The sequence below is a fragment of the Clostridium sp. DFI.1.208 genome (assembly GCF_024463855.1).
Lineage (GTDB): Bacteria > Bacillota_I > Bacilli_A > Erysipelotrichales > Erysipelotrichaceae > Clostridium_AQ.
Map to the genome: position 1 here is coordinate 1 of NZ_JANGCA010000008.1, position 57,671 is coordinate 57,671.

Sequence of the window (57,671 nt, forward strand, 5' to 3'; positions counted from 1 at the left end):
CATGTATAAATACTGCTGTATAATGCAGACAAAGGGCGAAGCCTATTAAATCAGCTCCGCCCATATCGTTAATTCTTATGGTCTTATATCAGTTTCTTGAGTTTACACAAACTTTGAAACGCTCTCATTGGAATCTTTCTGAACATTTCAAAAATCTGTTTCAAATTTAAACACACTCCTTCAACTTTTTTTCAACATGATTCCTATTTTCTGTTGAATTTTACAAATTTATTTATTAGTATAAAAGAAAATTTTTTAATCCTTTGAAAATAGAGACTTGAATATTTTTATTTTTAGTTTTTGATAATAATACTGCTGCAAGGCCAATATGAAATAAATAAAGATGTAATGAATATTCACCAATTTTAATAGGTGGCCTAAACACTAAATATAGAAATAAATTGATACGACAGGTCCCAACCATAATTAAAATAATTTAGGTATTATATTATTTCGACCTTCTTTTAAAACTAAGCATAAGCAATAATCAGAAGAACTACACTGATTAATAATATTTTAAATTTATGATGCCTTATGTAATATAAAACTATATTTTATGAGCTGCTAGTCCCCCACCTGTTAAATAACACATCGCCTTCTTCCATTAAAAATCTGGTAATCATGTGCTTTTTGAAAGTAATATATTTCTATATTAAGGAAAACAATAAGCAAGTACCTATTTTCTATAGAAAGAAACATAAAAGCAATCAGTGTAAAAAAATGAAACATAATTTGAATTAAAAAAACAAGTTGAAGTACCGGCTATATAGCAATTAAATGAAATCCTAAACTGATATAGAAGACGTCGAAAAAAATTCACTTGCCACTGCTTTTGTTAAGGATACAACTAGAAAATTAGCTATAAAAACCATTAATAACCTGTGTAATTCGACATCGTCCTTGTAACAGCCGTCTTTTGAATTTTACTTAAAAAAATAATTTCCATATTCTAATAAAGACAGAGTATTGCTACTCCAATGGCACTAAAATTTCTTACAACACTTCTATTTAATCGCCACCATACATATAAATGCATCATCAACATATTGAAATATGAGAAAGTATAATCATAAGAATTGCAATACCTTTAGTTGCATTTGTATTTCCTTTTGACAAGAGTATGTCATATCTAAGGCAATTAGAAAATGCCTAACTTCCGATTATAACACACAAGAAAAAAAACAAAATAAATAAAGTATTTACTGTAAGCATTTATCTCTTCCCTTTCAAAATATTCTTTAGTTCTATTAAATTTTCTAAATAATAATTATCAATCATGAAATTTCGTTCAGATAACACATCTGTGATTATAGATCTGTTCACCAACATTTTCTGGATTTTAGGAATCAGATCACGATCAACACTTTTTAAATCAACAAGCCATTCTCTTGTTCCATATACAAACTCACACATTCCAATGCTTTTTTGACTATATGATAGAAAAATGGTTGGTATATTTTCATCTATTGCATTGATTGCGCAATGCATTCGTGCAGATACCACAAGATAACAGCTTTTCAGTTGTGATTTTAATCCTAAGAAACCTCCCTTACAATTTGCAAAATGAACATGGGTTTTATTTTGAGGCTTCATCAAATCTAATAAATGCTTCAAAAAATCAAAATCATTATCACCTTGATCACTGGATAAAACATGAGGAATAAGAAGAAGCTCTATTTTTGTTTCCTCATAAATGTTATCCAATAGATTAGCAAGCTTATTACAATTATTTTCTCCAAATTCTCCATAAATCTCACGCACCGATAACGGTGATAAATTTATACCTATGTACATTGGATTAACAATTGTTTTATCGTCTCCCTTAACCTGAAATGCAGGATCGGGAAAGAAATATGTGTTATTCAATCCTATTTTATTTAAATAATCAATAGAAATTTGTTCGCGACAGATAATCATTCTATATTTACTAAGATGCTTTCTATAGTACTCTATTGCTTTTTTATATTCGCCAAAAGGACCAACAGAGGCACCATAAACGATAACTTCCTTTCCCGCCTTGTTAACTCTATTACAGAAATCCACTAAAGGATTATAATAAGGATATGTTTTATTTTCTCTTAATACTTTAGGAATTGTATATATATCACCCCCAATAGAAAATATTATGTCTACACTATCTATGATTTCATTGTAATCAAAATAAAGGACACGTTCCTTACTACCTAAAATAGTACATAATTTATTAATTATTTTATCTTTAAAAGAACACCTTCTTTTTATTTCTCGTATCTCGATATCAATATCTTTTAGTGCATTCTTATCGAATTCATAATTATATGAAAAGTATACAATTTTAACATCTGTATACAATTCGTGAATAAGTTTAACTGCACCTCTCACAATAGCTTCACATCCGAAATTATATACACCATATATTCCATATAAGCCAATGATTAAATTAAATTTATTCATATTTACACCTTTTCAGTATTTGTGATGTGATACTCTCAGGACTAAAATATTCCACACACGAGTTATTTACTGATCCCCCACTTTTTTCAATCTCCTTGATAGCAAATTCTATATCTACAACATTATTTTTACAGAAAATATAACGGTTGAATTTTTTAAAATAGTTTTCTAAAACTGAAATCTCCGATTCACTTCCATCTAAAATAAACAAAATTTTCTTATTAGTTGCTGAATATTGATATATTTTTCCAGGGATTTGTCCTCCTTTTAAATTACACAAAAAGACAAGAACGTCTGTTTGTTGCTCTGCCTCAGAAAGATCTTTTAAACCTACACGTGGTTTGATTACAATATTTTTAGATGGTTCTAAAAATAAATCAGAATTACCATAAATTTTCACATTAATTTGTTGATTTTTAGCTGCTTCATAAAATGGTCTGAGATCTCTGCTAAATGAAAAATAGTCCCCATAATAACCAAATCTCAAATTTTTTGACTGTTTATAATCTAATTCCTCATTTTTATAATAATATGGAAGAGGGACCCACAACATCTTTTTTGAATATTCAGAATATAGTCTACTTTGATATTTCAGTGTTATTGGACTAACATAAACAATTTTATCAGCACTTGCTAAAAGTTTTTTCTCTTCTTTCATTATTTTCTTACTATTTTTCTTATTATATAAATCTAAAGACCAGGGATCCTCCCATATTTGAATAAATTTTTTACATTTTATTCTACCTTTTTGCTTTAAATTCATTCCTACATAATGACTAACATATGGTGTAGCTAAAGAAATCACATAATCATATTCATTCTCTGAGTAAAACTTGATTGCTCTTTTTGCCCATATAGAATACGTTCTTCCATATGCATTATAAAAATAAAGAAATGCCTTTTTGATTTTCTTTTCTCCTATATCTAATACACTATTTCTCTTTTTCAATTTCTGAATGGTAGATTGCGATGAATTATTATATAAAGGTGGATCAAAAGTATACCAGTTATCTACTTTCGGCATTTTAATAGATTTATCAATTTCACAGCCTAATTCACTCATTGATAGTACATCAACACTGTGCCTATTCCTTATACATCCTTCAATATATGCTATATGACAAAGGTTAGCAGATGTATTTATTTTCAAACACGATCCTACAATGAATAATAATCTCATATTTTATCAGTTCCTTTCATAATACTTTGAACTCTCATATAATATCCAAGAACAAACGCGATTAAAATAATACTAGCATTTGTAAAGCCTGATTCCACAAAACAGCTGATTATTAAATAAATAAATAAAGATATAGATGCTATAAAACAATCTGTATCACTCTTTGTATCCTGTATAATCAATTTAAGAATTTCATAAAGCCCAAGCATATAAAGTATCATTCCAACTAAACCATATTGTGCTATGATATATGGCCAATATGTATCAGCCATATACTTATATCCCTCTGATTTTATTAATCCTGATGTATTCTGAATTCCATATTTATAATATAAAGATGAATAGAATTCACCAGAAATTGAACTGCCAAAAGTACCAAATCCACTTCCTAAAGGAAAATAATCAAACATAATCTTAAATCCGACTATATATAGAGCTGGTCTTGCTGCCATGAGCCCCCAATCCCAATATGCTGTTATCTTATCTCTATTTATTATCAATCCAACTACTGCAATTAGTACCCCTGTCTTCAATAATCTGTTACTTGTTTTCTTTATTGAATGATGATTTATGAAATGATATTTCCCATTCACGACTATATATAAAATACTTACAGTTATGATATAGATAAATGCTTTTGCACGCATGCTAAAACATAATATTATCGTAGCCATACACAAATACAACCAATTTTTTTTTATTCCATCCCCTATTAAAATTGAAGAAACAGCAATAACTGAAGCGACCATAAATGTTGAATGAGAATACATAAACATGTAAGTTTTAATCACACCACGATACCCACTATCCATACCTATATTTGTGAATTGATTAATAATTGCAAAAATCATCAGAAAGATTAAATATATTCTTACAAATTTTAGAATTTTTTTAATTATTTTTTGAGATTTCTTCAAACTGATATACCTTTCTGCGTAAATGTAGACAATAAAAAACTTTAATAATGCGACAATATCTTTTATTATAGCAATTGGACTTTTTTGAATATCATAAATATAATTTCCTGCTAACCCAATAATTATTAGGAAAATCAAATATATATATATCCTCAAATAACTTTTTTTTTGTATGGGATACTTAACAAAATTTATGATCGTTAATATAAATAATATTATAGTGATTACTTCATCAAACCAACTTATGGAAGGAATAAATCTCTCTATGATATTCTCTGTTACTAAAAATATGAATAATATATACATATTAATTTCTCCTTACGAAATTATCTCCTGAAATCAAATCAATAAAAATATATTTAATATAGATAATAAAAATCAAGACAAAGCCATTAATAATACAATTACTATAAGTTTAGTATAATCGTATTTTAGATATTACTTATACATTTTTTAGACTCTTTGTCTTTATAATACAAGGATTACCATATACTAACGAATTATTAGGAATATCTTTCATAACTACCGTCCCAGCACCGATTGAAACATTATTTCCTATCTTTACTTCTCCAGCTATAACTGCATTAGCATAAATAGCAACATTATCGCCAATTATTGGTTTTGAAGTAATATCACCTGGTTTAACATTTTTTCCAATCGTAACTCCTTGATAAACAGAAAAGTTTTTACCAATCCGCACTGCATCTATTATTGTTCCATGACCATGATATATAGCGATTCCCTCATCTATATCGCCATATATTTCTAAATCCTTTTTTGTTTTGAATAAGATTCTAAAGATATATTTTTGACTTTTTTTACTCAATCTGTAGTATACAACATTTCTAAAACACAAATTTCTTAACAATAGAATATTTAATATCACGATAAATTTGTAATCATGATCTACATCATTTGAAATGAACCAATAATACTTTTTCATATCTTTTCGTATTATATTCTTGATACCTAATTGACGTATCATCAAATAGACTACTATCGTCCTAGTATAATTTATAAAGTACAATATATTCATTTTTTCCTTCCATCCTCTATTTCTCAAGTATATCTGCAATTCGCTTAGAAGCAAAGCCATCGCCATAGGGATTACTTGATCTAGTCATTTTTTCATACTCGTCTTTATTAGAAAGAAGATTACTAAATTCAGTGTAAATAGTTTCTTCTTTTGTACCTACGAGTTTTAATGTACCTGCAGCAATCCCTTCTGGTCTTTCCGTAGTATCTCGCATTACCAATACTGGTATACCAAGTGATGGGGCTTCTTCTTGTATACCACCTGAATCTGTTAAAATCAAATAGCTATGCCTTAAGAAATTGTGAAAATCTAGTACATCTAATGGTTCAATGATATGAATACGATCATCATTTCCTAAAATTTCATTTGCTGATTCTCTAATAATTGGGTTCATATGTATAGGGTATATTGCCTTAACATCCAGGTGTTCATCTAACACACGACGAATAGCTCTAAACATGTGGCGCATAGGTTCTCCAAGATTTTCACGACGATGGGCAGTAATCATAATCAATCGATAATCCTTTGCCCATTCTAATTCAGGATGATGATAATCACTGCGAATCGTTGTTTTTAAAGCATCAATTGCTGTATTACCAGTTACATATATTTCTTCTGTTTTTTTTCCTTCCTTAAGCAAATTTTGTTTTGAAAGTTCAGTAGGTGTGAAATTATACTGGCTGATTATGGATACAACTTGTCGATTGAATTCTTCTGGAAATGGACTATTTATATTATATGTTCGAAGTCCTGCTTCTACATGGCCTATAGGAATATGTAGATAGAAACAAGCTAATGCTGTAACAAATGTTGTAGAAGTATCACCATGTACTAATACAATATCTGGTTTTTCTTTATCTAATACTTTCTTTATTTTATTTAATATATCTGTAGTTATATCAAACAGGGTTTGACTTTTTCTCATTATGGAAAGATCATATTCAGGAATTATATCAAATACATTTAATACTTGATCAAGCATTTCTCGATGCTGACCGGTTACACAGACAATTGTTTTAAGAGATTTACGTGATTTAAGTTCATTTACGAGTGGGCACATTTTAATCGCTTCTGGTCGCGTACCAAATACCAACATTATTTTTTTAGTTATCATTGATGATTCTCCTTTTTCGTTAATAAAATTTTTCTTTCTAATTTTTTTACAGAGTCTTGTATATCAAATCCTTTTTCCGTAATTAATTCTGAATAATCCTTTCTTTCATAATCTTTACCTTTTTCAATGACAAAATCTGCCCATTTTTTTGGACTCTCAGATAGATTCATATAGAAGATATTACCTGTTATATTTACATCTTTTGTGATAGTATCAGAAAAAAAACACCTGAGACCTGCTGCTTGTGCCTCTACACCTACTACAGGTAACCCTTCATATAAAGAGGGAAATAAAAAAACATCAAACATTTGCATAAATTCACACACATTATTTCTTTCACCAACTAAAACTACAGAACTATCTAAATTTTTTTTCTTTATGTAGTCTTGAACCTCTTCTTCCAATTCACCAATTCCCAGAAGGAACAATTTACTATTTCTTTTCGTTTCATAAATTTTTTCAAAAATATCTATTAAAAATTTATGATTCTTCTGCTTTGAAAAACGACCAACATGTCCAATTATAAAATCAGATTCTACTTCATATTGTTTTCTTAATTTTTCTCTTGTTTGAACATTGAATTTATATTCTTCTATCTCTATCCCGTTTTTCATTAATAAGTATTCTTTCAATTTACAATGTTTCTCTGGAAACATCCACATCGCAGCTTCTTCTGAACAGGCAATCTTTATTTGTGCTATTTTACCTATTACCCTTCTTCCTAATTTATTAAGGATCTTTTTCAATTTTACATTGTCATCCTCCATTGAATTATGAGAATGAATTGCAATAGTTTTAATTCCAAGAAATTTACAAATTATTGGGTATTTAAAAACATCCCTTGGTTTGCTTAAACAGAAATATGCAATATCGTATTTGTTTTTTAGAAGTTTATATAGATTAAACAAATAAAAAAATTTTAATACTATTTTGTTATTTGGCTTTTTTTCTAATATAGGTACCCTATGACCTCCATATAATTCTAATTCTGAGTCAAAAAATTCTTTGTCTGCATATTTTGTTACCATTTGAGTATTTATTTTACTATGATCTAAGTATTTATAAATAGCTACTGATATACGCTCTATTCCACCACTTGTTAATCCGTATACTAGATAAAACATCTTTATCATATTTTTAACCTTCCATTTTTGTGTATACTTCTGTATACATTTTAATAAATTTCTTATATTCGTATTTATCCATAAAAGTTTCTTTAGCAGACAGTTCAAGTTTTTTCAGCTTAAACTTATTTGAATATAATTCAATTATCTTCCTTGACAATTCTTTAAAATCATCTTTTTCGAACAAAAGTCCATTTTCATTATCACTAATAACTTCATTATTCCCAAGTATATTTGATGCAATAATTGTTTTAGACATTGAAAAAGTTTCTATGGGGGTTAAAGGTAAACCTTCCCATCTTGATGATAAGACTACAAATTGCAATTGTCGAATTATATTTAAAATATTAGGTTGATATCCTAGAAAATAAATAGTATTCTCTAATTTTAAATGCTTTACCATATCTTCTAGCTTATTTCGCAATTCTCCATCGCCTATAATTAAACCACATATTTCTGGTACATCTTTTTTGACTTCTGCCATCGCTTTTATAAATATATCCATTCCCTTTTGCTCAGAGAGTCTACCAATTGACCCAATTATATATTTCCCTTGAGAAATAATTTTTTTAATAAATTCATTACTCTCCTTTTTATTAACTTTTACATCAATCGCATTATAAATGACACTAATATTTTTGATTTTATACTCTTCTTTAAGATTTTTTTTAACGCCATCTCCTACAGCTATTGTTTTTGCTTTGCAAAGAGCTATTCTCATTAATAAGCGTTTATCATGAAATACATTATGTGCTGTATAAATGTGTTTCAAATCTTTATTTAAAAATTGAAGGATGACACCATAAAATGCTGCCATTCTATGGTGTGTATGAATGATATTTATCTTATTTTTTCTTATAACTTTATTTAGAGTTGTCAGTGTTTGTAACATTAATAAAGGATTCTTTTTATCTATATCGGGTATTTTAAAATGTTCAATCTCTAATTTATATAGGTTGATCTCATGAATACCTCCACATGAGGCTACAAAATGATCAAAACCAACAACATCCTTACATAGCTGAAGCACAATTTTTTCTGCTCCACCCTGACCTATTGTTCTAGTTATATGAAGCACTTTCATGAACCAGACCTCCCTGTTTATTAAATTACCATAATAATTCTTCATCGTTTTAGCGATGTTTCATTCATATCCTGATTTGTGTCCCATTGATTATTTATAATTTTTTCTCTTTTATTACAGCCATTATAAATTTTAAATTGCCAATAAAATATCTTTTAAATAATCTTCTTGGTTCTTTCATAACCCTGAACAACCATTCAAGATTCAAATTCTGCATCCAAATTGGTGCACGTGGTATATGTCCAGATACTACATCAAATGCTCCACCAACTCCCATAAAAACTGATGTATTCCCTTTGTTTTGCAGATATTCAATAAGATATTCTTTAATAGGAGAGGTTATTCCAACAAAAACTATATCTGGTGTTACTTGTTTAATTTTATTAGATACGTTTTCCCATTCTGTTTCATTAAAATAACCATCATGTACCCCAACAATTTTTAATGATGGATATCTTGTCATAAGCACTTTGGCTGTTTTTTCTACAATTTCTTGTTTTGCTCCAAGCAAGTATATACTATAGCCTTTCTTTTCACTTAAACCAACTAAATCTTGCATAAGGTCTATTCCTGCTACGCGCTCTGGTAATGGTTTTCCTAAATACTTACTAGCCATTACAACAGAGGCACCATCAGCATTTATAACACCACAGCTATTAACAATTTCTTGTAATTTATTATTTTTATTACACTCATTCAATTTATCAGCATTTACACCCATTAAATGTAATGGTTCCTTCTGGATAATATACTTCTCAACAACATCTATTGTTTCGCTCACATTTAATACATCGATATTTATATTTAATATTGTGATTCTTGGTCTATCGCTAAATACCTTTTCTTGCTTAATAGTCAATACCTTGTTTAGCAAATCTGTCATCCTTTCTTGATTTAATTTTCTACCTTACGATCATACAATACTTTTATACTCTCTTTTATTGAGTTTATTGTATTCTTACTAGGATGCATCACATACAACGGCTGACTACCAAACGAATATGTAGGCAACATATCTCCCGTACCATCCGCACTGATACTTGTGACCTTCCATGTAGCCATATCATCAATCTGCATCTGAATCAGAGCTGTGATTTCATCCGTAGTCATATTCGTCTGAAACATTCCCTGTACTGCATTCATGATGCTTTCATAATTCCTGATGACATTTGACTTAGTGAATTTCTTCAACATTGCTTCAATTACCTGCTGCTGGTTCTCTCCACGATGGCGATCTCCGCTTTCATAAGCATAGCGCTCTCTGGCAAATCCCAACGCACATCTTCCATCTACATGCTGTGTGCCCTTTTTGATATTACATCCCTTGCCATGCAGTAGTTCCACATCCTGATCAGAATAAATATCAATTCCTCCTAATGCATCTACCATGGTCGTCAGCGTATCAAAATTCAGTCGCACATTGTAATTGATCTTGATATCAAACAATTTACTTAGTGTAGCCTGCGAAGTTTCCACCCCATACAACCCCGCATGTGTCAGCTTATCCATAGCACCTGTCTCACAGCTGCCATTTGGGCACTGCAACGGTACATAATAATCACGCGGTATAAATACCAATAACAATTCCTTCGTCTTTGGATTCACAGCCGCAAGCATATTGACATCACTTCGGCTTGTTTTCGATATGGAACCATTCGTATCAATACCTGAAATATACACGATGAATGAATCCTTTGTGATGTTGTTCGCTTTTAAGTTCTTCAATACTTCCTTACGATCCAGCGTATAGATAACCTTTGTTTCCTTCTCAAAACTGCCATCGATGATGTTGAATGCATCCCACATCCCTTCATTCATGATAATGGCATCGGTATTGCCTTCCAGCAATCCCTTCATTTCATCCTTGAATTCCTTATACTCGATTTTGGATATCTCATTTATAAATTGAGAGCTTAAACGATTCAACATGAAGTCCGTATTCTCACGATCAATTGTTTTCAATATACCAAACTGCTTTCCATCCAAATCTTTAATATCCTTATAGCTGCTGTCCTTTTTCACCAGTACAGAAATCTCTGTCGTCTTGATATCGCCGTTACTGACAGCCTTCACCGTTTCCTGTGCCTTATTTATGACCTTAACGTTCATAAACAGCATACAAACACAAAGGACGATGGAAAGAATACATCCTAGGATCTTTGTAACCCTGTTTGCTTTTTTTCCAAGGATACAATAGATAACCGCACCGATGATCAATAAGATTACAACAAGAATCGGTATATAATATTTCAATGGCAAAATATGGAACCGGTACAGACTCCATAACAAATATGCCGCTGCCAGAACCATTACGATCCAGCATATATGCTTCCCATACTTTTTAATATTTTCCATCTTTTCTCAGACTCCTCTCCAGCTCCTGCTGCTTCCAGGAATCCTTCAAATCCTTGACAAATTTAAAATAGGTAGAACGCTTGAAACCTAACCTCTCCCGATAATCCTCATGCTTCATTTCTTTTCGCATAATCTTTTTAATATTGGCTTCAAAATCGTCAGGCAGCGTGATTTTCGGTCGGCCGTAATCTCCTGTCCCATTCCTTTTTTTCTCTAAAGCTTTATGAATTCCTTCCATTTGTTTGTCATATATACTTTTACGTATAGTTGATTGCACGAATTCCGTTGTCTTCAAAATTTGCTCAATATCTACTATTGTTTCATTCAAAATTTTTAATTGAATATTATACTTTTTCAAAAATAAAAGCCGATTTTTAAAACAACTAGGCTCATCAGCTAAATAATTTATTTCATAAATATAGAGCTTGTCGTCGTGGCAGATTATATTTTTTAAATTTAGCCATTGCGCACAATCATTCACATCTATATAAATGCAGTCTTTAGAAATCTTAGGGTAATCTCTAACAAGTTTATCTTGAAGCTTTCTGTGAATATCTTCACCATTTAAGTATGAATAAAAATATTCCATAAAATCACCTCCTTCAAGTAAAGAACACAAAAAAAGGCATCCTTAGATTCCTTTTTTAATTAAAAATTATTTTAACTATTTATTTCTCCATGTAAAGAAAAAGCAGCTAGAAATGAAGAAATCATCAATTCTAAACATTTAGCAGTTACATCACGATACTTTAGTGTATATAAAAGTAAATTTTCAAATGTTTCAAAACTCTTAAGTTTTTCTGCATCATATATATTTACATCAAGCTCTGCAAGAATACCATTAATAATATACCCTGTTAAAAATTTTTCATTTAAATATGTCAATTTTTCTTTCATGTCACGAAGAGTCTGATAATCCTCGTCACTCATATTTACTTGTAGCGGCTTGCACTTAAGAAGCCAATAACTCATATATCCGTAAACTTTCGAAACATTAGTTTTATATATTTGGTGAAAGTCTTTTAAACGCTTTGTATCAACATAGTAACTCGTCACAGCTTCCTCTAAAGCAAAATTATTTATACTTATACAATTTGCGATTCTTTCATCCTCAAAAGTAGATATAAACCTTCTGTAATATTGTACGAGCGATTTAAATCGTTCTTCAATCGTATTAATTTCAAATGCATCTTGAATGTATTCGTTGAATTTATCTGACTTATTTATATTGATTGGATTTATAAGCTCTTTCATAAATTGTGAAGGAGCAAATCTGGATTTATATAATTCAAGTACTCCCCTCTCCACTTTGCTATTATAATCCAATCCAGTATTTGGACAAGTCTCAACGACCATGTCACCGTTTTTCAAGCTTTTGATAAACAACTCTATTGCTTTTTCATCATCTGTTCTCATGTTAGTTAGTGTCCCCCCCTATTTCATTAATATGTATGTGATTTAGTTTTGATACCATATTATCATTCCTCTCCATTTCTTTAAGATAAGTGAAGACCACGAGAACACCATAACAGAGTAAAAGCCTCATGTGCTATATACAATTAACAAAGTACCTAAACGTTCTCAATTTTAACATGAAATCTTTATTTTCACTTTTTCTATTCTGTTCTAGTATACCATCATAATATATTTATGTAAACGCTTCCGATAACATTTTTTTAATGAAAAGTCAATACTAGGAATTTGCAGCCAAAGTAAAAATATGTGCTTTTATCATAACAGATTATTCATACTATTGAAATCGACTATGAGTAGTAACAATACTATTTACAATTCTTTTGAAGCTAGAGAAATCTCAATATATTTGAGGAAAGCTATATACTCTGCTGTAGTATCTTTTGAAAATGTTTACTTAACTTATATCACATATACGAGGACTTGGCAGTACCTGGATTTTACTTAATTAAATGCTATCCATATATCTTCCCCATCAATGGGATCCTTTAAAACCTTATTTAACTCCTTTAAATGATTTTGAACAGCTACCTTTTCGTTTGCCGTATCATATTTGCTTAACAGATAGTATAAACGATAAAATTCTATATATTTAAGAAAAACTAGTCTATTTGTAACATTGAGATTAGTAAAAATATCCTTTACTTCCTTGATTTCTTTATCATTGAGTTCAGGGATGAGATCTATTGCAAAGTTCAAATAAACATATTGCAGCAAATCTGTGGATAGTGGAACTTTATCGCCAGCATACCCATTATCATCATGAAACTTTTGAAAAACTTCTTTTGCAGGCATTACCTTCATATATAAATAGTTTTTTACATCTATAAGCAAAGAATTTTCAGTTATATCATGCTGTTCCTCTAATTTTTTTAATATGAATTTTAATTTCATATCATTGGATCCATAGTTTTTTATAACGTCGAACAACATTTGAAGATACATCTTTGATAGCGACTGCACTCCACTGAATTCAGAAATAATATCTAACATTTGTTCATGAAAATCACTGTCCTTATATTGATTGTATAACTGTTGACAATACTCTCTTTTGAGATCAATTTCATTAAAATCACTTAATTCATATCGATCACGTAACATAATTGTATAAATAGGTAGAGGAGAATTTTGTAGATTTTCCTGCATTTTCTTAAATGCCACTTTAAAAGGTTCAGATTCTCCTGTCAACTGTGAAATTGCTATCCCGCTTAAGTGCATAATCGGTACACTATTAAATACTGCATCTAATATAGTTGGATTATTCTTTCTATTGTCTTCAAAATTCTGATCCTCAATAAAGAAACAAACAGTATTTATTTTCAAATCCCGAATAGTTTCTAATATGGGCTTCCGACTTTCATCAAAAGCAATGTCTTTAAAAATGAAAAAAAGTTTGCTTCGAAAATGATATCCTTTGATTATATTTATATAATCCTGTAACACCTTATCCAAAGCACTGTCACTTGTTAAGTCAATTATTTCTTCTGCCCTTTCGTTTTCCCCTTTAGCAAAACACTTTTCTAATTCCTTGTAAATAAATCTTCTTCTTCCACTTGCAATTTCTCCGCATACTACTAGGCATTTGTCATGTTGCTTTGCATGCACTACTATAGATTCAAATTCTTTTCCGTAGCCAAAATAAGGATACTCCTCCCCTTTTAGATAATCCTTTTGAAATGCTAGGAAATGAGGCATTTGGAATTTCTCATGTACGATATATGGAAATGATTGTATTTGCTTATAAGCTTCCGTTACTTTACTAATCTCGTCGTGTAAACATTCTGCTACAACGGAATCAATAATACTTTGATCAAGCTTACCGTTATATGTGTAAAGTTGTTGAACTATATCACTCACTTTTTTGGTGTTTTCAATAATATAATAGAGTTCATAAAGTGAAATATTTTCTGTATTAAGCCGTTTCATACTCCGCTTTTTATCCTTCTGAAACTCACAAGAAAAAGCAGCGAAATCTTCATTTTCTTTATAACGATTTAAGTTAGCTATGCTCAAGCTCTCTCACCTCTATTCTATCATCTGAAACCTCAAAACTTGGCGGTATCCTTAACTTCAATGATTGCTCGCATATAGACGTCACATAATCATTGTGTAATTCTTCTATAATCATTTTCTCCTGATCCGTAAACTCTCTTACAGCTATCATCAAATATATATTCAATAATCTTCTCTTATGGATCAGCATATCCAAAGAATTACGATCAAAAATCAACATATTCTTACGAATGAGAAGCTCTAATTTATCATCATCAAGTATCGTTCCCTTGAGGATCGTTATTTTATGATCATCACTTGAAAGATTAACAACAATTTCTCTGTAAAAATCAATTCTAATATCATTGTTTCTAAGCAATAAACCAATATTATCATAACTAAGCTTTTCATTCTTATCCAGGCCTAATTTATTGATACTTTGTGCTATTTTTGAATCTAAATAATTAGGATCATCCGTACCGCGTGGTTGATCAAACAGATCCAAGTAAGAATCGATATTAGATGGATAATTACCATTTTCTATGCATTTCAGACACCAGACTGCATTTATTTTAGTGTCATTGATTCTAATTCTGAATGGATGATTATACATTTGCAATACTTCATCAATTACAGAATCGTCCTGATTCTGGGAATGCTCCAATAGCCATACTACATAATCTTCATCGATTTTTTCAACATCTATACTTGATTTTATAAATTCATCATCATGATCCAATACAAAATTATAACTCTTTCGTACTTCCTGGTTATTTTTATTTTTATTGAAATTAGTTATCACAGATTCATTCTCTCTATACTCATCACCTAAAATACTTTGTAAAACTAGTTGTATATTAACTAAATTAGGCCCATAGTATGAATTCTCAATGATATATTTAAAAAACTCATATTCTGGCTGAGAAGCATCAGGTATATGTTTTATCTCATACAAAATATTTAATTCTTTCGTTAAAGCACATAATTTATCTAGATACACTGAAGCTAAATTTGGAAATATATGCTGCCAGCTTGTTGCAAATACAAATTGCAGTATTTGTTTACTTTCTTCTTTATAGGATTTTATTGAGGTCGTATCCAACTCCTTTAGGAAAGTCTCAAACAATTCTATTTTTTTGCTATCAAGTAATTCAAAATCCTCATTTTGCAAACTGTATTCTAATATATCCGAAAATATCTCTTTGCTGCTATCAGTTTTCACTAATCTATGAAAAATACTTATCAGTATGTTTTTGTCAGAGCATGAAGTTATTAAAGATTTAAAGACCATATTTGCAGATAGGTAAGGTATATCCTTATGCATATTCTTAATCATAACTTCTAAAATCTTCTCATTTCTGTTAGTATCTTTTCCCAAATCAATTTCTTTTGAAACTTTGAAAATAAGTTCTGGATGCCATAAATGAGTATCTACTATATTTTCCTCTTTAATGAAAGATATAAAATTGCTAGCGTTATGTATGCTATATGTCATTTTATCTGTTGCATTTTCTAAATTAAGCTCTTCTTCCCGACTCATTTTATAAAAGGCTTGATCACTCTCATCCAAAGTATCTATTTTTGCATACGTCATATACTCTAAATATTTCAGATTCAAATAACCTCTTTTGATAAACAATTCTAAAAGTTCATTTACTTCATGAAGTCTATCTCTCTCGACTTCATCACAGGTAAGAATAAATTGCAAAGCTGAAAAAGAAGGATTATGTATTCTTTCAAAACACAGTCCCTTGTTTTGAGAAAGTTGTTTATATTCTAAAGGATATTTAACTTTTAAAACGATTAAGCAAAAAATTAAGTTAATATCTATTTCTTCAGCATTCATATTTTTCAATTTTTCAGCTAAAAAAATTGAAAACTCATTCGCAATTTCATTAACCATTCGCATGTCCCAAATAGAATTACAAATATCTTTTACTAATTCCATATCCAATCTATTCAATAATTCATTAGGCATGTTTTGTGCCAAAGCTGAATTTAAACGCAAATATGAATTAGAGCTATTGGTTATCGGAATGATGGGTACAATGATGTCAAAGAATTTCAAACGGTCGCTATCAATAAACACGTCATCTCGAATTGCATAAATAAATCTGATTTTCCTATTTTTTACAGGAACACGCCGGAATATTTTTTTTAATGTATACCCAACTGGAAAAAAATGTCGTTTATAGTTATAGCTGTTTATTAAGAAATTTATTTCCTTCAAACCTGCCAATATATCCGTATTATCAAATCTATCCAAATCCTCGATAAATACAGTATCAATGTTATTGTACTTTAATAAATACATTAACTCATGCAAATACTTCCCCTCACTTATAGCACTAATATTGTCTTTTTCACTTTCCATTTCTATATTTATTTTATCAGCTTTAATACCAAATCTGATTTTAAGATAATATTTTCGAATCAAATACCAACAATATGTGATTGCAAGTATTGTCAAAATGACAATCAAAATAGCTTCTTCTTGCAAAACTTCGCTGTTCAGAGCATTAAGTAACCGCCCTGGCATGCGATCAATTGTAAAAACAGTTTGATCTGGCCATAACCATTTCCACAAATCAATGTAATAAATGAATATAATTGTCAGGATACTAAACTGAAAAAAATTCTTGACTAACTCAAATTTTGTTATTTCCTGCCAGTTCGTTGTCCGCAACACCTTTGTTTGCTTGAAATTAGACTGATAATATAATTGTCTTAAAATCTTAATCTCAATCATATCCAAACGAGATTTTGGCAAATCCTTTTTTAAGATTCCTTCATCTTTAAAATCTGCTAAAGATATAGAAAAATTATTTCCTATAAACGATTTAGAACGAATTGCTTTAATTAATGTACTTTTCCCTGAACCGTAAATACCGGATATGCCAATATTCAAAAAATTGTCATTTGAATAAATTTCCTCAAATGTTTCAATATACATATCATAACGACTTTGTGTTTCTATTGGTGTTAAAGCTTGCAAATTACTAGGGTCATATGCAAATTTAGTTAAATCCTTCTTCAGTGAAATAATAACAGTCCCCATAGTATTTTTATAATCATACTTAGATTTAGGATATCGCCAGCGTACAAATGCATAAAATAATATTTTAGGCATTTTTTTAGTCTTTTCACTTAAGGCTTTAAGATATGTCTTACCAATTGAATACCGTATATATTTCATAAGCTTTCCCCTTTATAAATGATCAAAAGTTAAAGTACTAATAAAAAATCCCCTTCATTTCTTTATTAGCTATAATTTCCGTAGTAGCTGTAATACGACTTCGATGTGATATCCACCTTCGACAATACACAACCTAATACATTCGCACCATTTCTCTGCAACATTATCAACGCATTTTTCGCCTCACGCTTATCCGTATCCATAGCAGAAACCACAAACAGCGTACCATCCACAATACTGGAAACCGGGATAGCATCCGCAACCGCATTCAACGGCGGGCAGTCTATGATGATGTAATCAAACATTCCCCGGAACTTCTCAATCAACTCTTTGAAGCGATCACTTGCCAGCATCTCCTGCGGATTCGGTACAGACTTTCCACTTGTTAATACATACAGCTTTCCTTCCGTACTGTTATCCTTAAACTTCTGAAAATAACCGCCGGTTTCCAAATCAACCTCCGACTTATCCTTCATCAGATTGCTGATGCCCTTCTTATTGGATACATTAAAAATCTTATGCTGGACCGGCTTACGCAAATCACAGTCAATCAACAGGACCTTCTCGTACTTTGCAATCGCCACAGTTGCCAGATTGCTCGCTACAGAACTTTTTCCTTCTGCCGGATTTGAACTTGTTACACAAATTACCTGAATTTCCTTATTGAAGGACGAATATTCAATATTTGTTCGCAGCTGACGATAAACCTCCATATTGTCAAACTGACTCTTTTTATGCTTCTTTGGATCACTCCGTTTTGGTGCTACCTTTCGTTCCATTCCATCATCTCCTCCTCATACGCTGAAACCAGGATTTTTTTCTTACCGTCATCATTTCCACATCTTCATCAGACAGGATATGCCGCGGATTGATTTTACAAAGCAGCTCAGCAGCTTGCTGCCCCGCCTCCTTTTCAATTTCCTGATAAACATCACTCAGCTTACAGATACGATTGCCCTGCGCACGATGTGCATCACTCGCCGCGGTATGTACAAGACCTTCTCTCAGCAACTGCCTTGCATTTTTCTGTATCTGACTGCCATGCATTCCCAAAAGACTCGTTCGATTCATCTGAATCACATAGCCGCTGTTCACCCATTCCTTTACTCTATGTACATCGACATCCTTATGAAAATACCGCTCCACATGCGCAATCATGGGAGTCAGTCCTCTGATTGACAATTCATACAGCTGTTCATCCGCATAGCTATTCTTTTCGATATCCTTGCGGACATCAAACTCACACAGTAGATAACGGCCTTCATTGATCGTGTTGTAATACTTTCCATCGATCATATCCAGATAACTATCATTCAGAAACATCTCACAACCGCTATAAATCGTGACGCCATATCCCTTTCCAAGCTCCTTCAGCTCACGGATTCGCTGATTCATTTCTCTTACATCCGCTTCCTTTTGAGCTCCGGGTATGAAATGCGGTGTTACCGCAAGCGTTACGATTCCATCCGCCTTGGCCTGCTGTAACGCCTTTTCTGCTTCTTCACGGCTATCAATACCATCATCGATATCCCATGCCATATGGCAATGCAGATCAATGAAGCTCATACACTAATCCTCCAGAAACGGAATCTCTGCCAGTACCGGTATTTCTAAATAAGATTCCGCATCTTCCTTCGTATGCAGCCGCTTATCCAGCAGAAACTGAACAGTCACAAAGCCACAGGACACCATAATACCAAGCAGTGCTCCGATCAACAGATTCATCTTTAAGCTCGGAGATACCGGTGTCTCATTCACCTGAGGGGCATCCAGAATCGTCATATTCTTGATATCCAGCTTATCCTTCATACTCTCAAAAAACAGATTCACCGTCGTATTTACGATATCCTTTGACATCTTCGCATCCTTCGTCCGCGCACTTACTGTAATGATTTCACTATCCGCTTCATTGCTGACGCTCAAGGAATTTTTAACCAATGCCTCATCCTCCAGCTTTAGCTTCTCCGTGACATCCTCCAGCAGGCTGTTCCCCTGGAGCATGAGGACATAGTTGTTTACCATTTTGGAATTGGCGGTCAGTGTATTGTAATCAATCGTTCCACTTTCCGTGATATTCGGCTTCAGATAAATCCTTGCCATGCTTTCATATTTCTTTGGAATCAAAAACTTCGTCACCAATAAGGAAATGACAATTGCAATCACTGTCACTGCGATGATAAAGGACATCTTTTTCTTCAACTGCCGCAGCAGTCTTCCCAGGTCTATTTCTATTTCTTCATTCTGTTCTATGCTCTTCTGTAAATCTTCCACTAATTTCTCTCCTTTGCTTTCTTCTTTTGAGGCGAGAATCTTACATAAAAAAGGATACACTCTCCCCTTCCCCCACCTGCAGTGTTGAATGGTTGACTGTATCCTGAACCTCTCCATAAAGTGCCTCAACAACTATTACTTCTGAGATTCGATCTTTTTCACTATTTCCAGAGAAACGTCCACCTGCATCTCCTGATCGTTCATGCAAACATTCAGGATAGCACGACGTTTATGTCTGTCAATTCGTATAATATTGCTCTCATAGCCCTTTAATGGACCTTCGGTAATGATGACCTCTCCGTCGAGAATTTCACCCTTTGATAATCGGACATTGTGCTCCTCGTCCATAAGACCTTCCAGATAAGCTCTTTCTTCTGAGCTCAAAGCACTGACATCATCCTCGTACTTCAGTTCCTTCAAAATACCACGGATCTGCGAGCGGTATTGAAGCAGCGCTTGTTGAAACCCGTTCGGAGTCAGCTCTGTTTCTACAAACAAATAGGAAGGAAACAACGGCTTCCTCACAATCACCCGCTTACCCTGTATGCGATGTATCACTTCCTTCAAAGGAGTGAATGCTTTTATACCAGCCTGTTGATTTAAAAGCTCCAATATCCTTTTTTCTCTGCCTCCCATCACATACAGTACATACCAAGGCTTCATCATCTTGCCCCATCCCCGCGAAATACGGTCTTGATCGTTTTGACAAGAATCGTCATATCCAGCTTCAGGCTCCAGTTTTTATAATAATACTCATCCATCTTCAAGCGATCCGAAAAGCTGATGTCGCTTCGTCCGTGCGTCTGCCACATGCCGGTCAGTCCGGGCTTACAGCCAATCACATAGTCATAATAAATACCCATATCCTTACGTTCCCCAGGAAGGTACGGTCTTGGTCCGGTCAGACTCATATCCCCCTTCAACACATTCAGGAACTGCGGAAATTCATCCAGACTCTTTCGCCGCAGAAATTCTCCTGCCTTTGTGATTCTGGGATCCTTCTTCAGCTTTTTATTCGTCTCATATTCTTCTTTAATTGCCGGATTCTTTTCCATAAGCTCATGCAGTATGCGCTCGGCATCCGGAATCATTGTCCGATATTTATACAAAACGAATTTCTTTCCGCCCTTCCCGATCCGCACCTGTTTGAAAAATATGGGATCATGATCATGATTTTTTCTGTTTGATCTCCACACATAGATCGTCAAGGGGATCAGCAGGATACATCCTGCAATACCGCCGAGAATATCGATGGTCCGCTTGACAACTTTATTGAAGGTCGATATCTTTCCCTTTGCCGTAGATACGAGCAGCTGCCCGTCAAAATCCTCGATCCTTGTATCGAAGGTCAAAATCTTAACAGACGGCATATAGCGAATCTTTCTGACAGTCCGCAGCTTCAGCAGGATGTCATCGAACTGTACATTTGTAAGATTCGTTGAGGCGATGACTGCGGAATTTATCTGCAGCCTGGAAACGGCCTGTTCCAGCTCACCTAACGCAAACACATCCTGTTTGACATCCTCCTCCACATCACCATCCTGTGTATCTATGTAGCCCTTCACCTTCATCAGCGCAAACCGGTTTGTCTTACAGACCTCTGCAAATGCAAGAGCCTGCTTCCCTGCACCGATAATCAGTACATTGTCCGCACAGCTGTTCCGAAACCAGATGCGCAGATATCTCTGTAAGAGGATACTGAAGCAAAGCATGATGCATGTAATAATTGCATTTATCAAAATACAATACATACTGAAATCCTGCATAGGATCAAGTAGCATGCTGACGATAAAAAAACAGATATGACTTTTTACAAGCAATTCAATTTCTTCCCAGATCAGCAGTGTCTTTGTCCGATAATGACCAAACAGATACTGGATGACAAAATACAAGACACAGATGCGCACTGTATAATCCCCTGGAAAATCAAAAAGAAAAGAAAGACTCCAAACAACAATTTCCTCCAGCAAACATGCTGTTATTCCTATTTTTTCCCTCATGTACTTACATTCATTAATGAATTCGCTACCCTCCCTTTTTATAAAATGGAATTTTAAATCTCAAAACGTATACCTTTCTGTCTATATACTTATAATTAACGAAACAGGTGATTTTATATGAAATCATCTGTTTTTTTACGTTTTCAAGTCTATATAAATATACTTTATAACACTATTCTCATTTCATTTAGTATATCTTGAAAGGTATACCTTTATAATCATAAAGGGTATACAAATGCTTAGCTCATTCCATTCTACACGTAGCTATTCTACTACAATAGGCCTTTACAATCAATGAATTTATGCAAAAAAGTTCGAATTATTAGATATTTATTTATTTTACAAAATAATCATTTATCACACATCGGTCATACCTAAAAATGTTAACGATTACAAAATATGAAAAAACGACAGCATTACTGATATCTGTAAGTGCTGTCGCAGTATTCTTATTTAAACGCCTTCTTAAACTTATCAAACGGAGACTCATGAGACTTCTTATTGCGAATTTTCTCATACAGCTCCTTTTCGTCACGTGTAATCTTGGTAGGTACTTCTACCTTGACCTCGACATACTGATCACCCTGACCACCGCGGGAAGAAGCAGACTTGACGCCCTTTCCCTTTAAACGGAACTGCTGTCCAAACTGTGTGCCCGCCGGAATCGTCAGCTCCACATCACCGTAAACGGTTGGAACATCCACCTTACATCCAAGAATGGCATCCACTGCACTAATCGGTACTGTGATACGGATATCGTTTCCATCACGTACAAACTGCTTGTGACGGCTTACCAGAATCTCGATATACAGATCACCGTTTGGTCCGCCATTCACACCGCGCTCTCCCTTATTTGGAACACGCACCTGCTGACCGGACTGAATACCTGCCGGAATCTTGATATCCAGCTTCACACGCTTATGCTCATAGCCCTTGCCATGACATTTCGGACACTTGTTCACAATCGTCTTACCCGTTCCGTTACAATCCGGACACACAGACTGACTCTGGAACACACCAAACGGCGTTCTCTGCTGCGTCGTTACCGTACCGGTACCATTACAATGCGGACAGGACTTGATATCGGACTTGCTCTTCGCACCGCTTCCCATACATTCATCGCACTGCTCATCCACCTCAATCGTAACTGTTTCCGTCTTTCCGAAAATAGCATCCATGAATTCGATACGCATCTGCATGAAGCGGTCATTGCCCTTTCGCGGTCCATTGCTTGCACGACGATTTCCACCGCCGCCAAAGCCGCCGCCGAAAAAGGAACCAAAGATATCTCCGAAATCCTCGAAACCGCCAAAGCCGCCGGCACCGCCGCCAAAGTTGGCACCGTCCATGCCTGCATGACCGAACTGATCATACGTTGCCTTCTTCTGCGGATCACTCAGCACCTCATATGCTTCGTTTACTTCCTTGAATGATTCCTCAGCCCCCGGATCCTTATTGACATCCGGGTGATACTTCTTCGCCATCTTCCGATAGGCTCTTTTTATTTCATCATCGCTGGCACCCTTGCTAAGTCCCAGGACCTCATAATAATCTCGTTTGCTCATGTGGATCACCCTCCTAACTTTCCAGACTGTATATGAACTGCTGTATGTCTGCATCACCGAAAATACGCACTCTCGGCAGCTGCAGCTTATCCATACCGGGTTCTATTTTACCATAATTTGTCGTAAAAGCCATATGCACACCTGCAGCTTTCATTATCTGCAGAGCACTTTCCGTAACATCGCCATACGGATAACAATACACATTGCCTCCGCCAAGGATGGAAAACGACTTTTCTGTGTCCGCGACACCCTCATCATGTCCCACACAGCGCAGTGCACCGCCATGACCGCCTTCACAGCCTCCGGTATGCATGCCATAGGAATGCGACTGCAGCTCCATGCCGTTCTGCTTCATTTCCTGAAAGCTTTTCGGCAGCTTGTCATCCTTTAAATGATCACCGATCAGGAAGAGTGTGGCACTGTAGCCATACTCCTTCAGCAGCGGATATGCATATTTATATATGGAAGCTGTCCCATCATCGATTGTAATGGAAACACTATTCCTCGGAAGCTGTACCCTGCCATCCAGAAAATTCTCCACATCCTGCATGCGCAGGGTCACATAGTTGTGCTCCTTCAGATACTTCAGCTGTGCTTCAAAGTCATTGACCTCCAGCCAGTTTCCATTTTTTGAGACCTCACCGTTTTCTCTGGAATAGAAATAGTGATACATGAAAACCGGAATTTGCTCTGCGATCGGCTCGCTGGTATTATCGGCATGCTGTGTGCCTGCTACTGCAGATTTTGGAATATACACAAGGGTATCTCCAATCTGAACACCATACCGCTTTTCATCCTTCACATAGATTGGATAGGCAGCTTTTCGTGATACCTCCGCGAGCTTGTTTCCCGCTTCATCCTCAAGGATATAGCGATCCTTGGTCACGATATTTTCATTAAACGGCAGATACACACTGGCCTTTTTGACACTGTTTTCTTCAGTTTGTTCGGGTACCACATGATCAGCCAGGATGTAGCAGTCATCCGTTTGCAGCCTGAAATAATTTTCCTTCATGTTTTGTGCGCTTCGCTGATCCAGCTGCAGCACTGTCCCCTTAAAGATGCGGCCGGTCTCTTTATATTCTCCATCCGTTTTCTCATACAGTGGTGTTTCCTTGTTCACACGCACGCTCTGTGCATAATGCGAGGAGACATCAACAGCAGTTTTTTGCTTCTGTATCGGATACATCCAGTAGACGAACAGCATCACACAACATACAAAACCTAGCGCAAGCACTAGGAATTGTAGTCGTTTCGTTTTCTTACTTCTTTTCTTCAAATTCAGCGTCTACGACGTTGTCATCGTTGTTTGTGTTGTTTGCACCTGCTCCTGCATTTGGATCCGCACTCTGCTGCTGATACATCTGAGCACTAGCTGCCTGTGCAGCCTTTTCCAGTGCCTCCAGTTTTTCCTTTACAGCATCCATGTCATTTTCATCCAGGGATTTCTGCAAATCATCACGCAGCTTCTGTGTTTCTTCCTTCTGCTTCGCATCAATCTTGTCACCGTTGTCAGCCAGCATGGAGTCAATCTGAGCAATGAAGCCCTCTGCACGGTTGCGCAGATCAATTTCTTCCTTGCGTTTTTCATCCTCAGCCTTGTGCTCCTCAGCCTCACGAACCATACGATCGATTTCCTCATCGCTCAGTCCGCTTGTGTTCTGAATCGTGATAGACTGTTCTTTACCGGTACCCTTATCCTTTGCGGATACGTGCACGATACCGTTTACGTCAATATCAAAGGTAACTTCAATCTGAGGCACACCACGGCGAGCCGGAGCGATACCATCCAGCTTGAACATACCAAGCTCCTTATTGTCATTTGCCATCGGACGCTCACCCTGCAGAACACGGATATCTACAGCAGGCTGGTTGTCCGCAGCAGTTGAGAATACCTGAGATTTGCTTGTCGGAATGGTTGTGTTACGAGGGATCAGTACGGTCATGACGCCGCCCATCGTCTCAATACCAAGGCTTAATGGTGTAACATCCAGCAGCAGAACATCCTTCACATCACCAGCGATAACACCACCCTGAATAGCAGCACCCATAGCAACTACTTCATCCGGGTTAACAGATTTGTTTGGTTCCTTGCCCAGAACGCTCTTAACAGCTTCCTGTACAGCAGGGATACGGGTAGATCCACCTACCAGTAGTACCTGGTGAATATCATTTTTTGTCAGACCGGCATCGCGCAGTGCGTTTCTTACCGGTTCCATTGTACGATCAACCAGAGATTTTGTCATTTCATCGAATTTTGCACGTGATAATGTAGCCTCAAAATGCAGAGGTCCATCTGCACCTGCAGAGATAAACGGCAGGGAAATCTGTGTCTGTACAACACCGCTCAGATCCTTCTTTGCTTTTTCTCCAGCCTCTTTCAAACGCTGCATAGCCATCGTATCCTTACGCAGGTCAACTCCGTTTTCCTTCTTGAAGGTATCTACCATCCAGTCAACGACAACGTTATCGAAGTCATCTCCACCCAAACGGGTATCTCCATTTGTAGACAGTACCTCAAAGGTTCCATCCGCAAGCTCCAGAATAGAAACGTCGAAGGTACCTCCACCTAAGTCATATACCAGAACCTTCTGTTCTTTTTCAGTTTTATCGATACCGTAAGCAAGTGCGGCAGCAGTCGGCTCGTTGATGATACGCTCTACTTCCAGTCCGGCAATCTTTCCGGCATCCTTGGTTGCCTGACGCTGTGCATCGTTGAAATAAGCCGGTACAGTAATAACCGCTTTTTCAACCTTTTCTCCAAGGTAATCCTCTGCATAGGATTTCAGATACTGCAGAATCATCGCGCTGACTTCCTGCGGCGTGTACTGCTTGCCTTCCAATTCAACCTTTTCATTCGTACCCATCAGACGCTTGATCGAGCTGATGGTGTTCTTGTTTGTAACAACCTGACGCTTTGCGGCATCACCGACGATACGTTCACCATTCTTGTATGCGACTACAGATGGTGTTGTACGGTTTCCTTCCGGATTTGTGATGACCTTGCATTCACCACCGTCCATAACGGACACACAGCTGTTTGTTGTTCCTAAGTCAATACCAATAATTTTACTCATAATCGTTATCCTCCTTTTATCTATTCGCTAACCTTTACAAGTGTTGCACGTAATACACGATCCTTCAGCATATATCCCTTTTGCAGGACCTCGATGACCATACCGCTTTCCACGCCATCCTTGGCCTCCTGCATCAGCGCCTGATGGTAATTTGGATCAAACGGCTTGTCCAGCGCTTCGATTTCCTTTACACCCTCCTGATTCAGGATGTGCACCAGCTGCTGGTAAATCATCTCAAAGCCCTTGGCGTAGTTTTTGATGTTTTGATCATCGACCTTGACATCCAGCGCACGCTCCAGGTTATCCAGAACCGGCAGAATTTCCATCGCAAAGCTTTGGATACGGTACTTGCGAACATTATCGCTTTCACTCTGCAGACGCTTCTTCAGATTTTCTGTATCCGCATACGCCTTGAAATAGGCATTTTTGTTTGCGGCTGCCTCTTCCTTCAGCTTTACGATTTCCTCTTCCAGTTCCTCAATTTTTTTCTTCTTACCGAATTTTGCGGATTTTTTATCTTCCTTTTCCGCATCCTTCGCATCCTTTTTTTCTGCCTTGGCAGCATCCTGCGCCGTCTTTGCTTCTTCGCTTTGCTCGGCAGTCTTTGCTTCCTCGTTTACAATTTCTTTTTCTTCCTGCATGATGACCTCCTTATCGATTTTCACTTCTGTATAAATCTTCGATTACTTTGCTCATATATTCCATAAGGGCAACGACACGGCTGTACTGCATGCGGGTAGGTCCCACGATCATCAGTTCCCCTTCTTCATCCTCGTTCAGCTTAAACTTACTGGATACCACGGCAACATTATTGACCTGAATCAATTCATTGTCTCCGCCGATTTCAATGGCGACATCGCCCTCATGATTGGCCAGCTGTCGAAACAAGCTGCTGTCCTCCAGCATTTTCATAAGCTCCTTCAGCTTTTCGATATCTGCAAATTCCGGCTGATACAGCATATTGCTTTGTCCGCTGCAGTATACATGGTCGGTTGCAAACCGCATGAACGCATTGACGAAGGCTTCAAACAGCACCTCGTGACGGGCAATATGACTGGCCAGCAGCGGCTCAATCTGCTGCATGCGCTCCACCACCTCATTGATTGGTGTGCCGCTCAGCTTGTCATTGAGCAGATTACAGCAGGTTTTGATATCCTCAACGCTCACGGCTGTATTGAAGTGGAATGTCTTGTTCTCCGTATGTCCGTGATCCGTGATGAAGACTGCAACCGCACTGGTGTCACTGAGTGGAAACAGCTGTATGTGCTGCAGCGTCTGATAACGGCTCTCCGGGCCTAAAACGACAGAGGTCAGCGAGGTCATCTGGGATAGAATATCACAGCTTTTCCTGACGATTTCATCCATCGAATAATGACGCTCCTGAAACACGGCCTGCAAAGAATGCTTGACACCGTCATCCAGCTCCCGCTCCATCAGATTTTCAACATAGAATCGATATCCACGGCTGCTGGGAATACGACCGCTGGAGGTATGTGTCTTCTCCAGCAGACCCAGATCCTCAAGCGCAGCCATCTCATTGCGGATGGTGGCACTTGAACAGTTGAAATCCAGCAGGTCCATCAGTTTTTTGGAACCGACAGGTTCGGCTGTCCGGGTGAACTCATCTACAATGGTTTTAAAGATCGCCGTCTGGCGTTTTGTAAGCATATGGTTCACTCCTTTCTAGCACTCAACCTCTATGTCTGCTAATAGTATATTCCAATATTTTAGCACTGTCAACCATTTAGTGCTAAAATCCATAAAAATTGTCCTTCATTTTTAAAAATATCTTAAAAAATGTGCTTTGCTTTGCTGGAATGTCAGAAAATGCACATGTTCACGCAAATGGATTGCCAAGTGCCCTCGCTTGCTATATACTTTTCCCAGGGCAAACCTGGCAACACACACATATACTATAAATATATAAGAAAAGAAAGAAGGAATGATCATATGAATTATATTCAATGGAATTACGAGGATGAGCTGCTTGCAGGTACTACGCTGCGCAACCCCTCCCTGCCGGAAAACAATAACATGGCACTGCACGCCTGCATGCGAAAAGAGGATGTTTTAAGCAACCGCGATGCCCTGTCACAAGCACTCCATATAGCGCCGTCACAATGGACCTTTGCCATGCAGACGCACTCCGATCACATCCACGAGGTAACCGCTGCTGACGCCGGCAGAGGCTATCAGGTCTATGAGGAGGGAATCGCGGATTGTGATGCACTTTATACAAAGGAAAGGAATATCGCAATCGGTGTCTTTCATGCAGACTGTGTACCGGTACTGCTGTATGATCCCTTTACCGGGATCATTGCCGCCATTCACAGCGGCTGGCAGGGTACCGTACAGGAAATCACACGCAAAACCGTAAGCCTGCTCATACAGAAGGAGCATGTTGATCCTGCACACCTGATGGCTTATATCGGCCCTGCTATCGCATATCGAAGCTTTGAAATCCAACAGGATGTCATCGATCGCATCCTTGCTATGAGCTTTGATACATCCGCTTATCTGACACTGCTGCCAAATGGCAGAGCAATCGCAGACAATAAGGGGCTGAATATGCAGATGCTGCTTAATCTCGGCGTTGCACGCGATCACATCACTGTGAATCCAAACGATACCTTTTTGAAAAACGATGCATTTTTCAGCTATCGAAGAGAGCCGGCATGCGGAAGGCATCTCAGCTTCATTCTACGTAAATAAAACCAGATAAAAAGGCGGAGTATTCTGACCCTGTTTCATTTGAACAGATGATCAATCCGCCTTTTTTTATTTCCGGATGCATTACGCGCATGCTCAGACACGTGTTTCCTCCATATGGATTTTGTCTGACAGCATGGCAATGAATTCCGAATTTGTAGGTTTGCTTCGTTCCATGGAAATCGTATAGCCGAAAATCTTATGTATCACATGCGCATTTCCGCGATTCCATGCCACCTCGATTGCATGCCGTATACCACGCTCCACACGGGAAGGCGTCGTCTGATACTCCAGCGCAATCTTCGGATATAATGTTTTGGTAACCTTACCAAGCAGATCCATATCACGATAGGTCTGCATAATTGCACAGCGTAGATACTGATACCCTTTCAGGTTTGCAGGAACCCCAAGCTCGTGCAGCAGCTCGGTAATCGTTCCCTCCAGATGCTGGTTCTGACTGCGTCCCAGCTTTTTCTGCAGCTCCTCATTCAATGAGTAATCCGGCTGATAATTCCTGATGAAATGAATCTTGCGAATCAGATCAGGAATCTCATAGGGTTTCATCATGATGTAGTCGACACAATAGCGGTTGAACTCAGAAAGAATCATTTCACTGAGATATGAGGATATGCAGATGATATGATCCACTTGCAGCCTTCTGCTGCGTATTTCCTCTAATACATAAAACCCATCTTTCTTTGGCAGGATCATGTCCAACACCAGAACATGTACATGTTTCCCCTCCAGCTGTCGGATACACTCCTCACCATCGCTTGTCATTCCGGCCAGTTCAAATTCCTCAACGGAAGAAATGGCCCTTTCTAAAGCAGATAACTGATTTTTATTCTCATCTACTAAAAAAATCAAGCTCTTCATCTTTCATTCCTCCAACTACCTAGGCAGGAACCATCATAAACCCTAAAGTATTTTTAGAGTCAAGTATTTATTAAAAATATTTAAGAAATTCATTAAATTATTTTATATCACTCTCTTGTAAGGGATCCATACCATATGACGCATCTGATAATGATGCTCCTCACAGGCGCTGTACAAGACCTGAGAAAGGATATCCCCATCGAGAATCAGATGATGCTCCTCCATGAACTGCTGAAGCTTTTCCTTTTCCTGCAGAATCGTATGCTGGGCATCTGCTTCAAAGCAATAGGCGAGTGCCGGACACTCTGCATACTGTCTTACCACAGTGTTCCTGCGAATACCGATAAAATCCCCAATCGTTTCGTACATGCAAAAGCCATAATCAAAGCGCTCCTGCCCATCTATAAAATCCTCTGCACAGATGCGGGCGCTGAGAAACTGAAGCTCACTGCTTTTCGACCATACCCTGAGCTCCTCATTCAGCGATGCATCATCAGCTAGAATAACGTCATCCTGCATATAGGAAATACGATAGAGGGCAGGCCGTGTCACAAACTGTATGGCATGCTGTGCACGCTCTGCCAGCGCAATGCATTCCAAAGAAAGATGAATGCTGTGAAGGCGAAGACTCATCGAAACGCTTTCCTGCAGCAGCTCCTTCTCCTTTTGTTCCATGAGCTCAAGAAACATATCATTTCCCCTGCTTTCAAACAAATCCATCAGCTCATAGAGAGTAAAGCCAAGCTTCTGATATTTCTGCATATTCAGAAGGTGGTTGATTTGTGAAGCATCGAAATAGCGGTAATTGGATGCACTGTCCTTATGTGGTACAATAAGGCCTTTTCGCTCGTAATACCGCAAGGCTTCCGTGCTGAGGCCCAGCAATCTGGCAGCCTCTCCGATTTTGTACATAAAAAAATCTCCTCCCTTTTCTATTCTTCACAAACAATTCTCTTTCCGAATCTGCATACGTATGCATATAGGTCTTTTCTATTTTAGTATACTTTTGTGCTGTACGCAACCCAATTCCCATCTTATTTGTAATTTTACAGAAAGAACTGATTGCTCCTGTATAAATTTTCATGCTATACTTAACATAACATTTCCCCGGGAGGATCCATTTTGAAAGGAAAAACATACTACAGCAGTCTCTACGATTCGCTTACATCCTTGATCATAACAAGGCGGCTTCCCTATGGGAGCCGTCTTCCATCCGCTAAGCAGCTATGCAGCACATACCAGGTAGGAATTCGTACCGTACAGGATGTCCTGCGCGATATGCGGGATGCCGGCTATATATCGCTGGAGGAACGCAAGCGTGCCCGTGTCATCTGGAAACCCTCACAGGCACATGATGAGCAGAGGGATTTCTATATTCTGCGCACCCACCGGCAGATGATCGACGTTCTGGAAAGCATGCGGCTGTGTCTTCCTCCGCTTTGCAGCGGACTTTGCGATCTGCTGCAGGAAAAGGACATCTGCCACCTGTACAAGATGCTAGCGGCACTGGAGGATAAGAATCTGGATAAACGCAGGCTGCTCATCCGCGATTTCAATGTATATCTGCTGCAGCGTTATCATAATGATATGATTCTCGATTTGTATCTGACAACCTTTTCCTATATTGAATATCCGCTGCTCTACCATACCGATCTGTTTTCCTCCTATCATGGATCTCTGAAGCACGATTATGAGCTGCTGCTTGCCGCATATACAGAAAAAAACCGCAGCTTTGTCTATGATTTTTATTATCACACGATCTGCTATACCATCCGGCGTATTCAGGAGCACGCAGCACAGATACAGCTTCCCAGCAATCACAGCATACAGGACGCAGAGCCCTTTTTCTGGCAGCCAAAGCATTCTCATGATTATGTATACACCCTAGTCTTTCGGGATATCATCCGCGGTATAGCCAGCAAAGCCTATGCCGATCAGCAGCTGCTTCCGCCAATCGAGCAGCTGTCCAAAACCTATCAGGTATCCTACGCAACGATCCGCAAGGTTTTAAAGCAGCTCAATGACATCGGGCTGGCAAAGACCTATAATGGTCTGGGAACCCGGATCCAGCTGAAAAAGGGGGTTGCTCAGGCACATCTTGAGGACAGCATGATGATTCGTGATGCAGTGAAATTCATAGGAGCTGTACAATTTATCACCGTTACGATTGCCCGCTGCTGTCTGGAATATTTTGATCAGCTGATCGTGCTTGCTCCGATTATGGAGGAGCGGATAAAGAAACGTCATTATGATGGTGTCGGTTTTCTTGATGCCCTGCTGGTTGTCCTTCCACACGCCAATCTGAAACAGATTTTACAGGAGTTTCGCACGATTCTGTCATGGGGCTTTTATTTCACCCTGCTGCAGCTGGATGAACAGCTGGTCGAGCGATATTACAAGCGCTGTGAGGAAGCAATCGGCTATCTGCTGAGACGGGATGCCGCCGGCTATTGCCGCTGTATACAACAGGTCTATGAGCAACTGTTTCACATTATCATACATTGTGCAAGGCGCATCGGTATCCGCCAATGTGATGCTATTCAGCTTCCTGACATCAACGCTCTTCCATTGCAGGAGTCAACACAGACTTACAGCGATCTGCCACCAACAGGCTGAAGAACAAACGGTGACATCGAACATTCGTTGATTGCCAAAATGTCGTGAAGTCCTACACAAATCCCCTGACACTTCAGCAGTACAAAGCAGTACAGGGATGGTGCGGCTCCTGCGCAATCGGATACGCTTCCCTGTGATAAGAAAAATCGGGTGCACGATAAGCTGGCAGAGAGGCTACAAGGTCCGTTTGATCATAGTAACATGGAAGAAGAAAATCGCCGCGAGTTTGCTTCACGCTCCATATTCATGAGCATACACGCAGGAAGCATTTCCAAATCCAAAGGAATTTGCACACGGAACAGAAACATCTAATCTACGGATCCATAAAACAAACAGCAGTAAAAAAACCTGCGTGAGACAGGCAAACATCAAACAATGACGTTAGATTCACAACCATTGCATGCAGGGAAAGCATTGACATAAGTAAAATCCACCGGTATCAAGTGCGGTGGATTTTTTTATTATATATGCCATGCAGGTTACAGGCTATCAGCACCCGTTTTACGCAGGAAGCAAAGACGAATCTCCTACCTCTGCTTCAGGCGGATTCCTGCGAATGATGGGTTGTATAGGCACGATCAAAGGTAACAACCAGATAATAATGATCACCCTTACACTCCCGAATCTTCTGTGCAAGTGCATCCAGAATCTGCTGGTTACTCATTTTGATATGGAAGGGCACAACAACATCGAAGATCATATTCGTATGTGTTTCCCCTGGAACGATACGGAAATCGTGCATGCTCAAATCTTCATCTATTTCCTTTACAACCGCAGCTGTCAGTGTTCGCAGTTCGTTGGTCAGCGGATCATCGATATTGATAGGGTCCATGTGGATAACCATCTCCAGTCCCATAGTATCCTGAAAATCACGTTCGATATTGTCAATCATATCATGAGATTTCAATATATCTTCCTTATAATCTACCTCAACATGCACAGATGCAAAGGTACGATGTGCACCATAATCATGAATCATGAGATCATGCATTCCCAGCACGCCGTCATAGCTGTTTATTTTCTCCTGAATCTGTTTCACCAGATCCTCATCCGGAGCTTGCCCCAGCAGCTCATCCAGTGCCGATTTGATGATGCCTCCACCCGCCATTAAGATAAAGATGGCAACAACAACGCCCATATAGCCGTCCAGATTAAAATGAATGATGGGAGAAAGCACCGTAGAAACCAGAACAGCGCCGGTCGCCATGACATCACTGATCGAATCTGCTGCTGTCGCTTCCATAATACTGGACTTCAAAAGCTTCCCGTATTTCTTATTGTAGCTGTACATCCACAGCTTAACGGAAATGGAAAACAGCAGAATGAGCACACTCAGCCAGCTGAAGGACACTGCCTCAGGCTGTAAAATTTTATGAAAGCTTGTGCGGATCAGCTCAAAGCCAAGCAGCAGAATAGCAACAGCAACAATCATGGATGCAATGCACTCATAGCGCGCGTGACCAAACGGATGCTTCTCATCCGCCGGCTTGCTGGACAGCTTAAAGCTGAGCAGAGAAATCACCGAGCTTCCCGCATCGGAAAGGTTGTTTACAGCGTCTGCTGTAATGGACACACTGTGAGCCAGCGTACCAGCCAGAAATTTAAACAGAAACAAAATCACATTGTTTGCAATTCCCACCGTGCTTGTAAGGTTTCCGTATGCCTTTCGCACTGCAGGATTTTCCAGCTCGTTATAGTTGTGTATCATTTTTTTTGCAAGATAAGTTATCATTGTATCACCCAATTCTTTTATGAATATCTAGTTTAACACATTTCGCCAAAATGGGAAAGATTTACATGAAAGTTTTCTTTTCATCATATAGTATATCGGTGATAACATGAAAAAATTCACAGGCTTTCTGCTTTTCGGTCTTCTTTTACTGACACTCGGCTTTGGAACCCTGACGCTGCAGAGTGCACAAAATGCACTTTCCATCTGGTTTGAGAAGCTGGTTCCCTCGATGTTTATATCTATGGTTCTGGTTCGCCTGCTATATAAGGAACATGCCTTTGACCATCTTCCCTCCTTTGGTCTTCCTGCTTTGCTGGGGATGGATAAGGGTGCGTGGAATCTGGTCCTATGCACGATGTTTCTCGGTTTCCCTACCGGCTCGCTTTTTGTGGATGAGGCGGTGCGGGATGGAACTCTTTCCCGTCACGATGCCTCACGACTGCTGTATTGCTGCTGCTTTCCGACACCGGGCTTTGTCATCATTTCCTGTGGTATCGTCTTTTTTAAATCTCTGCACATCGGGCTGCTGCTGTTTGTTCTCCAGCTGCTTAGCGGTCTGCTGTTGCTGCTGCTCACTCGCAAGCACACGATTCATACAATCCCCACGGCTGTTGCTTCTTCCCAGTCCTTTATGCGCCACCTCAGCAGTGCCATTACGGAAAGTGGAATCTCGCTCTATATGATCGGTGGGTATTTGATGCTTTTCACGAGTGTTACTGCCGTGCTCTTTTCCTTCCTTCCGGAATTACCTGCGCTTATCGTACGCAGTCTAGCGGAATTTTCCAGCGGCATCGTCCTAATCAATATCACACCCTTTTCCAACATCCAGAGAATGCTCCTCACCAGCTTCCTGCTTGGCTTTGCTGGCTTCTGTGTACATATGCAGATCATGAGTATGGTGGAGCAGGTGCCTCTTCGTTATCCCGTCTTTCTGCTTTTCCGGATTCTGCAGGGGCTGATTTCTGTTGCTTTGCTGATCCTTTGCGTGCAGTTTCTATAATCTTCCTGTATAATAATAGCAAAAGGAAGGTGATCGTATGAGGATTGCATGGATTGGCTGCGGCGTGATGGGAACCAGTATGCTGCTGCATCTGAAAAAGGGCGGACACACGATACGTGCCTATAACCGCACCTATGAGAAGGCTGTCCCCTTACTGGAACAGGGAATTCAGGTGGAGCGTACTCTACAGGCTTGTGTAAGGGATGCGGATGTCGTATGTACCATGGTTGGATATCCTACGGATGTAAAAGAAATTTATGAGGGGGATGACGGTATCTTTACGCATGCCAAAGAGCACGCCGTGCTGATAGATTTCACAACCTCCTCGCCTGCACTGGCAAAAAAGCTGTACACAGCAGCAAAGGCAAAGGGATTTGCTATGCTGGATGCACCGGTATCCGGCGGTGACAGCGGTGCAAAAGCCGCAGCCCTGTCAATAATGATCGGCGGGGATGAGAAAGTATTTGAACAAATGCGCCCGCTTTTCTTGCTGCTGGGAACAGGAATTCAGTATATGGGCGAAGCAGGAAGCGGACAGCATACCAAGGCGTGTAATCAAATCGCCGTGGCAGGAGCTGTGGCAGCTATGAGTGAAGCACTGGTATATGCAAGAGCGGTCGGGCTGGACGAACAGAAAATGCTTACCGCTATTGCCAAAGGAGCTGCCGGCAGCTGGCAGATCGACAATACCGCACCAAGAGTTCTTGCGGATGATTTTGCTCCCGGCTTTTACATCAAGCATTTTATTAAGGATATGCACATCGTTCAGCAGGAGATGGAACAGCAGGGCGTTCATCTGGATATGCTGGAGACGGTCTGCAAGATGTATGAAACACTTGCTGGCATGGGAGAAGAAAACAACGGCACGCAGGCACTGGTACATTATTATAAATGAATATGAAAGGGGCTGTGACACTTGGACTAACATCCGAATGTCACAGCTTTCTATATGTGGCTTTACAACCATATCGTCAGACAGACTTAAACTGAAACAGGGAATGTATATAGCTTCCTTGTACTTGCACGTATTTTCTCATATTGATCCATCTTCTCAGCCCTTTATCATCCTTTGCTGTTTTGATATGATCAATAACGCCTATTCTTCAAATCAAACGCCGATAAGCGTCATGAATCCAACAAATAACGATTGCATCCTGTCTACTATCCTTGTTATCAAACACTCTTTTTTTTCTTTTCCTAGCAATTCATCTTCAACATTATTTTTCTAATACATTTAAAGAAATGCTGATGATTGCTCAAACACTCGTTATATTCCGTCATTATCAACAAGGTTTGGGTGATGGGGCAATCTAGCCCCCCATTTCCTCTTGCTTCCTATAGGGAGGAGAAAGAGAGCCTATAAAATAACCATGCAACAGTTTGTCGAAAGATGATATCCTCACGTTTCGTAATTCAATCGCTGGTATCTCCTCATAAAATTAACACCTACCTCTAACTTCCTGAAAGCAGTTAGGAATATCTTTGTTTGGAAATAGATATCAATTCCCTGACAAATCTATCGCTTTCATTTATCCAAGGACTATGACCTGAATTTTCAAACCATATGATTTCTTTATGAGGAGCTTCTAAAACATTCAAATAGTTTTCTACTAAGGAAATCGGTGCATTGATATCATGCCTGCCAAGAAAAAAATAAATCGGTACATTGATTTTTGAATAATCTGTGCGTAAATCTATATCATATAATTGCGGGTATACATAATTAAATGTATTTACAATCCCTCGCAAGTAATTGATTTTATCAAGTATACTATATTCCGATGAAAAAATATCTCGAAATGTTTGATAGCCACTATTTTGAATTTTAGGATTGCTATTCATATATGAAGATAAATAATTTAAATATTCAGCACTTTTCCATGTAACATCAGAACCGTAATATGGAGGACGACCATTCTCTTTAAGTTTATTGATTTTATCGTTATCACCTTTTTCGGTTGCAATTTCAATAGCTTTGTCATAGTCTAAGTTTTCTGTTTCTAAAAAATCAACCATTTGTCCCGTTCCGATTACAGCATGGTAATAGTCCGGTGATTTTGATGCAAGAAATACTGCAAGTGCACTTCCCCAAGATTCACCTACAAGATATATCTTCTCATGATTGAATCGGTTGCGAAGATATTCTGTTAAAGCCAAACCATCTTCAATATAGGTATTCACAGTTAAGTTTTCGTTTCCAGCAGAATATGATTTACCAGAACCGGGCTGATCCCATACCACGACTACAAAATGCTTCTCCAATTCTGAAAGCTCATGCCGAACTGCCGCCATTTGTGAACCGCCCGGACCACCTGCCAAAAAAAGAAGAACGGGATTATTTTTGTTTTGTCCGCGAATACTTATCCACTCACTTCTGGCGTTTAAATCAACGCTTTCTAATGTCGCGATGCTGTTTTCCATCACGTTTCCATTTTCGTCTTTGATTTTGGGTGTACTTACCGTTAGCTGACTATATATCATAAGACCTCCCATCAATATAATCGTTACAATCAGTAACATGGTGTTTCTTTTTAAACGCACTTGACTTTTTGAAGATAAAGTTTTATTTCGCTTCTTTAATAACCAACGAATCCCCCATACAATCTCTGCCACGATAAGGAAAATCATGCAGATCAACAACCCTAAAAAGATAATTACTTGTATCATTTTTCTCACTCCTTAATTTTTTGACCGCTGTTCAACATCATCATAGCACAAAGTTGACCGCTGTTCAAGTTCATTGAATTGTGATATAATTTTTTTTAAAGGCGGTGATATTATGACAAAGAAAGACCTAATATTGGATACTATGCTGGAACTACTGTCGGAACAGAAGGGAGAAAGCTGTTCCGTCAGTGATATAGCAAAAAAAGCTGGAATAGCAAAGGGAGGAATGTATTATTATTTCAAGTCAAAAGAAGAAGTTTTTGACGCCTTAGTAGAACGAACTTATCAGACTATCATTGATGATTGCCAAAAAATTGCCTCAGCTACTGAAAAAAACGCTATTGAAAAATTGAAGCACGTATATATCCATTACCGAAGCTCTATCGTATCTTCGGATTTAGACGCATATCTTCATAAGCCTCAAAATGCAGGTATACATCAAAAATCTTTGGCTAAAATACTAACCAGTCTTTCACCAATCATTGCACAGATTATCGAGCAAGGGAATGAAGAAGGCGTATTCCATTGTAGGTATCCACTCGAATTAAGCGAAACTATTCTTTCTGTTTTTTGCTTTCTATTAGATCCTGGTATATTTACATGGACACCAGAGCAAATAGAGCGAAAGCTAACCATTCTCGTTTCTATACTTGAAAGCGAGTTGGGTGTTCCGAAAGGTTGTATAGATTTTTTGAGTAACAGTTACAGATAGATTTTAACAACAGGTTTGCAAAACTGACTTAAAATAACAGAAATACACCCCTGTTGTCAAATGTAATTTATTACACAAGCTTCCAGTTACTGTAGATTTCTTTTAATTTTACAGAGCGTTCTTTCCTAACTCACGTAGTGAAGCCTATATTCCTGTTATCTGTCAGTGACGATGCAGACATGAAAATAGCCTAGCTCTATTGCTGCTATTGGCTTCGTATAGCTGATAACCTCACTCGATTTTACTTCCTTCTCCATTTCAAAAACCGTGTAGGAGATATCCTTTATAGCTATGTGAAATTTTTTGGAGTTTGTAACAGCACAAATGGCTGTCATGCATAGAACGCCATGAGTGGAATTTCAGCAATCAAGCTGCACCCGCTTCATATCTAACCTCCTACTTTCAGGGTAAACAAAAAAACACGCTTGTTCTCTCTTTGAGATTGTGCGTGTTTTTCTATTTTCTTGCTAATCAGGTGCCGCAGCACCCTTTTGATGGGAGCCTTTTAGATGTTCAGCATGGTGCTTCCCTGTCCGCACAGTTCCTCGAAATCTCTGGTGAATGCATCCACTGCCAGAACGGCAGCATCCACCTTAATCAGACCTTCGATCACATCCGGAGCAATCGTACTTGCTCCCAGACCATACTTGGCAAGCTCCAGTACCTGCTGTGAATTTTTGAAGCTTGCTGCAATCACCTCAGTCTTCAAGCCGGCATGCTTCAGCATATCATGGATATCCTTGGCAACCTGTACTCCATTGTAGCCCAGATTATCAATACGGTTTACATACGGTGCCACATATGCAGCCCCTGCCATACCGGCAAGATAGCCCTGCATCTGGTTATAGATTGCCGTTCCGGTGATGTTTGCACCCTCTGCGTGCAGCAGCTTCATCGCCTTCAGCCCTTCTTTGACAACCGGAATTTTGATGTAGGTGTTCTTTCCCAGAACCTCCTGAATTTTGTGTGCTTCCACGACCATGTCCTCAGCGCTTGCACTTACAACCTGTACATGCAAATCGCCCTCGGCACCGATAAATTCCCGAATCTCCTTCAATACATCATATGGATTTCTTCCTGTTTTTTTCAAAATCGTAGGATTACAGGTAACTCCCGTAATCGGAAAATACTCATAAGCCTTTTTGATTTCCTGAATGTCTGCGTTGTCAATTAAAATCTTCATCTCTATGTCCTCCCTGATTTCTTTATTCTATAATCAGATTGCGGATACCCTGATCCCTTGCAATCCGATAGAATGACTCCATTGCTTCCTTTGTATATAGTTTCGGATTCTCATCAAAGCAATACTCCATATCCAGATATTCATACTTCGCCTTTGCCAGCGGATTATAATTAAGCAGCTCATAACGCACAGCTTCATAGCATCCATGCAGAAACTGCACAATGGCCGCAATATTTTCTCTGCGCGCCGTCATTTCGGGTATCAGCGGTGTGCGGATCGTCACACGATCGCGAATTTCCCTGCTGTGCAGCAGATAGCGGATATTTTCCAGAATCTGTGTATTCTCCACTCCAGTATAGGCTTTATGCACGGCACTGTCAAATACTTTCAAATCGGCATACACATGATCCAGATAAGGAAGCAGCTGCCGCAGCGTTTCCTGCGGGGCGAACAGGGATGACTCCATCGTCGTATGAATCCCCTCCGCCTTACATGCCTTCAGAATTTCCAGTGCAAAAGCAGGCTGTAGCAGCGGCTCTCCTCCGGATAGGGTAACCCCTCCGCCATAGCGGAAAAACGCGCTGTCTTTTTTTATTTCCCGCATGATATCCGCAACACGATAGCGTGAAGCATCATAGCGAAGCGCTCCTGTCGGACAGAGATCAAGCAGACCTTCCCAGTCCTCAGCAGCCTCACGCACAAGCTTTACACGTCCCTCCTGCATAGAAACGCCGCCATGAATGGCTGCTGCTGCACAGCTTCCACAATGCATACATTTCGATTCCATGTAGAGAAGCTGCGGAACCGGATGCAGCCCCTCCGGATTCTGACACCATGCGCAGCGCAGGGGACAGCCTTTAAGAAAGAGTGTTGTCCGGATTCCCTCTCCATCATGTGTCGCAAAGCGCTTGATGTCAAACACATAGCCACTAGATGCCTTCATAGCTCGTTCTGGCGATAATCTCATTTTGCAGCTCCTGCGCCAGCTCCACAAAATATGCCGTATATCCGGCAACGCGTACGGTTAAGGAAGCATACTGCTCAGGATGCTTCTGAGCAGCCAGCAAATCCTCCTTGCGCACGACATTAAACTGAATGTGCGGTATTTTCAAATCAACGAAGGTACGCAGAAAGCCTGCGAATTTATCTATGCCCTGTTCACTCTGAAAAAACTCCGGCAGAAATTTCATATTCAGCAGACCGCCATTGGTTGTACAGTCACAGGACAGACGGGATACTGATTTCAGGACGGCTGTAGGCCCATGCAAATCTCTTCCATAAACTGCGGACATACCACCATCCGCAAGCGGTGTACCAGCCAGTCTGCCATCTGCACTCGCACCGACATGCTCCCCCATCGGCACATGGGCGCTGACGGTATACATGCCGGTATGATACGGCCCCTTGCGATAATTGGTAAAACAGCGCAGCTTATCACGGAATGCCGATGCCCATTTCGCCCCCAGCGAGTCCACCCATTCCACATCATTGCCATACTTGTCCACCTTGTTCAAAAGACGCTGTCGCAGCATCTCATCCTGTGCAAAATTATGCTCCAGCGCATGCTGCAGAGCTTGCCTTGTTACGCTTTTCTTTTCATAGACCAAAGCCTTGATTGCAGCCAGAGAATCGGCTAGATTGGCAACCTGGATCATTTGTATACCGCTCAGATTATAATGAGCCCCTCCCCGGGTTACATCCAGCCCCTGCTCCATGCAGTCATCGATGACACTGGATAAAAACGGAGACGGCAGGATGTCGATATGTGCCTTTTCCACTTCTTCGCAGGCTGGAATCATCCGCTGCAGGAAATGATCGATCATGGCATCAAATGCACATTCCAGCTCCTCATAGCTTTCATACGTATCCAGACCACCCAGATCCGGCCCCAGCTGCTGTTTGGTAAGCAGGCAGCGACCATGATGCAGCGTCAGCTCCAGCACCTTGTTCAGATTGAACATTGCAGCATCGCTCCAGCCCAGATTATTCCCCTGCGTCGTCAGCTCAACGCAGCCAACGATGGCATAATCCATCGCATCCTGATGGGAAATACCCAGCTTTTCCAGCTCAGCTATAATCGCTTCATCATTGAAAAACTGCGGCATACCGCTTCCCTTTGCCACCACGCGAACAGCCTTCTTCAAAAGGGCAGCCCCGGTTCCCTTGTGCAGGCGCACAGACAGATTGGGCTGCGGCAGTCCGATGTGCTCCTGTGCCAGCAGAAACAGAAAGCTCAGCTCATTGCATACATCCTTCCCATTACCATCCTGTCCGCCGACCGCAATATTGAAGCCGATCGGAAAACCGGCAAAGTATTTCGCACTGTTTTTATTACGCAGATAGACAATCTGATTGAACTTCAGCCACAAGCACTCAATGATATCCAATGCTCGTTGCTCATCCAGACGTCCCAGCATTCGATCTTTCTTATAATACGGATACAGTATTTCATCCAGACGCCCCGGAGAGAAGCTGGAGGCATTGCTTTCCATATGCAGGACGACAAACAGTATCCACATGGACTGTACCGCCTCATGAAAGGTTTCAGCCGGCCGTTTGGACAGTGCCTTGCATACCGCCGCCGTCTCTTCCATATCCTGCTTCCATTCCGGATGGTGGCTCGCTTCCTTTATCAGCTCATCATGATAGCGCATCAGAAAGCGGCATACACCATCCATAACAAGACGAATGCTTTCGTAAAACGCGCGCTGCTCCTCTTTGCAATCCTGCAGATGGCGCTGTGCTTCCGCCTGAAGTCCGGCTGGCCCCTTTTCCAGCCACTCACGGACATTGGGACAGATATGTCCCTGTGCGTGATCCTTCTGGTTGATTTTTACGACTGTTGACAGAGAACTGATTTCCTCTCCATAGCGCTGCCGGAGTACATCCTCCAACGACCTGCCCTTCCAGTACGGCTTGATAACCTCACGGAATGTCTGCACATCCTCGGGACGCACAAGAAATTTATCCTGCGGACGGGTTGGCAGTGTTTCCAGCTCCTGGTCTACCCAGGAAATTCCACTTTCGGGAAAAACAACACCATAGCGCACACCCTTTGTCCGATTACCTACGATCAGCTCCTGCGGCTCAATACCGATTTCAAGCTCACATAGCGCATCATGAAGCGCATGTGCACGCTTTAAAATGACCGGCTCCTGTTCATGCTTCTGGTAGGCTCTGGTAATGATCATCGCCTGTTCCATACTCACATAACGCGGCTGAGACAGCATACGTTCCTTTAGAAGATCGATTCGAGCAGTTTTTTTCAGTTCCATTGCAGATACCTCCGTTTACATCTTCATTATAATATGCTTTTCCCCATTGTCAACTCTTTTCTTATTATTTCTTATTACTTTTTATTAAACAATAGAAAGAAATAAAAAAAGCCGGGATTTCATATCCTGACTATTCTGTAAGCTGTATACAAAGCTGCATGTTTTTCATCAGCTTCGCATTTTCCCTGTCCAGCTTCTTATCCGTAATGATCCCGGTGAATTCATCCACACCGGCATAGCGGTAATTGCCGATCTGCATAAACTTATCCGACTCACATACCATAAATGCCTGCTTACTGCTGGACAGAATGGCCCGCTTTGTCGCTCCGTCATTGGCCATATAGGTATATACACTGTTATCGTGTACGTCAATACCGACAACACCGAGAAAGGATATGTCAAATCGAAATTTCATTATCTGTTCCATTGCCAGACTCCCGACAAACCCGTCCCGACCATAATCAAACTCACCGCCGATGAATATCACAGGAAGGCTGCTGTCTGCCAGGATGGAAACAACCTCCAGCATATTGGTGACGATCGTTGCCTGCTTTTCCCGTTCCACCAGCTCTCTGGCTACCCGTATGTTGACGGTTGAGATATCCAGAAACACCACATCACCATCCTGAATCTGGTCCACAGCGGCTTTGGCGATGCCGCGCTTTTCCTCCTGATTCACATCCTTGCGCTGTGCAGCAATCTTTCGATGTATATTCTCGCGGATCAGTACTGCACCCCCATATGCCTTTTTCAGCAATCCCTTTGCCTCCAATGCACTGAGGTCCTTACGAATCAAATCCTCACTGACGGAAAACCGCTCACTGAGCTCCTTGACCTTTACCTTCCCATTGGCATGCAGCTCCTCCATAATAGCACTCTGCCGCTCCTCTACAAACATGTAATCAACCTCCTGTTTTCAACAGTATACCACAGTTTTTATGATTTCTTCGCATTTCATATGAAATTGTAATGCGCAGCATCATGCCCCTTTGCAGACATATCGCAAATACGGTATCCCTTACAGATGCACAAGAAGCATCCCGCTTCCCTGATTTTGAGCCGTTTGATTCTGCATGTGAAAATTCCTAAATCAGGATGGTCAGCTTTCCCCCCTCTTATTTTGTCAAAGTGAAAAAAAGAAGCACTCCTGTGCTCCTTATCTTCCATATGATTATGCTTCGATGTCAGTCTTCCATAAACCGTGCAGGTTGCAATACTCATATACATGCACCTTCCCCTTGTAATCACCAAGCGGGAAGACACCCTCCGGTTTTTCTCCAGGCTTCAGGTTTTTACGCATAACCTTATCTCCGGCCTCAACCAGAATCATCGTGATATAGTGCTCTGCCAGCATTGGGTGCTCCATGGAGCCAACCTTAACATGCAGATTTCCATCTGCGATTTCAGCAACCGGAACGTGCTTTTCCAGCGCACCGTCTGTTGTGTTTGCCTTTACTTCATCCATTGGCTTTCCGCAGCACATCACCGGAACGCCTTTGTCCTCGATCATTTCAACGATGTTGCCGCATACTGAGCATTTTAATAATTTCATGTTTATTTCCTCCTTATTTTATGTTATCTTCATAGTAGCAATTGCTGCTATGGATCATCCTTTACAACCAGTTCCTCCTGGCTCGATGCCAGTATAGCATGACCCATATAGGAAATTCTATTCATTTGACCAAAAATTTATGAGGTGATTTTATGAAAATCGAATTAAAAAACAATATCTTGCAATTACGCAGCATTTCCTGTGCGGATACGGATGCTGTTTTCGCATATTTCCATATTGCTAAAAAGAAACGCTATGAATACTATCAAAACAATCGTGTTTCCATAAACAACCGCATCATCCTACGCAACCATGAGCTGCAGAAGCAGGATACCGTACGCATCTCGCTGTGTATGGAGGAAGATACGGTAGCACCCTGGTACGAGGATTTGGAAATCCTCTTTGAGGATGAACTCTTCTGTATTGTAAACAAGCCTGCGAATCTTCTGGTACACAGTGACGGAATAGAGAATGTCCATACCGTTTACAATCTGGTAAAGGCACATTATCTCATGGAGGGACACAATACATGTGTCCGAGCGCTGCACCGTCTGGATTATGAAACCAGCGGTGCTCTGATTTTCTGCAAGATTCCCTTTTTACAGCCCCTGCTGGATGCAATGCTGAAAAGCAAGCAAATTTATCGCGAGTATGAGGCATTTGCACAGGGACACATGGCACAAAAGCAGTATACCATCACCCGGGGAATCGCCAGAGATCGACACGATGCGCGCAAAATGCGCATATCCAATCAAGGAAAGGCTGCCAGAACCGATGTGTTTGTAATCCGTAATTTTGCGGATTTCACATGGATTCGCTGTCGGCTATACACCGGGCGCACCCATCAGATCCGTGTCCATCTGGCCGCAATACAGCATCCCCTGCTCAGCGACCCGCTCTATGGGACGCGCGACAGCAGATGCCCGCGTCTTGCTTTGCATGCATGCCGGGTACTCATCCCACACCCCCTTTCCAACGACATGCTGCGCGTGGAATGCCCGCTGCCGCATGACCTGCGGCAGTTGCTGGATTAACACTTTCCTTATTTTAAAATACAGACCTTATTACGTCCGGCCAGCTTTGCCTTATAGACACTGCGGTCGGCTCTTTTTAATGCGTCCTGACAATCGTGATCACTCTTATAATAATACGCTGCACCGATGGACAATGTCACCTGCACGCGGTTCCCGTCAAAAACAAAATCCGAGCTTTCAATCAAACGGCGCAGACGTTCGATATACGCATAGATATTCTCCTTACTGATTCCGCTGCATATTAACAGAAATTCATCACCGCCCCAGCGAAACAGCATGTCACTGCTTCGGATTTCCTTTTCGATTTGTTCACAGACATGACGCAGAACATAGTCTCCCATATCGTGTCCATACCGATCGTTGACCTTCTTAAAATCATCCACATCGAAAAATATGATGGTATAGAAATCCTCCTGGTTCTGAAATTTCTGAAATGTGGATACCAGCGTCATATCCCCACTTCGCCGGTTAAAGCAGCCGATGAGCGGGTCCCTGCTGGCGCTTGTTTTCAGAAGCTCCTTTTCCGTTATATCGTTCATGGTACCAAGCACGACCTTAATATCGCCGTTTTTATCCGGCAGTCCCTTGAAATTTGTTTCAAAGATCAAATCGAGATTGGTTTGAATATTCTTCAGATGAATGACCGCATGCTCCGATAACGCCTTTCGCTCAATGCGCTCCAGCAATACCGGCAGCTGGTGAATCTGCAGCAGCTCATTCAGCTGCTCCACCGTATATGAACGCATGGGAAGCCCCAGCTTATCGCACAGAGATTGATTCGCGGAAAATTCTCTTTTTCCTACATCGTATTCCCATATATACATATTAGCCATACTCAGCAGAAGATCAAATTTCTCCTGCTCGTGCAAAACACGCTCAAGCCGCTCCTCCATCGTCCGTACAGACCTCGTGACACCGATGATATGCAGATTGTCATTGACCCAGTATGCATGAGCACCCACCTCATAAAACCGGATTTCGCCGCTCTTATTTTCCCGCTGATAGGAAAAAAACTCCTTCTCGCTTGTTCCCAGCATGATTCTGTGGACTGCTTCCTTAATTCGCTTATGGTCATCCGCATTGACGCCCTGCATAAGCATCCGAAAGGAATTGATGATGACATGACCGTTTGGACAGGTAATACGCACCATCTGTGTCAAGGGATCAAAATCCCATATATTTTTACAGGACAGCTTTAACAGTGTCCGGTACCTGTCATCCCTATTCTCCGACTTCTCTTCATTTTCCTGTGTTACCTGCCGCTCTTCCAGCTGTTTCAACAGAATGCGAACCTGATGGAGAAGAAATTGTTCCTGTTCGTCAAGCATCAGCCCCACCGACCTTTCTTGTATACGATTACTTCGTTTTGCTCATTATAGTATATCACACAGACGTCACAAAAGAACACCCCTTTCAGATAAAGAATGACGAAATTTTCATTCCATTTTCCATTTTCGTTTGGGTTGCATTTTCCACTCTGTTTTCTGTATCATTTTTTGTCTTTTTATCTTTTCATAAAGAACTATTTGTATTTTTGTACAAAACTTTTATACAAACTAGCATTCCGTTTCACTTCCGTTTACTTTCCCTCATTTCGTGCTATAATTTGAATATATAAGGAGGGTTTTGAAATGCCACAAGCAAATCCATTGAAACAGATTGTTGTTAAACAGAAAGAAGGAAAACCGGTTGGAATTTATTCCTGCTGCAGCGCAAATGACTATGTAATCGAGGCTGCACTGGAATGTGTCAAACGCGATGATTCCTGCGTCCTGATCGAGGCAACGGCCAATCAGGTTGACCAGAACGGCGGTTATACCGGTATGACACCAAAAGACTTCCGCAATTTCGTATTAGAGAAAGCAAAGGCGATCGGTGTGGATGAAAGCCGTATATTCCTGGGAGGAGATCATCTGGGTCCTTTGACCTTCGCCGCTTTACCGGAAAAGGAAGCGATGGAAAAGGCAGAAGAGCTGGTTCGCTGCTATGTTGCTGCCGGATTCACAAAAATTCATATCGATACCAGCATGAAGGTTGCGGATGATGATCCAAACGTTCGTCTGAGTGACGCAGTTATCGCAAAGCGTGGTGCACATCTGGCACGCATCTGCGAGGAAACCTATCAGGAGCTGCTGAAGCAGGATCCCGATGCTGTACGTCCGGTATACATCGTTGGAAGCGAGGTACCGATTCCAGGAGGCGCGCAGGAAGAGGGTGCCGGTATGCAGGTAACCCGTGTTGAAGATTTCAAGGCTACTGTCAAAACCTTTGAAGAGGCATTCAAGGCAGAAGGACTCGAGGAAACATGGAAGGATGTTATGGGCGTTGTTGTACAGCCGGGTGTAGAGGAAAAGGACGATGGATGTACAGAATATGACCGCAGCAAGGCAAGCGAGCTGATGGCTTCCATTAAGGAATATCCAAATCTTATTTTTGAAGGACACTCCACCGATTATCAGACAAAATTCAAGCTGCGCGAGCTGATTGAAGACGGTGTCGGCATCCTCAAGGTTGGTCCGGGACTGACCTATGGCATGCGGGAAGCACTGTTCGCACTCGCAAACATCGAAACAGCCGTATATCATGGAAAAGAAGAGGAGCTCAGCAACTTCATCGATGTTCTGGAAGAAGCGATGATGGAGGATCCAAAGAACTGGAAAAAGCATTATCATGGGGATGACAATGCCCTGTGGTTCAAACGCAAATACAGCTTCTCTGATCGCAGCCGCTATTATATGCCAAATCCAAAGGTGGCCGCAGCCAAGGATAAAATGATTGCCAATCTGCGCAAGAGCGGTATTCCATTGAGCGTATTGTCCCAGTTCATGCCGATTCAGTATACAAAGGTTCGTGAAGGACATTTGGAAAATGACCCGGAAGCACTGATTAAGGATCGCATCGTAAATACGATTGATGAATATCTGTACGCAACACATCAGGAAGCATTGTTCTAAGAAACACAAGCAGCATCACAAGTAAGAAAATCCTGTATCCTATGAATCAGACAGGATGCAGACTGCATATGAAAAAGACAGGCGCTGGATTTATTTCGCACCTGTCTTTTTGTTTTCTCTTTTAAAGCCTTTTTTCCTGTAACAGAAATTAGGAAACGGGTTGGATTATCCTTTCGCAAAAAACACTAGAACCGCATGAAGCTATCTGCGGTATTTTCACATCACCTTTACGCACTGAAATAGCAGAGCTATCATCCACAAAAGACTGGCCCGCCCCTTTTTTAGAAGCAAAGTCCTGTGATGAAGGTATGCGGGATTTCCAAGCAACTGCATTCCTTTAGGCTGCTTCATAAGCCCTGTGGCTGCACCTGGGAAAGACAGGTGTTCCCCTTTTCCGCCAGCTGTGCCATTGCATACAGAAGATATGCCATGACAAAGGAATCATTCATAAGAAGTGCAATCGCCTCCAGCTCCTTGCGGCTTACAGCACCTGCAGTCCGCATGTAATAATAGATGGAACAGATGATCTCCTTCGTACTCTGCCCCTTTAAAGAGGCAGCGGCATCCAGCAGATGCAAAGCATCGCGGTCTGCTCGTTCTGCGATACTTACATGCTTCTGTGCACATGCAAGCACCTGCTCTGCAAAATCCGGAAAGCTCTGGATTCCGATATCGTCCATCTGGAATGCCAGAGCAGTCATTTCCAGCATACGCAGGAACGGCCAGTCATACTCCTGAAAATGGGAGAAGCTGGCAATCATCTGATGATGAAACGCCTTTTTCACAAGCTTGCTCATATAACGGCGGTCCACCAGATCATCAATCTGTTCCAGCTGCCGGTGGATGCGTTCCTCAAAGGCGATAATGTTTGCCTTGTCCTGTAGAGAAAACGTATAAATGCTTCCCAGACAGCGGTCAAATTTCTTCAGGGTATCCTGATAGCCACGTTCCATATTGCGATGAATCCGTTCCTGATCAAACAACAGAAAGCTGCCAAGGGATACCTGTGGTTCAATGTAAACCACATCCTTCTGCGGACGATGTATTTTCTTCTTTCCGACAGCCTTCAAATCGACTGCCACAATTTGCTGTGCGCCCATGCTGCGTGCCAGCTCGATGGGAACATTGTCGTAATAGCCGCCATCCACATAATGCTCTCCCTCGATCTCCTTCATCGGAAATGCGGGAAAGCAGGAGGCAGAGGCGATGATGTAATCCAGCGCTGTATCCTTGCTCATATCCTTGCGAAAGATTGGCTGCGGCTGCTTTTTCGTAACATTCACGCACATACAGGCATAATCAATATTAGAGGAGAAGAAACGCTCCGCATCAAAATAATCCTGCAGCTTGTTCACAAAGGGGGTGATATCCGCACCCTTGTTTTTCACATAGCTTTTTAACAGTGTTTTATACCTTCCCTTCTGTGACATCAGCAGCTCGATATCCATATCCAGATTCACACCATTGGCAATAATATCATCCACTGACAGCTTTTCCCACAGCTCCAGACAGCGTTCATACTGCTTTTGCACATACATGGCACCAATCATTGCACCAATACTGGTACCCGTTACAATATCAAAGGATATCCCCAGCTCCTCCAGAGCCCTCCAAACACCCAGCTCGTAGGCTCCCTTACTGCCGCCACCACCAAATACAAGTGCACGCTTCATCTGCATCCTCCTCTCATGCTATATACAAAACCTTCAGCATTATGATTTCTCCTGCTTTCATTTCTCATCCATCCGCTTTCAAAATCCTGTATCCCACATTTCATCTTCCCTGCTCCATTGCCAATATTATAGCACCATTCCCCTGCCTGCATACAGAAAAAAACCTGCTCCAGGAACAGGCTTTAGTATTTTCCTTTAAAAAATTCCATTAGATTACGCAGTGATTGAATCAGCTCCACCTCTTTATCAAGCTCAAGCTCATTCAATAGACGCTCAATCATTTCCTCGTGGAAACGATTATGAATGTCCAGGATACTCACTGCCCTTTCGGTAAGCTTCAGACGCACGATTCTCTTGTCCCGCTCATCCTTAACACGCTCTACATATCCTTTTTTCACAAGCTTGGAAGTTGAAACTGTCAGTGTCCCCTGCGTCACCATCAAACGCTTGGCAATCGCGGACATCATATTGGATTCACTCTTTTCGATTGCTTCCAGAATATGTACTTCGGTCATGGACAGCTTTACTCCCTGATCGCGGAGATTTTTCTCCTCAATCAAGAGTATGTAGTTGAACAGATCTACCAGAAGTTCATTCAAAGTATGACGTGTGTCATCCATAAAGCTTCCTCAATTAAGCTTTTTCGATTGCTGCCTTAGCAGTTTCTACGATTTTTGTAAAGCCCTTAGGATCGTGAATAGCGATCTCACTCAGCATTTTACGGTTGATCGTAACGTTAGCCAGCTTCAGACCGTGCATCAGCTTGGAATAAGAAATCTCGTTCATTCTAGCAGCTGCATTGATACGTGCGATCCACAGCTTACGCATGTTGCGTTTCAGATCCTTACGGTCGTTATATGCATATTTGAAAGAGTGCATAACCTGCTCATGAGCAGTCTTATACAGAATGTGCTTAGCACCATAGTACCCTTTCGCTAATTTTAAAACTTTTTTTCTTCTCTGACGTGTTGTATATCCACCTTTTACTCTTGCCATCTTATATTCCTCCTATATTATTTCACTAACATCTCTTTGATACGCTTGTAGTCTGTACTGTGTACCGTACCGGATTTTCTTAAATGACGTTTCTGTTTCTGTGTTTTACCATGGAAACGGTGAGAAGTATAAGCATGACTTCTTTTCAGCTTTCCAGATCCAGTTTGTTTAACTCGTTTTGCTAATCCTCTATGTGATTTCATCTTTGGCATAAGTAGTACCTCCTATAATTTATATCTATTTCTTCTTCGGTGCCAAAACGCATGACATCGTGTTACCTTCCAGAATTGGTCTCTTTTCAATAATCGCGATATCTGAGATTTCCTCTGTGAAGCTATTCATAATCTTTTTTCCAACTTCCAGTCTCGTAATCAGTCTTCCTCTGAAGCGCATGTCCACCTTGACCTTCATACCGTCCTCAATCCATTTGCGCGCATGACGCATTTTTGTATCAAAATCGTGCTTGTCAATGACCGGGGACAGTCGAATCGGCTTGATTTCCGTAACGTGCTGTTTCTTTTTGGCTTCCTTCGCTTTTTTCTGCTGTTCAAAGCGATAACGGCCGTAGTCCAGCACCTTACATACCGGCGGTTGCCCTTTCGGAGCCACACACAACAGATCCAATTCCTGTCTGTATGCAATTTCCAGAGCCTCACGACGCATCTTGATTCCAAGTTTGTCTCCGTTGGCATCAATCACCATGACTTCCTTGAAGCGGATTTTTTCATTTACCAGATCGTCGTTTACGTTGTTAGGAATAACTTTCTTGTTTATAATAGACACCTCCAATGTTGCCATAAGAAAAGCGGGTACTCATATGCACCCGCTCAAATATCTCATCAACAATTTCGTCTTTTCGATATGTTGTAGCTTTTACCTATGCCTTCGGACATCAGGTGAGAAGGGGTGCTTCTAACTTTCCACTAACTTTTCTGCTTGGTTATCATATCACAGTTAAAGACCTGCGTCAAGGATAATTAACGCATTATATAATCATTTCTGGCGTAATAGCCGATTCCCGGTATCATGAGCTCATCCAATGCATCCCCGTTGTCCATTGCTTTTTGAATCGCCCGGGCATTGGCGCTGAAGCTGATCACGTTTTCGATGATGCTGCGATTCACACTATCCTTTTTCAGATGCTCCATAACCGTTTCTTCTATATAGGAGAAGGACTGCAGCTGACTCTGATACAGCTCCCGTGTTTTCTGATCCTTCTGAATCAGGAACAGACGTGCTCCGTATTCTACCTTCGGGTAGGCATATTTACAATAGATTTCCGGAACGAAGGAGAAAATTTCATATGCCAAGGAATCATCCTTGCACAACCGGATCAGCTGCTCGCGCAGCTTGCGGTGATCCTCCTTACTCCCGCATTTCTCATACCATTTGATTGCCTTTTTCGTATACTGGCGAATATCATCCCCTGTGAAATCAGAGGGTTCAAAGCTGCGTTCCTCCTGTATAAGCAGAAAGTTCTGCTTTTCCGTATGATAGCTTCCGATACAGTCCCAGCTCTGTGCATAGGGCAGAAGCACCTCACTCAGCTCACTGTCCTCAATGCCATTGATTCGCACCTCACACAGCACAGTGCTTCTGGTCTTGGAAGCAAACACCTTGATCCAGTAAGCCTTTTTATTGCCAAGGCGCAGCTGCAGCTTCAGCTTCAGCATTTCCCAGAAGTCCTGCTCCATCAGACCTTCCCGCTTCCCGATGCCATGCACCTCATTCTTATACACCTGAAAGTAATGACGAAGCTGTGTAAAGCCGAAGACGGTTTCCTCCGACTTTCCCTGCAGAGCCTGCAGATACAGCTGCAGCGTATGCCGGTAAAAATCCTCACACGCCAGTGTAACCGCCTCCTGTGCATTTGACCCGCTCGCTGCCACAGATTCCAGAATGGCATCATCCAGCCATTCATGATGGAGCTGAAAAACGATTTGCGCAACATTATGCTCAACCGAAATCACATCTGCATATATATAGATTTCCTGTGCTTCCAGCACAAAGGCATCATCAAGAATCTGACCCTCCTCACACATATGCTCCAGCTGTTCCAGTACAAGTGCATGAAAATCAATCGATTCCTCTGCTGTATTTTTATGCTTCTTCCTTCGAAATACCATAGACACCATCTTCCTTTTTTGTCATTGTAAGTTGTAAACATTATATAACAAATTTCAGCTACTTTCCACCTCCCCTTTCCAGATACCGTCAGTTTCACATAATTGTTTTTCTATATTCCCACGGAAGCAGGATATCCTCATCAAACAGTTGCCGCATGAGAGATAGTATATATAAGGAGAGGGAGAATTTTATTATTCGAGATGCGACCCCCTATGCATATAAGTCTACTTGCGTTGAAGAATGTTAAAAGTGCTAATTATTAAAAGTCTTAGATTGGGCAAGACAGCAAGCACTTACAACAACATATGCAAGGGAGGCTTTCATTTCTGATGATCTAGTGAAATGAGCTGAACTCACGACAATGACACTGTACACGCCCATACTGATGAAACTAAAAAAACAGAACTTAACGAATGTATGTAATACAACGTGTGGTGAAATGTGTTGCATCCAGAAAACAACACAAAACTAATTTCGCAAAATATAAAAAAAGCTCTCTTCATAATTGAAGAAAGCCTATCAAATTTACATGGTGACCCCTCAGGGAATCGAACCCTGGACCCACTGATTAAGAGTCAGTTGCTCTGCCAGCTGAGCTAAGGAGTCATTTGTAACTTGCTCAATTATAATACCAAATGATTTGAATAATTGCAATACCTAAATTGCAGAAAATTGCATTTTTTTATTCTTTTTTTTAGAAAAGAGCAAAATTCATAGAAAATCATACCAAGCGTCCTCTTTTTTTACGCTGTAGACCACTTTTCATAATTTCACAAAGGAGCATTCTTCATCCCCCTGTGCGATTGGCATTCATATATTGCAATGACATTTCTATGAATTCTCTTAATGTAGGCTGTCTGTAGTGCAGCGTATGCAGGACCCGCTGCTGCATGGCATGATTACCGGATAACAGGGTAGCCAGCAGTATATACTCCAGCTCTTCCTCCACATGTGCCGCAGTTGTTTTATGCTTTTGCGCAATCACCACATACAAACTTTCAATGATACTGCTCAGCAGCTCCGGCTGTTCATAGGCGCTCAGTATGGCCGTATGTAAAAAGCTGTAGCCTGCTGTGTGATTGGGAACCCCCATACACGTCAACAGATCGCATACCCTCGGTTTTAGTTTCTCTATCCCATTCATGTATACATTCCTCCTGAAAACCATCATACATGCTGCCCAGCTCTCACAGAGTCTATATATGTCGAATTTAATAAAATGTCTGTATTCTGCCCCAAGCTTATCGTAAACGCATATCCCGTTTCCCTTATTCAATAGAACAGACAGTATAGAATTCCTATCTCTTATTCGTTCATTCGACAGAAAACGATACTGCGTGTGATGATTGTGTGACTATAATGATACCGTTGCCGCCGTTAATATAGAAAGATACCTAGGCAGTATTTTGCGGCATGGTCACCTCATGGTGACCTTTTCTTTATTCAGTAGTACAAGCAATCGTGCAATTTATACGGACTCCTTCTCAAAGGATACCCTGCGATACGTCAGAAAAAGCCGTACCCGCCAGAATCCCTTCAGATATTGAAAGCCGGCAAGGATCAACACCACCCAAAACAGGCCTTCACTCACTGCTATGGTCTATATTATAACAGCATGTTCCTGCATCCTGCTGGTTCCAAACGCTGCGGCATGCAATCCAGTATACGATGGATGCATCGCAATTCTATCATCCTCTTGAGAAATCGCAGAAGCGCCAACGGAAAGGGATGCTGCAATGGCATCCCCTTTTACTTTTTTGTATCGTTGCCTAATACCCGCTTGGTCGTGTCGGCTCATCATCAATCGCCCGATCATTTGTCCATCCGGTACCATCGTTGATCAGATACGGATGCTCAGCCCCTTTTAAAATGCGGGTAATAATCCCCTCTTTTACAGCCAGAAGTCTTCTGGGATACCAGTTTCCACCATTTGCCTGTGTCCACAAGCCGGTATAGGTTACCGGAGTTCCTACCTTATATTTCGGATTCTTTGGTGGATTCGGTTTTGGTTCTGGCTTCGGATCTGGTTTTGGTTGATCGGGTTTCTTGCCATAGCCATTCAACCCCTTTTCCTTCATAATAGCCGGATAATCCTTATATGCATAATCCAGATCCATTCTGCCGTTATAGCCGTGAATGGAGCCATCACTGGTAAACTGCCACATACCATACGGCTTGCGGTAGGTATTGACACTGGCCCACTGTGCCACCCATTTATCAAAGCGGTTCAGACGGGATGAATTGATGCGGTTCGTCAGCCAGTCCAGGTTGGCGTAGATTCCGGAATAAAAGCCTGCCTTCTCTAATTCCCTGCATGTATAATAACAGGTTTCCACATTCATGGCATCACTGACGCCGTTGCGGCGCTTCCACCCGTCTGCATCCTCCATGTCTATATAGCAGGGATAGCTTGGCTTACAGGATTTACACAGTCTGATAAATCCGGAGGCCTCCTCCTTCATCTGTGCATCATTGGCAACATAGGAGTAATGATATAGCCCATAGGGCATCCTTACACGCTCGCACTCCCGTACATTTCTTCGAAACTGCTTATCCTCTTCAAAATGTCCCCAGCTGGAACGGATAATGGCGAATTCTATTCCACCTTTTTTTATCGCATCCCAATCCAGTACACCATTATGCTCAGATACATCAATTCCAAGTCTTCGCATACACACACCTCCTTTCTCTTTCATACTACGCAGTTTAAAAGCACACGTACAGGCGTTCGCCAAAAGAAAAGATGTCATCCCGACATCTCCTTTTGTTTCTGTATCAGCAAACTGTAAACCTGCTCCTGCGGCAGCGGCGGTGCATAATAATATCCCTGAATATAGCGGCAGGCACATGCACTGACAAAGGCGGCCTGTTCCTCATTTTCCACTCCCTCAACCAGCAAGAGCTGATGCACCTCATGAAAAGCCTCACACATCTTACGCAGAACAACAGCGCCTTCTGTGGACACCATCGCTTTCCAAAGCAGACTCTTATCGATTTTGATGGTTTGTACCGGCAGACTGAGCACATTGGATATATTGGAGTATCCCGTACCAAAATCATCCAGAAGAAACTCAATCCCCTGCTCGCGCATACGCTGCATAAAGGCTATGATCATATGATAATCCCGAGTCAGCATACTCTCGGTAATCTCTATCTGCAGCCTATGGGCAGGTATCTTATAATCTTCTATGATTTGCAGGATATTGCTTCCAAGATCCTGCTGTAAAAACATGACGGCAGAGAAATTGACGCTGATGCTTTGCAGCGCTGTGTCTGTATGCTGCAGCTGCTGCAGAAATAAACAGGTCTTTCGCAGCACCTGATATGTAATTTCCGTAATCAATCCGTTTTCCTCAGCCAGCGGTATAAACTCATCCGGACCAAGCTGTCCCAAATCATGCGGCGGCAGGCGAAGCAGTGCCTCTGCCTTTGTATATGCCTGTTCCTTTACATCATAAATCGGCTGATAAACCACGACAAAGCTATCCTCCTGAATACAGCGGCGCAACAGCTCCAGTATCCGTTCATTGCGATGCAGTCGTTCCATCATATCGGCAGTGCAGACACAGGTCTTGTTATCCTCTGAGCGCTTTGCCAGCATGACGGCATATTCCAGCCCCTTGATGATTTCATCCTTATCGCGGTTATGCTCCTCGACATGCAGGATACCAATGCCGTACTGTATCTGAAAATCGAAATTTTCAACAGACCATGATCGCTGCATCCGCGCAATCAGCTGCTCATGGTA

The 57,671-nt window shown here is 40.4% G+C and carries 49 protein-coding genes and 1 tRNA gene (1 of these 50 running past the window's edge); 7 read left to right on the forward strand and 43 right to left on the reverse strand.

The features are described 5' to 3' along the window. Positions 1–1,212: 1,212 nt before the first annotated feature. The 23 genes from NE665_RS05760 to hrcA all read right to left on the reverse strand — a co-directional run bounded on the left by NE665_RS05760 (position 1,213) and on the right by hrcA (position 28,485). Complete coding sequence (locus NE665_RS05760; RefSeq protein ID WP_117441952.1) at positions 1,213–2,433, reverse strand: polysaccharide pyruvyl transferase family protein; 1,221 nt, start codon at positions 2,431–2,433, stop codon at positions 1,213–1,215. After that, entirely contained in the window at positions 2,426–3,496 is a 1,071-nt protein-coding gene (locus NE665_RS05765) for a glycosyltransferase family 4 protein (protein WP_147324001.1), read from the reverse strand. The genes NE665_RS05760 and NE665_RS05765 overlap by 8 nt, the downstream gene beginning before the upstream one ends. A gap of 113 nt (positions 3,497–3,609) precedes the next feature. Then, on the reverse strand, positions 3,610–4,836 hold the full coding sequence (locus tag NE665_RS05770) for a hypothetical protein (RefSeq protein WP_118654589.1): 1,227 nt from the start codon (positions 4,834–4,836) through the stop codon (positions 3,610–3,612). Between the two features lie 136 nt (positions 4,837–4,972). Next, positions 4,973–5,473 (reverse strand): serine acetyltransferase, encoded by a 501-nt coding sequence (locus NE665_RS05775; RefSeq protein WP_178760113.1) that lies wholly within the window; start codon positions 5,471–5,473, stop codon positions 4,973–4,975. A gap of 109 nt (positions 5,474–5,582) precedes the next feature. Then, positions 5,583–6,680 (reverse strand): UDP-N-acetylglucosamine 2-epimerase (non-hydrolyzing), encoded by a 1,098-nt coding sequence (wecB, locus tag NE665_RS05780; protein ID WP_117441956.1) that lies wholly within the window; start codon positions 6,678–6,680, stop codon positions 5,583–5,585. After that, positions 6,677–7,813: a glycosyltransferase gene (locus NE665_RS05785; RefSeq protein WP_117441957.1), complete on the reverse strand. Its 1,137-nt coding sequence runs from the start codon at positions 7,811–7,813 to the stop codon at positions 6,677–6,679. The genes wecB and NE665_RS05785 overlap by 4 nt, the downstream gene beginning before the upstream one ends. A 4-nt stretch (positions 7,814–7,817) precedes the next feature. After that, positions 7,818–8,888, reverse strand: a complete 1,071-nt coding sequence (locus tag NE665_RS05790; RefSeq protein ID WP_178760114.1) for a glycosyltransferase family 4 protein — start codon at positions 8,886–8,888, stop codon at positions 7,818–7,820. Between the two features lie 94 nt (positions 8,889–8,982). Beyond that, positions 8,983–9,762, reverse strand: a complete 780-nt coding sequence (locus NE665_RS05795) for a WecB/TagA/CpsF family glycosyltransferase (RefSeq protein ID WP_220431376.1) — start codon at positions 9,760–9,762, stop codon at positions 8,983–8,985. A gap of 20 nt (positions 9,763–9,782) precedes the next feature. Beyond that, a complete protein-coding gene (locus NE665_RS05800) occupies positions 9,783–11,243 on the reverse strand; it encodes an LCP family protein (RefSeq protein WP_117441960.1) in 1,461 nt (486 codons plus the stop codon). Then, on the reverse strand, positions 11,230–11,832 hold the full coding sequence (locus NE665_RS05805) for a hypothetical protein (protein WP_117441961.1): 603 nt from the start codon (positions 11,830–11,832) through the stop codon (positions 11,230–11,232). Before NE665_RS05805 ends, NE665_RS05800 begins: the two co-directional genes overlap by 14 nt. Positions 11,833–11,903: 71 nt before the next feature. Continuing rightward, positions 11,904–12,659, reverse strand: coding sequence for a hypothetical protein (locus tag NE665_RS05810; RefSeq protein ID WP_117441962.1), 756 nt, complete (start codon positions 12,657–12,659; stop codon positions 11,904–11,906). Between the two features lie 501 nt (positions 12,660–13,160). Then, positions 13,161–14,729 (reverse strand): hypothetical protein, encoded by a 1,569-nt coding sequence (locus NE665_RS05815; RefSeq protein ID WP_117441963.1) that lies wholly within the window; start codon positions 14,727–14,729, stop codon positions 13,161–13,163. Further along, a complete protein-coding gene (locus NE665_RS05820) occupies positions 14,716–17,904 on the reverse strand; it encodes a hypothetical protein (RefSeq protein ID WP_117441964.1) in 3,189 nt (1,062 codons plus the stop codon). Before NE665_RS05820 ends, NE665_RS05815 begins: the two co-directional genes overlap by 14 nt. Before the next feature lie 65 nt (positions 17,905–17,969). Then, positions 17,970–18,683: a CpsD/CapB family tyrosine-protein kinase gene (locus tag NE665_RS05825; protein ID WP_233104644.1), complete on the reverse strand. Its 714-nt coding sequence runs from the start codon at positions 18,681–18,683 to the stop codon at positions 17,970–17,972. Positions 18,684–18,687: 4 nt separating this feature from the next. Continuing rightward, on the reverse strand, positions 18,688–19,470 hold the full coding sequence (locus tag NE665_RS05830) for a CpsB/CapC family capsule biosynthesis tyrosine phosphatase (protein ID WP_117441966.1): 783 nt from the start codon (positions 19,468–19,470) through the stop codon (positions 18,688–18,690). 3 nt (positions 19,471–19,473) lie between these two features. Next, a complete protein-coding gene (locus tag NE665_RS05835) occupies positions 19,474–20,175 on the reverse strand; it encodes a Wzz/FepE/Etk N-terminal domain-containing protein (RefSeq protein ID WP_117441967.1) in 702 nt (233 codons plus the stop codon). 135 nt (positions 20,176–20,310) lie between these two features. Further along, positions 20,311–20,841: an antiterminator LoaP gene (loaP, locus tag NE665_RS05840; protein WP_117441968.1), complete on the reverse strand. Its 531-nt coding sequence runs from the start codon at positions 20,839–20,841 to the stop codon at positions 20,311–20,313. Next, entirely contained in the window at positions 20,838–22,175 is a 1,338-nt protein-coding gene (locus NE665_RS05845) for an exopolysaccharide biosynthesis polyprenyl glycosylphosphotransferase (RefSeq protein ID WP_233104967.1), read from the reverse strand. Before NE665_RS05845 ends, loaP begins: the two co-directional genes overlap by 4 nt. 449 nt (positions 22,176–22,624) lie before the next feature. Continuing rightward, the gene (dnaJ, locus tag NE665_RS05850; RefSeq protein WP_008817590.1) at positions 22,625–23,740 is read right to left on the reverse strand and encodes a molecular chaperone DnaJ; all 1,116 of its coding nucleotides are present in this window, start codon (positions 23,738–23,740) and stop codon (positions 22,625–22,627) included. Positions 23,741–23,753: 13 nt separating this feature from the next. Next, positions 23,754–24,947: a polysaccharide deacetylase family protein gene (locus NE665_RS05855; protein ID WP_233104646.1), complete on the reverse strand. Its 1,194-nt coding sequence runs from the start codon at positions 24,945–24,947 to the stop codon at positions 23,754–23,756. A gap of 55 nt (positions 24,948–25,002) precedes the next feature. Next, the gene (gene dnaK / locus NE665_RS05860) at positions 25,003–26,817 is read right to left on the reverse strand and encodes a molecular chaperone DnaK (RefSeq protein WP_117441969.1); all 1,815 of its coding nucleotides are present in this window, start codon (positions 26,815–26,817) and stop codon (positions 25,003–25,005) included. Positions 26,818–26,837: 20 nt separating this feature from the next. After that, the gene (grpE, locus tag NE665_RS05865) at positions 26,838–27,458 is read right to left on the reverse strand and encodes a nucleotide exchange factor GrpE (protein ID WP_117441970.1); all 621 of its coding nucleotides are present in this window, start codon (positions 27,456–27,458) and stop codon (positions 26,838–26,840) included. 10 nt (positions 27,459–27,468) lie between these two features. Next, positions 27,469–28,485 (reverse strand): heat-inducible transcriptional repressor HrcA, encoded by a 1,017-nt coding sequence (gene hrcA, locus NE665_RS05870; RefSeq protein WP_117441971.1) that lies wholly within the window; start codon positions 28,483–28,485, stop codon positions 27,469–27,471. 282 nt (positions 28,486–28,767) lie between these two features. On the opposite strand from hrcA, the gene pgeF reads away from it, so the two are divergent. Then, positions 28,768–29,529 carry a peptidoglycan editing factor PgeF gene (pgeF, locus tag NE665_RS05875; RefSeq protein ID WP_117441993.1) on the forward strand — a complete coding sequence of 254 codons (762 nt, stop codon included), beginning with the start codon at positions 28,768–28,770 and terminating at the stop codon, positions 29,527–29,529. A 93-nt stretch (positions 29,530–29,622) separates the two neighbouring features. Here the strand turns inward: pgeF and spo0A are convergent, their stop codons facing one another. Further along, positions 29,623–30,402 carry a sporulation transcription factor Spo0A gene (gene spo0A / locus NE665_RS05880; protein ID WP_117441994.1) on the reverse strand — a complete coding sequence of 260 codons (780 nt, stop codon included), beginning with the start codon at positions 30,400–30,402 and terminating at the stop codon, positions 29,623–29,625. Positions 30,403–30,504: 102 nt separating this feature from the next. After that, entirely contained in the window at positions 30,505–31,314 is an 810-nt protein-coding gene (locus NE665_RS05885) for a MerR family transcriptional regulator (RefSeq protein WP_117441995.1), read from the reverse strand. A gap of 210 nt (positions 31,315–31,524) precedes the next feature. Between NE665_RS05885 and NE665_RS05890 the strand changes: the two genes are divergently transcribed. Continuing rightward, entirely contained in the window at positions 31,525–33,018 is a 1,494-nt protein-coding gene (locus NE665_RS05890) for a GntR family transcriptional regulator (RefSeq protein ID WP_117441996.1), read from the forward strand. A 538-nt stretch (positions 33,019–33,556) separates the two neighbouring features. Here NE665_RS05890 and NE665_RS05895 read toward each other — a convergent pair. Continuing rightward, entirely contained in the window at positions 33,557–34,750 is a 1,194-nt protein-coding gene (locus NE665_RS05895; RefSeq protein WP_117441997.1) for a cation diffusion facilitator family transporter, read from the reverse strand. Between the two features lie 106 nt (positions 34,751–34,856). On the opposite strand from NE665_RS05895, the gene NE665_RS05900 reads away from it, so the two are divergent. Together NE665_RS05900 and NE665_RS05905 are read left to right on the forward strand one after the other, a co-directional pair. Then, entirely contained in the window at positions 34,857–35,750 is an 894-nt protein-coding gene (locus tag NE665_RS05900; RefSeq protein ID WP_117441998.1) for a hypothetical protein, read from the forward strand. A gap of 37 nt (positions 35,751–35,787) precedes the next feature. Continuing rightward, positions 35,788–36,645, forward strand: a complete 858-nt coding sequence (locus tag NE665_RS05905) for an NAD(P)-dependent oxidoreductase (RefSeq protein ID WP_117441999.1) — start codon at positions 35,788–35,790, stop codon at positions 36,643–36,645. 575 nt (positions 36,646–37,220) lie between these two features. On the opposite strand, the gene NE665_RS05910 is transcribed toward NE665_RS05905, so the two are convergent. Further along, a complete protein-coding gene (locus NE665_RS05910; protein WP_117442000.1) occupies positions 37,221–38,417 on the reverse strand; it encodes an alpha/beta hydrolase in 1,197 nt (398 codons plus the stop codon). A 112-nt stretch (positions 38,418–38,529) separates the two neighbouring features. Here NE665_RS05910 and NE665_RS05915 point away from each other — a divergent pair, with 112 nt between their 5' ends. Then, positions 38,530–39,129, forward strand: coding sequence for a TetR/AcrR family transcriptional regulator (locus NE665_RS05915; RefSeq protein WP_117442001.1), 600 nt, complete (start codon positions 38,530–38,532; stop codon positions 39,127–39,129). A 505-nt stretch (positions 39,130–39,634) separates the two neighbouring features. Here the strand turns inward: NE665_RS05915 and NE665_RS05920 are convergent. The 5 genes from NE665_RS05920 to NE665_RS05940 form a co-directional block, all read right to left on the reverse strand. After that, entirely contained in the window at positions 39,635–40,312 is a 678-nt protein-coding gene (locus NE665_RS05920) for a transaldolase family protein (RefSeq protein WP_117442002.1), read from the reverse strand. Between the two features lie 22 nt (positions 40,313–40,334). Continuing rightward, positions 40,335–41,279, reverse strand: a complete 945-nt coding sequence (locus NE665_RS05925; protein WP_117442003.1) for a glycyl-radical enzyme activating protein — start codon at positions 41,277–41,279, stop codon at positions 40,335–40,337. After that, positions 41,242–43,587: a formate C-acetyltransferase/glycerol dehydratase family glycyl radical enzyme gene (locus NE665_RS05930; protein ID WP_117442004.1), complete on the reverse strand. Its 2,346-nt coding sequence runs from the start codon at positions 43,585–43,587 to the stop codon at positions 41,242–41,244. Before NE665_RS05930 ends, NE665_RS05925 begins: the two co-directional genes overlap by 38 nt. A 130-nt stretch (positions 43,588–43,717) precedes the next feature. Next, entirely contained in the window at positions 43,718–44,485 is a 768-nt protein-coding gene (locus NE665_RS05935; RefSeq protein ID WP_117442005.1) for a DeoR/GlpR family DNA-binding transcription regulator, read from the reverse strand. A 273-nt stretch (positions 44,486–44,758) separates the two neighbouring features. Further along, positions 44,759–45,139: a desulfoferrodoxin family protein gene (locus NE665_RS05940; protein ID WP_178760226.1), complete on the reverse strand. Its 381-nt coding sequence runs from the start codon at positions 45,137–45,139 to the stop codon at positions 44,759–44,761. Between the two features lie 152 nt (positions 45,140–45,291). Between NE665_RS05940 and NE665_RS05945 the strand changes: the two genes are divergently transcribed. Continuing rightward, positions 45,292–46,173, forward strand: coding sequence for an RluA family pseudouridine synthase (locus NE665_RS05945; RefSeq protein ID WP_117442007.1), 882 nt, complete (start codon positions 45,292–45,294; stop codon positions 46,171–46,173). A gap of 8 nt (positions 46,174–46,181) precedes the next feature. On the opposite strand, the gene NE665_RS05950 is transcribed toward NE665_RS05945, so the two are convergent. Beyond that, positions 46,182–47,501: a GGDEF domain-containing protein gene (locus NE665_RS05950; protein WP_117442008.1), complete on the reverse strand. Its 1,320-nt coding sequence runs from the start codon at positions 47,499–47,501 to the stop codon at positions 46,182–46,184. Between the two features lie 303 nt (positions 47,502–47,804). Here NE665_RS05950 and NE665_RS05955 point away from each other — a divergent pair, with 303 nt between their 5' ends. Further along, positions 47,805–49,127, forward strand: a complete 1,323-nt coding sequence (locus tag NE665_RS05955) for a class II D-tagatose-bisphosphate aldolase, non-catalytic subunit (protein ID WP_117442009.1) — start codon at positions 47,805–47,807, stop codon at positions 49,125–49,127. A 347-nt stretch (positions 49,128–49,474) separates the two neighbouring features. On the opposite strand, the gene NE665_RS05960 is transcribed toward NE665_RS05955, so the two are convergent. The 10 genes from NE665_RS05960 to NE665_RS06005 form a co-directional block, all read right to left on the reverse strand. Then, complete coding sequence (locus tag NE665_RS05960) at positions 49,475–50,800, reverse strand: patatin-like phospholipase family protein (protein ID WP_117442010.1); 1,326 nt, start codon at positions 50,798–50,800, stop codon at positions 49,475–49,477. Between the two features lie 182 nt (positions 50,801–50,982). After that, positions 50,983–51,420, reverse strand: a complete 438-nt coding sequence (locus NE665_RS05965; protein ID WP_117442011.1) for a MarR family transcriptional regulator — start codon at positions 51,418–51,420, stop codon at positions 50,983–50,985. Positions 51,421–51,433: 13 nt separating this feature from the next. Further along, positions 51,434–51,796, reverse strand: coding sequence for a 50S ribosomal protein L20 (gene rplT, locus NE665_RS05970; RefSeq protein WP_117442012.1), 363 nt, complete (start codon positions 51,794–51,796; stop codon positions 51,434–51,436). A gap of 17 nt (positions 51,797–51,813) precedes the next feature. Then, the gene (rpmI, locus tag NE665_RS05975) at positions 51,814–52,008 is read right to left on the reverse strand and encodes a 50S ribosomal protein L35 (RefSeq protein ID WP_002610163.1); all 195 of its coding nucleotides are present in this window, start codon (positions 52,006–52,008) and stop codon (positions 51,814–51,816) included. A 25-nt stretch (positions 52,009–52,033) separates the two neighbouring features. Further along, on the reverse strand, positions 52,034–52,594 hold the full coding sequence (gene infC, locus NE665_RS05980; protein WP_002610161.1) for a translation initiation factor IF-3: 561 nt from the start codon (positions 52,592–52,594) through the stop codon (positions 52,034–52,036). Positions 52,595–52,773: 179 nt separating this feature from the next. Further along, positions 52,774–53,922 carry a DUF6348 family protein gene (locus NE665_RS05985; RefSeq protein WP_117442013.1) on the reverse strand — a complete coding sequence of 383 codons (1,149 nt, stop codon included), beginning with the start codon at positions 53,920–53,922 and terminating at the stop codon, positions 52,774–52,776. Between the two features lie 531 nt (positions 53,923–54,453). Continuing rightward, positions 54,454–54,529: transfer RNA gene (locus tag NE665_RS05990), tRNA-Lys, on the reverse strand. A 181-nt stretch (positions 54,530–54,710) separates the two neighbouring features. Continuing rightward, positions 54,711–55,067: a sporulation initiation factor Spo0A C-terminal domain-containing protein gene (locus NE665_RS05995; RefSeq protein WP_117442014.1), complete on the reverse strand. Its 357-nt coding sequence runs from the start codon at positions 55,065–55,067 to the stop codon at positions 54,711–54,713. 625 nt (positions 55,068–55,692) lie between these two features. Then, positions 55,693–56,595: a glycoside hydrolase family 25 protein gene (locus tag NE665_RS06000; RefSeq protein WP_117442108.1), complete on the reverse strand. Its 903-nt coding sequence runs from the start codon at positions 56,593–56,595 to the stop codon at positions 55,693–55,695. 74 nt (positions 56,596–56,669) lie between these two features. Beyond that, a protein-coding gene (locus NE665_RS06005; protein WP_117442015.1) for an EAL domain-containing protein crosses the window boundary here: on the reverse strand, positions 56,670–57,671 show its 3' portion. Its footprint extends 930 nt past the window's final position; the window shows 1,002 of its 1,932 coding nt (coding positions 931–1,932); its start codon lies off the right edge, out of view; its stop codon occupies positions 56,670–56,672.

What these genes read in the sequence shown, in the direction of transcription:
- dnaK (WP_117441969.1), bottom strand. Translation starts at nt 26,817, where the DNA reads ATGAGTAAAATTATTGGTATTGACTTAGGAACAACAAACAGCTGTGTG.
- NE665_RS05965 (WP_117442011.1), bottom strand. Translation starts at nt 51,420, where the DNA reads ATGGATGACACACGTCATACTTTGAATGAACTTCTGGTAGATCTGTTC.
- NE665_RS05955 (WP_117442009.1), top strand. Translation starts at nt 47,805, where the DNA reads ATGCCACAAGCAAATCCATTGAAACAGATTGTTGTTAAACAGAAAGAA.
- NE665_RS05910 (WP_117442000.1), bottom strand. Translation starts at nt 38,417, where the DNA reads ATGATACAAGTAATTATCTTTTTAGGGTTGTTGATCTGCATGATTTTC.
- NE665_RS05770 (WP_118654589.1), bottom strand. Translation starts at nt 4,836, where the DNA reads ATGTATATATTATTCATATTTTTAGTAACAGAGAATATCATAGAGAGA.
- NE665_RS05995 (WP_117442014.1), bottom strand. Translation starts at nt 55,067, where the DNA reads ATGAATGGGATAGAGAAACTAAAACCGAGGGTATGCGATCTGTTGACG.
- NE665_RS05775 (WP_178760113.1), bottom strand. Translation starts at nt 5,473, where the DNA reads ATGAAAAAGTATTATTGGTTCATTTCAAATGATGTAGATCATGATTAC.
- NE665_RS05825 (WP_233104644.1), bottom strand. Translation starts at nt 18,683, where the DNA reads ATGGAACGAAAGGTAGCACCAAAACGGAGTGATCCAAAGAAGCATAAA.
- NE665_RS05765 (WP_147324001.1), bottom strand. Translation starts at nt 3,496, where the DNA reads ATGAGTGAATTAGGCTGTGAAATTGATAAATCTATTAAAATGCCGAAA.
- NE665_RS05830 (WP_117441966.1), bottom strand. Translation starts at nt 19,470, where the DNA reads ATGAGCTTCATTGATCTGCATTGCCATATGGCATGGGATATCGATGAT.
- wecB (WP_117441956.1), bottom strand. Translation starts at nt 6,680, where the DNA reads ATGATAACTAAAAAAATAATGTTGGTATTTGGTACGCGACCAGAAGCG.
- NE665_RS05845 (WP_233104967.1), bottom strand. Translation starts at nt 22,175, where the DNA reads ATGAGGGAAAAAATAGGAATAACAGCATGTTTGCTGGAGGAAATTGTT.
- NE665_RS05915 (WP_117442001.1), top strand. Translation starts at nt 38,530, where the DNA reads ATGACAAAGAAAGACCTAATATTGGATACTATGCTGGAACTACTGTCG.
- hrcA (WP_117441971.1), bottom strand. Translation starts at nt 28,485, where the DNA reads ATGCTTACAAAACGCCAGACGGCGATCTTTAAAACCATTGTAGATGAG.
- NE665_RS05950 (WP_117442008.1), bottom strand. Translation starts at nt 47,501, where the DNA reads ATGCTTGACGAACAGGAACAATTTCTTCTCCATCAGGTTCGCATTCTG.
- infC (WP_002610161.1), bottom strand. Translation starts at nt 52,594, where the DNA reads ATGGCAACATTGGAGGTGTCTATTATAAACAAGAAAGTTATTCCTAAC.
- NE665_RS05940 (WP_178760226.1), bottom strand. Translation starts at nt 45,139, where the DNA reads ATGAAATTATTAAAATGCTCAGTATGCGGCAACATCGTTGAAATGATC.
- NE665_RS05810 (WP_117441962.1), bottom strand. Translation starts at nt 12,659, where the DNA reads ATGAGAACAGATGATGAAAAAGCAATAGAGTTGTTTATCAAAAGCTTG.
- NE665_RS05800 (WP_117441960.1), bottom strand. Translation starts at nt 11,243, where the DNA reads ATGGAAAATATTAAAAAGTATGGGAAGCATATATGCTGGATCGTAATG.
- grpE (WP_117441970.1), bottom strand. Translation starts at nt 27,458, where the DNA reads ATGCAGGAAGAAAAAGAAATTGTAAACGAGGAAGCAAAGACTGCCGAG.
- dnaJ (WP_008817590.1), bottom strand. Translation starts at nt 23,740, where the DNA reads ATGAGCAAACGAGATTATTATGAGGTCCTGGGACTTAGCAAGGGTGCC.
- NE665_RS05885 (WP_117441995.1), bottom strand. Translation starts at nt 31,314, where the DNA reads ATGTACAAAATCGGAGAGGCTGCCAGATTGCTGGGCCTCAGCACGGAA.
- NE665_RS05920 (WP_117442002.1), bottom strand. Translation starts at nt 40,312, where the DNA reads ATGAAGATTTTAATTGACAACGCAGACATTCAGGAAATCAAAAAGGCT.
- NE665_RS05960 (WP_117442010.1), bottom strand. Translation starts at nt 50,800, where the DNA reads ATGAAGCGTGCACTTGTATTTGGTGGTGGCGGCAGTAAGGGAGCCTAC.
- NE665_RS05985 (WP_117442013.1), bottom strand. Translation starts at nt 53,922, where the DNA reads ATGGTATTTCGAAGGAAGAAGCATAAAAATACAGCAGAGGAATCGATT.
- rplT (WP_117442012.1), bottom strand. Translation starts at nt 51,796, where the DNA reads ATGGCAAGAGTAAAAGGTGGATATACAACACGTCAGAGAAGAAAAAAA.
- NE665_RS05855 (WP_233104646.1), bottom strand. Translation starts at nt 24,947, where the DNA reads ATGCTGTTCGTCTACTGGATGTATCCGATACAGAAGCAAAAAACTGCT.
- loaP (WP_117441968.1), bottom strand. Translation starts at nt 20,841, where the DNA reads ATGATGAAGCCTTGGTATGTACTGTATGTGATGGGAGGCAGAGAAAAA.
- NE665_RS05820 (WP_117441964.1), bottom strand. Translation starts at nt 17,904, where the DNA reads ATGAAATATATACGGTATTCAATTGGTAAGACATATCTTAAAGCCTTA.
- pgeF (WP_117441993.1), top strand. Translation starts at nt 28,768, where the DNA reads ATGAATTATATTCAATGGAATTACGAGGATGAGCTGCTTGCAGGTACT.
- NE665_RS05900 (WP_117441998.1), top strand. Translation starts at nt 34,857, where the DNA reads ATGAAAAAATTCACAGGCTTTCTGCTTTTCGGTCTTCTTTTACTGACA.
- spo0A (WP_117441994.1), bottom strand. Translation starts at nt 30,402, where the DNA reads ATGAAGAGCTTGATTTTTTTAGTAGATGAGAATAAAAATCAGTTATCT.
- NE665_RS05790 (WP_178760114.1), bottom strand. Translation starts at nt 8,888, where the DNA reads ATGAAAGTGCTTCATATAACTAGAACAATAGGTCAGGGTGGAGCAGAA.
- NE665_RS05895 (WP_117441997.1), bottom strand. Translation starts at nt 34,750, where the DNA reads ATGATAACTTATCTTGCAAAAAAAATGATACACAACTATAACGAGCTG.
- NE665_RS05945 (WP_117442007.1), top strand. Translation starts at nt 45,292, where the DNA reads ATGAAAATCGAATTAAAAAACAATATCTTGCAATTACGCAGCATTTCC.
- rpmI (WP_002610163.1), bottom strand. Translation starts at nt 52,008, where the DNA reads ATGCCAAAGATGAAATCACATAGAGGATTAGCAAAACGAGTTAAACAA.
- NE665_RS05760 (WP_117441952.1), bottom strand. Translation starts at nt 2,433, where the DNA reads ATGAATAAATTTAATTTAATCATTGGCTTATATGGAATATATGGTGTA.
- NE665_RS06000 (WP_117442108.1), bottom strand. Translation starts at nt 56,595, where the DNA reads ATGCGAAGACTTGGAATTGATGTATCTGAGCATAATGGTGTACTGGAT.
- NE665_RS05785 (WP_117441957.1), bottom strand. Translation starts at nt 7,813, where the DNA reads ATGATAAAGATGTTTTATCTAGTATACGGATTAACAAGTGGTGGAATA.
- NE665_RS05935 (WP_117442005.1), bottom strand. Translation starts at nt 44,485, where the DNA reads ATGTTTGTAGAGGAGCGGCAGAGTGCTATTATGGAGGAGCTGCATGCC.
- NE665_RS05925 (WP_117442003.1), bottom strand. Translation starts at nt 41,279, where the DNA reads ATGAGATTATCGCCAGAACGAGCTATGAAGGCATCTAGTGGCTATGTG.
- NE665_RS05905 (WP_117441999.1), top strand. Translation starts at nt 35,788, where the DNA reads ATGAGGATTGCATGGATTGGCTGCGGCGTGATGGGAACCAGTATGCTG.
- NE665_RS05930 (WP_117442004.1), bottom strand. Translation starts at nt 43,587, where the DNA reads ATGGAACTGAAAAAAACTGCTCGAATCGATCTTCTAAAGGAACGTATG.
- NE665_RS05805 (WP_117441961.1), bottom strand. Translation starts at nt 11,832, where the DNA reads ATGGAATATTTTTATTCATACTTAAATGGTGAAGATATTCACAGAAAG.